The organism is Stappia sp. 28M-7 (genome assembly GCF_014252955.1).
In the GTDB taxonomy this organism is placed as follows: Bacteria; Pseudomonadota; Alphaproteobacteria; order Rhizobiales; family Stappiaceae; genus Stappia.
Genome location: NZ_JACMIA010000001.1, coordinates 2,667,894 through 2,723,026 on the forward strand (window position 1 = coordinate 2,667,894; position 55,133 = coordinate 2,723,026).

Consider the following 55,133-nt stretch of genomic DNA (forward strand, 5'->3'; position numbering starts at 1 on the left):
CGGTCGTCCTCGATATCGACCTTGTAGATCAGGCCCAGCTCATAGATATCGCAAGGAATTTCCGGGTCGTAGACGGTCTTCAGCGCGCCGACGATATCGTCCGTCAGGCGCTTCAGCTCATCTTCGGAAAATGCGGAGCCGGTCGCCGAAATCTCGGCCTGGGCTTCCTCGTCCTGCGTCAGTTGGTCTTCGCTCATCTCGCCCTCATGCGAAAAAGTCGTGGGCCTTCTGCAGCGCCTCGACCAGCCTGTCGACCTCGTCGAACGTGTTGTAGAGGCCGAAGCTCGCCCGGCATGTCGAGGTCACACCATATCGTGCCAGCAGCGGCTGCGCGCAATGGGTCCCGGCCCGTACGGCAACGCCCTCGCGGTCGATGATCATCGACACGTCGTGCGCATGCACCCCCTTCATCTCGAAGGCGACGATGGCGCCCTTGTCCGGTGCCTCGCCGAAGATGCGGATCGAGTTGATCTGCTTCAGCCGCTGATGCGCGTAGTCGCGAAGGGCCGCCTCGTGCGCGGCGATCCGATCGCGGCCGATCGCGTCCATATAGTCGAGCGCGGCCGCAAGGCCGATGGCCTGGACGATCGGCGGCGTACCGGCCTCGAAGCGGTGCGGCGGGCTGTTGTAGCTCACCATGTCCTCGGTGACGTCGAGGATCATCTCGCCGCCGCCATTGAACGGACGCATCCGCTCCAGGTGCTCCATCTTGCCCCACAACACGCCGATGCCGGTCGGCCCATACACCTTGTGACCGGTGAAGACGAAGAAGTCGCAGCCCAGATCCTGCACGTCGACCGGCATGTGCACCGCCGACTGGCTGCCGTCGACCAGCACCGGAATGCCGCGCGCATGGGCGATCCGGCAGATCTCGCGGATCGGCACCACGGTGCCCAGCACGTTCGACATCTGGGTGATCGCCACCAGCTTCGTCTTGGCCGACAGGGTCGCCTCGAACGCGTCGATGTCGAAGGACCCGTCCTCGCGCACATAGACCCATTTCAGCACCGCACCCTGCCGTTCCCGCAGGAAGTGCCAGGGCACGATGTTGGAGTGGTGCTCCATGATCGACAGGACGATCTCGTCGCCCTCACCGATCCGTTCCGTGCCGAAGGTCTGGGCGACCAGGTTGATCGCCTCGGTGGTGGAGCGGGTGAAGATCACCTCGTCCTGCGACGGGGCGTTGAGGAAGCGGCGCACGGTCTCGCGCGCGGCCTCGAAATTCTCGGTCGCTGTGTTCGACAGGTAGTGCAGCCCGCGATGGACGTTGGCGTATTCGTGCGAATAGGCCTTGGTCACCGCGTCGATCACCGCCTGCGGCTTCTGGGCCGAGGCGCCGTTGTCGAGATAGACGAGCGGCTTGCCGTAGACCTCGCGCGACAGGATCGGGAAGTCGCGGCGCACTGCCGCCACGTCATAGGGGGCGCTTGCAACGGCACCGGGATCGGTCATCGACGTCATCTGCGTACTCCCGCTTCGCCGGGGCGACTGCCCCGGCCTGTACGGTGCTGCCGGGGCCTTGAGCCCCGGAAGCGTGGCGGCGGGGCGTTACGCCCCCACAGCCTTTGATGCCGGGGCTTTTACGCTCCGGCGTCCAGCCAGGCGCGGATGCGCTCCTCGAAGGCCTCGACGATGATTTCCTCGCCGATCTCCTCGACCGCTTCCGACAGGAAGGCAAGAACCAGCAGCGTGCGGGCATCGGCCTCCGGAATACCGCGCGAGCGCAGGTAGAACAGGAGGTCCTCGTCGATCTGGCCGCTCGTGGCGCCATGGGCGCACTGCACGTCGTCGGCGAAGATCTCCAGCTCCGGCTTCAGCGACATTTCCGCGTCGTCCGACAAGAGCAGCGACTGGGTCATCATCTGGCCGTCGGTCTTCTGCGCATGCGGGCGGACGATGATCTTGCCCTGGAAGATGCCCTTGGCGCCTTCGCCGACCACCGTCTTGAACAGCTCGCGGCTGTCGCAATGCGGCACCGCGTGGTCCACCACCAGCGTCTGATCGACATGCTGGCCGGCCCGCACCATGGTGATGCCAAGTAGGTCCGCGCGCGATCCCTCGCCCGTGAAGGCGACAAAGGACTGGTGCCGGGCAAAGCCCGACCCGATGCCCGCGCCGATCAGCTTGACCTGGGTCTCGGCCCCGAGCGTCACGACGGCCGTGCCGATATGGGTGGTGCCGGCGGCCTCCGCCTGCAGGCGGGCGACGGTCACTTCCGCAGCATCGGCGGCGCGGATATCGGTCAGCGTGTTGGAGAAGCTTCCCTCGGCTCCGCCGACAAACGTCTCCAGAACGGTTGCCTTGGCGCCCTTGGCGGCCGCCACGATCACCCGCTCGCTGGTGCTGGCGGCATTGGCCGACAGCGCGTGGACGATCTCGACCGGCTTGTCCAGCGAAGCGCCTTCGGGCAGCGACAGCACGAGGCCGTCGGCGCAGAAGATGGCGTTAAGGCCCGTCGCCGCATCGCCCGTGGCGATCTCCGGCAGCTGCATCAGGCTTTCGCCCTCTTCAGCCAGTGCCTTGGCGAGCGGACGCACGCTCACGCCGGCCTCGGCCAGCGCGGCAACGTCGGAAAGACCCGCGTGGAAGTGGCCGTCGACGATGACGAGGCGGTAGCGCTCCGCCGAGCCGTAGACGTTGTCGAGCGCGGCAACAGCCGCCTTGGCGTCGTCGTCGCTGCGGCGTGCGGCAAAGGCCGGAACGCTCTTCAGCCTTGCGCGCAGGTCGGAGTATTTCCACTCCTCGACGCGGCGATGCGGCAGCCCGCTCTTGCGGAAGGCATCGAAGGCCGACTTGCGGAGCTCGGCCACCGCCGCATCGCCCGGCAGGGCGTCGCGGTCGCGGTAATAGGCCTCGGCGAGGTCGGTTTCGGCCCTGGTGTCCAGGGTGCGTGGTTCGATGGTCATGTCGTGTTCCTGACCTGTCACGCGGCCGCGTCGATGAAGTCGGCGTAACCGTTCTTCTCCAGCTCCAGCGCCAGATCCGGGCCGCCGGTCTTGACGATGCGTCCCTTCGACAGGACATGCACCACGTCCGGCACGATGTGGTCGAGCAGGCGCTGGTAGTGGGTGATCACCACGAAGGAGCGGTCCGGGCCGCGCAGGCGGTTGACGCCGTCCGACACCACCTTCAGCGCGTCGATGTCGAGGCCGCTATCGGTCTCGTCGAGCACGCAGAGCGTCGGCTGCAGCAGCGCCATCTGCAGGATCTCGGCGCGCTTCTTCTCGCCGCCGGAGAAGCCGACGTTCAGCGGCCGCTTCAGCATGTCCATCGTGATCTGAAGTTCGCCGGCCTTGTCCTTGACCCGCTTCATGAATTCCGGCGTGGACAGCTCCTCCTCGCCGCGCGCCTTGCGCTGCGCGTTGAGCGCCGTCTTCAGGAAGGTCATGGTCGCCACGCCCGGGATCTCGATCGGGTACTGGAAGGCGAGGAAGACGCCAGCGGCGGCGCGCTCGTCCGGCGCCAGCTCCAGCAGGCTCTGGCCGTTGTAGACGATGTCGCCCTCGGTGACTTCGTAGTCGTCCTTGCCGGCGAGGATGTAGGAAAGCGTCGACTTGCCGGAGCCGTTCGGGCCCATGATGGCGTGCACTTCGCCCGGCTTCACGACGAGGTCGATGCCGCGCAGAATCTCGGTGCCGTCTTCGGCGATGCGGGCGTGCAGGTTCTTGATCTCAAGCATGATGATATCCGTCGGTATTCTGGATGTGCGGTATGCGAGGCGGTCGGCCGGCGTCAGCCGACCGAGCCTTCGAGCGAAATGGAGATCAGCTTCTGCGCCTCGACGGCGAACTCCATCGGCAGCTGCTGGATCACGTCCTTGACGAAACCGTTGACGATCAGCGCCACCGCTTCCTCGTCCGACAGGCCCCGCTGCTGGCAGTAGAACATCTGGTCGTCGGAGATCTTCGAGGTGGTCGCCTCGTGCTCGAACACGGCCGTCGCGTTCTTCGACTCGATGTAGGGCACCGTGTGGGCACCGCAATCCTGGCCGATCAGCAGGCTGTCGCACTGGGTGAAGTTGCGCGCGTTCGACGCCTTGCGATGCGCCGAGACGAGGCCGCGATAGGTGTTCTGCGACTTGCCGGCCGAAATGCCCTTGGAGATGATGCGGCTCGACGTGTTCTTGCCGAGATGGATCATCTTGGTGCCGCTGTCGATCTGCTGGTAACCGTTCGACACCGCGATCGAGTAGAACTCGCCGCGCGAATTGTCGCCGCGCAGGATGCAGGACGGGTACTTCCAGGTGATCGCCGAACCGGTCTCGACCTGGGTCCAGGAGATCTTGGAGTTCTTGCCCCGGCAGTCGCCACGCTTGGTGACGAAGTTGTAGATGCCGCCCTTGCCTTCCTTGTCGCCCGGAAACCAGTTCTGGACGGTGGAGTACTTGATCTCGGCATCATCCAGCGCAACGAGCTCGACCACGGCCGCATGCAGCTGGTTCTCGTCGCGCTGCGGCGCCGTGCAGCCCTCCAGATAGGAGACGTAGGCGCCCTTCTCGGCGATGATCAGCGTGCGCTCGAACTGGCCGGTGTTCTTCTCGTTGATACGGAAATAGGTCGACAGCTCCATCGGGCAGCGAACGCCCTCCGGCACATAGACGAACGATCCGTCGGTGAAGACCGCCGAGTTCAGCGTCGCATAGTAGTTGTCGGTGACCGGCACCACGGAGCCGAGATACTTGCGCACCAGCTCCGGGTGTTCCCGCAGCGCTTCCGAGATCGAGCAGAAGATGACGCCGGCCTTCTTCAGCTCTTCCTTGAAGGTGGTGACCACCGACACGCTGTCGAACACCGCGTCCACCGCAACGCGGTTCTTCGGCTCGACGCCGGCCAGGATCTCCTGCTCGCGCAAGGGGATGCCCAGCTTCTCGTAGGTCGCCAGCAGCTCCGGATCGACCTCGTCGAGGCTCTTGGGCCCCGGCGCGGACTTCGGCGCGGAGTAGTAGTAGATGTCGTTGAAGTCGATCTTCGGGTACTCGACGCGAGCCCAGGTCGGCTCGGTCATCGTCAGCCAGCGGCGATACGCCTCGAGCCGCCATTCCAGCATCCATTCCGGCTCGTCCTTCTTGGCCGAGATGAAGCGGATGATGTCTTCGTTGAGACCCTTAGGAGCCTTGTCGGACTCGATGTCGGTGATGAAACCGTACTTGTACTGATCCACATCGATCGACCGGACGCGGTCGATCGTTTCCTGAACTGCAGGCATGCGTGTCTCCATCCACTGCGGTGTCAAGGACCGCGGGTTGTCGCACTATGTAATGGATGCGGCCTGGGCCGCATCCGGGTCATGATGGTCCGGAACCCGTCAGGCGGCGCGACCCGCGCCTGCCTGCCTGATCCGTCCCGATATCCGCCGCCATGCGGCAAGAAACCGTTCGATCTCCTCGGGCGCGGTCTCCCGGCCGAGGCTGATCCTGATGGCGCCGCGCGCCAGATCCTTGTTCGCACCCATCGCCGACAGCACCGGCGAGACGCCGACCTTGCCGCTCGAGCAGGCCGAGCCCGAAGACACTGCGATGCTCTCCAGATCGAGAGCGATCAGCGCGGTCTCCGCCGATACGCCCGGCACCGCGAAGCAGCTGGTGTTGGCGAGCCGCGGCGCGCCTGCGCCAAAGACCACCGTATCGGCCCATATATGGCAAAGCTCGCGCTCCATGCCATCCCGAAGGGCCCGAATTTCGTCCCAACCGTCCAGTTCCGCGGCAGCCAGCTCCGCCGCAAGGCCGAAACCGGCGATTGCCGCGACATTTTCCGTACCTGCCCGGCGCCAGTTTTCCTGTCCGCCGCCGGTGAGCAAGGGGGCGGGGTGCAACCCTGCCCTGCGCACCACGAGCGCGCCCGCGCCCTGCGGACCGCCGATCTTGTGGGCCGAAAGCGCCAGGCTGTCAGCGCCCCAGGCCTCCATGTCGATGGCGATGCGGCCTGCCGCCTGCACCGCATCCACATGCAGCACCGCGCCGCTCTCCTTGAGCGCCGCCGAAATCTCCGCCAGCGGCTGCAGCACGCCGGTCTCGTTGTTGGCGGCCATCACCGCCACCAGAACGCTCTCGCCCGCCGCCGTCAGCTCCGCGACCCGCGCCGCCAACGATGCGGCATCGACAAGGCCCTCGCCATCGACCGGGACGCTCTCTCGCGCCTCGGCCGGGAAGCGTCCGCCTGCCGCGACCGAGGGATGCTCGCTCGCTGCAACCAGCAGCCGGGTGAACCGCCGCTCGCCGCGCCCGTCCTTCCAGACCGGCGACAGCGCCGTCACGTTCGCCTCGGTGGCGCCCGAGGTGAAGCTCACCTGCGCGCCCGGAACCCCGCACAGCCGGGCGACCTGCGCCCGCGCCGTCTCGATCGTGCCGCGTGCCCGGCGCCCGGGTCCGTGAACGGACGAGGCATTTCCCGTGCGCCTCAGCACGGAACAGACGAGTTCGGCCACCTGCGGACGCAAGGGCGCCCCGGCATTGTGGTCGAAATAGATGTCCGTCCGTGACGTCATGACCGTCATATGTCTCCGCCGGAACCGCCCTGCCCGGCCTACTCGACCGACAAAACCGCTCCTGACCGCTTCTACCGCGATGCAATTCTTGCAATTCCGCGTGGAGATCGGTTTAAGACATCCCTATATACCACGCTGGCCGGACGGACAGATCGACACGACTGGTCGACCGGGCCGCCGACGTGAACCGGTCGAGATGCGGCGTCCGCCGTCAACTTTCGAACGATTCTAAAGAAGTTGTAGGAAGCAGGGCCATCCGAGTCAAGCCGGACTAAGCAATACCCCTGAGTTTCGCAACCTTTCGCGACCCCGGTGCGCGGCAACCGCAGTTAAGGAACGAATACCCCATGAACGAGGTGGTCCATGCCTGAAGTGATTTTCAACGGTCCGGCCGGCCGGATCGAAGGCCGCTTTCAGCCGGCGAAATCGCGGACGGCGCCCATCGCCCTGATCCTGCATCTGCATCCGCAGTTCGGCGGGACGATGAACAACCAGATCGTCTATCAGCTCTACTACATGTTCGCGAAGCGCGGCTTCGCCGTCCTGCGGTTCAACTTCCGCGGCGTCGGGCGCAGCCAGGGCTCCTTCGACCATGGCCAGGGCGAGCTGTCCGATGCCGCTGCCGCGCTCGACTGGGTCCAGACGGTCCATCCCGACGCGCGCTCCTGCTGGATCGCCGGCTTCTCCTTCGGTGCCTGGATCGGCATGCAGCTCCTGATGCGCCGCCCGGAGGTGGAAGGCTTCATCTCCGCCGCTCCGCCGGCCAACCTGCATGACTTCTCGTTCCTGGCGCCCTGCCCCTCCTCCGGCCTCATCGTCCATGGCGATGCCGACAAGGTGGTGCCGTCCAAGGACGTCCAGACGCTGGTCGACAAGCTGAAGACGCAGAAGGGCATCGTGATCGACCACAAGGTCATCCCGGGCGCCAACCACTTCTTCGAGAACCACATGGACGAGTTGATGGCCGAGTGCGGCTCCTATCTCGACAAGCGCCTCGGCGTCACCAGCGAGATCGCCTGATCGCATCGACGGTCTCCAGACCCTTGAAACGCCGGCCCTTTGTGGCCGGCGTTTTGGTATTTCCTTCCCCGCGGGCGAACCGCCCGGCTATAAGCCGGATCACCCGCCGCCACACAGGAAAGCACCCATGTCCACGCCCGCTCTGGTCTTCGATCTCGACGGCACCCTGGTCGACACTCGCCACGACCTTGCCGCCGCGCTCAACGCGGTCATGCGCGAGGAAGGCCTGTCCGGCGTCGACATCGAGACGCTCGGCCACCTGTTCGGCGTCGGCGCCCGGCCGATGATCGCCAAGGCGCTTTGGGCCAACGGCATTCCCGATCCCGACCCGGCCGAGATCGAGCGGCTCTACCTGCGCTTCATCGCCTTCTACACAGCCGACATTGCCGGCCTCAGCCGCCCCTTTCCGGGCATCCACGAGGCGCTGGAGACGGCCCGCAAGGACGGCTGGCGGCTGGCCGTGTGCACCAACAAGTCGGAGCCGATCGCCCGCCAGTTGCTGGATCACCTGAAGATGCTGGATCTGTTCGACTCGCTGGTCGGCGGCGACACGTTCGCCAGACCGAAGCCGGACGCCGCCCCCGTTCTGGGCGCGGTCGAGCGCGCCGGCGCGCGCCTTTCCGGTTCGGTGATGATCGGCGACAGCAAGACCGATATCGATGCGGCCCGCGCGGCCGGCATTCCGGTCGTGGCCGTCACCTTCGGCTACACCGCGGTTCCGGTGCGCGAGCTTTCGCCCGACGCCGTGATCGACCATTTCGACGAGTTGCACCCGGCCCTTGCCGGACTTCCCGGCCCGCGCTGATCGCTGCAAGGCAGGACGGAAGAAAGCCGCTGCGGCTCAAAAGTCGGTCAGGAGCCGCGACCAGCTCTCCGACGACAGGCCTTCCGCATAGACGAGGTCCTGGTCCAGCGCGCGGTGCAACGCCGGCATCCGCCCGGCGATGCAGAAGAAGCCGCGATGGCGGAAGCACATGTGCTTTTGCGCCTGCAGCGCCTGCATCAGGAACGGCTGGGTTGCCCCGCGCGCCTCGCAATAGCCCTGCCGGTCGAGGTCGGCCAGCAGCGCGGCGACGCTCTCGCGCTCATGCCCTTCCAGGCACAGCAGATTGAGCACGCTCGCCCGCCCCCGGCCCGTGCCGCAATAGGCAGCCGCGCCGATGGTCGCGCCGCTGGCATCGTGCATCAAGGCAAAGTGCAGCGGACCGAGCGCCGGATTCGCCTCCGCCATGCGCGACAGCCAGGCGAATTCGGACGGATCCCAGTCCGGATGGACGCTGAAGCGCCCGAACATCGGTCGCGTCTCGGCCAGAAACTGCGTCGGCCCCACCTCCTGCACCGTCACGCCCTCGGGCATATGCGCGACCAGCAGCGGACGATGCCGCCGCGCGCCCTTGTCGAGCATGCTGAGCGGCGCCAACAGCAGGCCGCCGGCCTCTCCCCTCAAGCTGCGATGCATGCGCCTTGCGCAGGCGGTCAGCGGACGGAAGACCCGGCACCATTCCAGGCTCTGGATCGGCAGGATCCGCCCCCCGCCGGTCTTCCAATGGGTGGAGCTCGCCTCTGAGGCCGTATCGGAAAACAGGAAGTCGTGGCGCTTTGCCCGAAAATGCCGCGACAGGCAGGCCGCGCCACGCGCACCCGCTTCGCCGACGGCCATGAAATTGCACAAAAGCCGCGCCGTCACCGGCTGCCCGTCGACGCGAAACCGCAGCGGCACGCAGAGAACCGCCGCGCTGAGCTCGCCCGTCTCGCTCTCATAGACCCGGCTGCCGGTCTCGGACGTCAGCTGCGGATGGCCGAAGCAGAAGGTTTCCAGATAGGCCTCGAGGCCGGGCGCGACCCGCCCGCCGCGAAACGCGGCGCCGAACATCGCGGCCACGGCACCAAGATCCCGTCGCTCCATAGGGCGGCTGGCGTGGTGCATCGCGTCGCGCAACATAGGGCTGGTCTTGGCGATCTGTCCGTGCATCCGGGAACGTTCCTCTTTCCCGCCACTATCGCGCGGCGGGCTTGAGGGAGACTTTACGGATCGCAGGAAAACGCCGTTGCCCCGGCGAAAAAAGCGCAACTGGTAAACCGGATACGAACGCTGCAGGTTTACGCAGGGGCAAATTCGCTGCCCTGCGCCGTCTTCCTGTCAGGAATACGAGGGAGGTCCGGCACCGGGCTCGGTGCGTCTCATCTCGGCAGTGTTCGGGACGGTGCGGGAAGGAATGGTGGGCGATACTGGGATTGAACCAGTGACCTTTCCGGTGTGAACGGAACGCTCTCCCGCTGAGCTAATCGCCCATGGCCTGTCGGCTGGTGAGGGGTATCTAAAGGAGCCGGCCGGGTTGCGCAAGGCGGAATTTGAGCCCCTGTGGATTTTGCGGTGGAAGCGATGTCGCGCCCGCGCATCGCCATGACGTTTTGTTGACGCCGCCCGGCTTTATTTCATGCGTGTCGGCACATTTTCGCCATACATGTATTCGCCGCCGTTTTTATTTGACAAGCATGATGCCCGATCCCAGACTAACCGAAATTAAAAGCAAAAACCTTCCAATGAACTAGGGGACCGCGCGTCACAGCTCGGGCACAGCGCATGGCAGACCAGGCCGCATCCACGGAAAAACAAACCGTGGCCCTTATCCTTCTCGATCAGTTCTCGCTGATCGCCTTTACCTCGACCATCGAGCCGATCCGCATTGCCAACCGGGTGCTGGGCCAGGAGTTCTATTCCTGGAAAACCTACTCGGTGGACGGCAATCCGGTCCAGGCCAGCAACGGCTGCCATGTCTCCGTGCAGGGCTCGATCAACGAGCTCGACGATGCCGACATCACCCTCATCTGCTCCGGCGTCGACGTGGAGCGCGTGCCCCTGCCCAAGGAGCTCGGCACCAAGCTGCGCAAGCTGAATGCGCGCGGGCGCACCTATGGCGCCGTCTGCACCGGCTCCTATGTGCTGGCCCGCTACCACCTGCTCGACGGCCGCCGCTGCACCATCCACTGGGAGAACCTGAGGTCCTTCCGCGAGGAGTTTCCGGAGATCGAGGTCTCCGGCGACCTGTTCGCCATCGACCGCAACTGCATCACCTGCGCCGGCGGCATGGCCGCGCTCGACATGATGCTGCGCGTCATCGCCATCCAGCACGGCGCCTATCTGGCCCATGAAGTCGCCGAGGTCGCGCTCTACCAGAACATGCGCTCGGGCGAGAGCGCGCAGCGCCACGACCTGGAGAGCCGCACCGGCATCTCCAACGTCAAGATCCTCGACGCGATCCGCATCATGGACCTGCATATCGAGGATCCGCTGTCCTGCCAGCAGCTGGCGATGACCGTGAACCTCAGCCCGCGCCAGCTGGAGCGGTTGTTCCGCCGCCATTTCGATTGCACGCCGGGCCAATACTATCTCAAGATCCGCCTGGAGACGGCGCGCGACCTTCTGCGCCGGACCAACCGGCCGGTGCTCGACGTCGCCATCGCCTGCGGCTTCGCCTCCACCTCGCATTTCACCAAGTGCTACCGCGAGCGCTACAGCTGCACTCCGACGGAGGAGCGGCAGTCCTATTTCTGGGCGCAGGGCGGACGCAAGCAGACCGCGCGCATCGTCGCTCCTGCGCGGATCGCGACCTCCGGCTAGGCGGAGGTCGCTCCCCTCTCATTGGGCCGCTCGCCCGACCAGCTTCCCGCCGGTGGAGAACTCCGTATTTCTCGCAGTTGTGCAGGACACATTAACATTTGAGTGATTAGGGTCTTTTCCGAGTTTACGAACCGTATGTCGGATTCGTCGCAAGGGACGAGCGCCTGAACATGAAATCGTTTGTCGGTTTCGCCGAGAACATCCGTTTTTCCTTGCAGGAAGCGTTCATCGCGCTGGTTCCGTTCGTCATTCTGGTCTCTGCCATACGGCTGATCGACTTCGCACTGATCTACAGCGCCGCCTCTCTTCCCTTCCTGTCGTATCAAACGCTCACCGATATTGGCCGGCTTCTGGAAATCGCGATGCCGGTGATGCTGGCGATTTCGGTTTCCTACCAGCTCTCGATCCTCTTCCGCATCGACCGGGTGACAGGCGCTGCGCTCGCGCTTGCCGTCTTCTTCTTCGACACTTACGGCACCATGGCGATCGACGATGCCGAGGCGATCTCCCTTGCCTCCATCAACGCGGTGATTGCCCCGCTGCTGGCGCTGATGATGCTGCGCGCCTGCGCCCGCCTGCCGCTCCCGCGCCTCCATCACGGCGCGCTCAGCTACAATCTGGAAAACGCGCTCAACATGGCGCTGCCGGCCCTGTTGAGCTTCGTTCTCACCGCCGTCGTGCTCGGCGTGCTGCATGATGCGGCCAATGTGATCTACGCAGCGCTCGCCCCGGCCTTCTTCGGGCTCGGTTCGGACATGGCGCTGGCGCTCTATCTGGCCGGCTCCCAGTTCATCTGGTTCCTCGGCCTGCACGGCACCAACCTTGCCTATCTCGCGGTGCCGCCCGACTTCGGTTCGTTCCTCGTCGCCGGCGACATGACGCGCGACATGTTCATGACCTCGTTCGTCAATCTCGGCGGATCGGGCACGACGCTCGGCCTGGCTCTGGCGATCCTGCTGTTCTCGCGCAACCAGCACATGCGGTCCATCGCGCTGGTCGCCCTGCCTTTCACCGCCTTCAACATCTCCGAGATCCTGGTCTTCGGCCTGCCGATCGTGCTGAACCTGCGGCTGCTTGCGCCGTTCGTCGCGGTTCCCGTCGTCTGCCAGATGCTCGGCCTTGTGGCCATCTCCCATATCGGCCTGACGGTCTATCCGACCGAAGTGCCCTGGGTGACGCCGATGTTCCTCAACGTCTACCTGCAGACCGGCGAAGTCTGGGCCGTGCTGCTGCAGGCGGCGCTGCTGGGGGTGAGCATCCTGCTCTATGCGCCCTTCGTGATCAGGTACGGGCGCATGCGGGAAAACAAGCTCGGCCCCTCGCTGCTCAACGATGGCGCCGACTTCGACGACCACATGCGCCGCCAGCACGGGCGCACCGTGTTCGACCAGCACAAGACGCTGCTGCGCAACAGCGAGGCCGCGCGCAATGCGGTCGACTTCCTGCGCGAAAACCGGCTCGCCATGCATTACCAGCCGGAGATCGACGCGCGCACCGGCTCCTGCATCGGCTTTGAAGCCTTGCTGCGGGTCTGGGTGGAAGGACGCGGTTTCGTCGGCCCCTATTTCCTTGAAACGCTGGAAAATGCCGGCTTCGCCCATCTGATCGACCGCTGGGTCTGCCGCCAGGTGCTGCAGGATCTGGCCCATGTTCAGGACGCCGGGCGCGACCTCATCGTCTCCATCAACCTGCATCCCGACACGATCGCCGACCGCTCCACCGTCGACTGGCTGGTCCAGGCCTTTGCCGACATGCCGGTCAGCTTCGAGATCATCGAGCGCGGGCTGCGGTCGGACCCCGCCATCGCCGACAATCTTCGCCGCCTGGCGGAAGCGGACCTGAGCGTTGCCATCGACGATTTCGGTGCGGGCCACTCCAACTTCAACCTGCTGGCCGATCTGCCGGTCAGCATCGTCAAGTTCGACCGCTCGCTGCTGCTGAGTGCGGCCGAGCAGCGCGGACGCATCGTCTACCGCAAGCTGACCGGCCTGTGCCACGAGCTCGGCTATCAGGTGGTCGCCGAAGGCGTCGAGACGCGCGCGCAGGCCGACCTTGTCACCTCCTGCGGCGTCGACCTGATCCAGGGCTGGCTGCACGCTCCGGCGATGCCGCTGGACGAGGCGCTCGACTTTGCCGCGCGCCTGAACAGCGCAACTCCCCTGAAAAGCGCCCCGGCCTGCTGGCCGCTGCAGCCGCGCGCCTGAGCGCCGCGCTCCCCTTCCCGACAGCCGGGAAGCTGTGCCGGCAAGGGACTATTAAACGCGTTTCCGACTTCCGCTTAGAATCGCCGCTCCGCTGGCGCACACTGGGTTTCCAGCCTGACGGTTGTGAAACGAGGATGCGACTTGCAGCACTTCATCCGAAAGGGAAGCTCTGAAGCGGACGTGCTCCGGCATCTCCTGGCCACCGTGCATCAGGGGATCACCGTGATGGATCGCCACTTGCGCATCGTCCTGGTCAACGAGACGGCCTGCCGGCTGCTCGACCTGCCGAGAAGCCTCGTCGAGCAGACGCCCGGACTGGAGGAGGTCCTGCGCTTCAACGCGCTGCGGGGCGAGTACGGCCCCGGCGACCCCGAAGCCCAGGTCCGCGAGCGCCTGGAGCTCGCCCGCAGCCGGGACATGTACGATTTCGAGCGCGAGCGCCCCGACGGCACGGTGCTCAGGATCCAGGGCACGCCGATGCCGGACGGCGGCTTCGTGACCATCTACACCGATGTCACCGAGGCGCGCCGGCAGAAGGACGCCGTCACCGAGGCGCGCGACCTTCTGGAGGAGCGTCTCGAGGAGCGCACCGTGGAACTGCGCCGCGGTCGCGACCTGCTCGCCAGCACGGTCAATGCGGTCAACGACGGTCTGGTGGTGGTCGACGAGAGCGGCCGGATCGTGCTGACCAACAACACGTTCGACCGGCTGTTTCCCAGCGAGCGCAGTTGGACCGACAGCGGCGGAAACATCGTCGACGTGCTGCAGCGGCTCGGCCCGGCAGGGTTGGCAGAAGCGCTGGAAGGCCTGGAAACCGATCCCGAGACGCCGAGCGAGTTCCGCTTCGGGGCCCGCAGCTGGTATCGCGTCAGCTGCTGCCGGACCGGCGACGACGGCACGGTGATCTACCGCTTTGCCGATATCACCACCTTCAAGCTCCAGCACCGGGCACTGCAGCAGCACACCGACAAGCTGGTGAAGATGCTGCGCAACGAGCAGAAGATCAACGAGATGCAGCGCGAGTTCGTCTCGATGGCCTCGCACGAGTTCCGCACCCCCCTCGCCATCATCGACAGCAACGCGCAACGCCTGCGCCGCATGCTTGACCGGCACGTCGCGAACGGGGCAAACGCGATCGACGACGACGCCGCAACCGCGCTGACCCGCCGGCTTGCAAACATCCGGGAATCCGTCGACCGGATGCAGTACCTGATCAACCGCTTCCTGAGCTTCACGCAGCACCAGTCGGGCGCTCTCGAGCTGGAGCTGAAGGAAAGCGCGTTGCGGCCGCTGGTTCAGGCGGTGTGCCAGCGCCAGCAGGGCCTGTGCACGACGCATGTCATCGACATGGACCTCGATGCCCTGCCCGAGACCGCGATGATCGACGCCCGCCTCATCGAGCAGTGCATCGCCAACATCCTGTCGAACGCCATCAAGTACTCGGCCGGCCGCGACAGCATCCGCGTTCGCGGGCTCACCGAGAACGGTCAGGCGGTCATCCGCATAGAGGACGACGGCGTCGGCATTCCCGAAAAGGAAATCCCGAAGATCTTCAACCGCTACTTCCGCGCCTCCACCTCCAGCGGCATACCGGGCACCGGCATCGGCCTGCACATGACGGACATGGTGGTCTCGGAGCACCGCGGAAAACTGAATGTCTCGAGCGAGGTCGGGCGCGGCACGGTGGTCGAGATCCGCCTGCCCCACACGGCAGCCCGCCCCGCCAACACCCAAAGCGTCAACGAGGCAGCCCCATGACCCACAAGACGACGATCCTGTGCATCGAGGACGAGAAGCTGCTGCTGGAAGACCTGACGGAAGAGCTTCAGGATGCCGGCTACGAGGTCCTGACCGCCAGCAACGGGCAGGAAGGCCTCGACTGCCTCCAGCAGCATGTCCCGGACCTCGTCATCTGCGACATGATGATGCCAGTGATGAGCGGGCCGGAGCTGCTGGCCCGCATCCGCAGCGACTTCCCCCGGCTGACCCGCATGCCCTTCATCTTCCTCACCGCGCTCGCCACGCGCGACGACATCATCCAGGGCAAGAAGCTGGGCGCGGACGACTATCTCACCAAGCCGCTCGACTTCGACATGCTGCTGGCGACGGTCGAGGCGCGGCTGAACGAAGTCAGGCGCATCGACGGCGCCCACCGGGCACAGCTCATGCAGATCGAAAAGGCGATCCGCCAGTCGCGGCAGGCACGCGGCCCCTTGCGCATCGCCCTTGTCGGCGGTGTGGCGAAGGTGACCGAGCCGATCCACGCCGCACTGGAGGAGCTGGGCTGCGAAGTCGCGCTCGTTCCGGAGGAGAACCTGAAGCACAAGAGCTACAGCTTCGACCGGCAGGACATCGTCCTGCTCGTCTACAGCAAGTTCGTGCACTACTACCTGCAATACATGACCGGCCAGGGAGTTCGCCCCCAGCACGGCAAGATGGTGCTGCTGGCCCCTCCGAACATGAGCGAGGGCGCGCGCGCCGGCCTTCTGGAAACCGGTATCGACGGCTTCCTCGACTATCCCTATCGGCCCGTCGAGATCTTCAAGCTGCTGATGGACCGCCTGCAGCCGGCCTGACGCAGCACCGCGCCAGCGCGCATGGCGCCTGCCGAACGAAAAAGGCGCGAGCCTTGCGGCCCGCGCCTCTCCGTTCCTCGATGCCCCCCGATTGCACGAGACTGCGAGCGGCCTGCGCTGCCCCCCCGACAGCGCGGCCCACCCCGCCTCAGTGCAGGATCTGGCTGAGGAACAGCTTTGTCCGCTCGTGCTGCGGATTCGTGAAGAAGGGTTCCGGCTCGTTCTGCTCGACGATCTGGCCGGCATCCATGAAGATGACGCGGTTGGCGACCTGACGCGCGAAGCCCATCTCGTGGGTGACGCAGAGCATGGTCATGCCCTCTTCCGCCAGGCTCACCATCACGTCGAGCACTTCCTTGATCATCTCCGGGTCGAGCGCCGAGGTCGGCTCGTCGAACAGCATGATCTTCGGGCTCATGCACAGCGAGCGGGCGATCGCCACGCGCTGCTGCTGGCCTCCCGACAGCTGGCCCGGATATTTCTTCGCCTGCTCGGGGATCTTGACCCGCTCCAGGTAGTGCATGGCGATTTCCTCGGCCTTGGCCTTGGGCATCTTGCGCACCCAGATCGGCGCCAGCGTGCAGTTCTCCAGGATTGTCAGATGCGGGAAGAGGTTGAAGTGCTGGAAGCACATGCCGACCTCGCGGCGGATCTCGTCGATCTTCTTCAAATCGTCGGTCAGCTCGATCCCGTCCACCACGATGGAGCCCTTCTGGTGCTCCTCCAAGCGGTTGATGCAGCGGATCATGGTCGACTTGCCGGACCCGGACGGGCCGCAGATGACGATCCGCTCGCCGCGCATCACCTTCAGGTTGATGTCGCGCAGCACGTGGAAATCGCCGTACCACTTGTTCATGTTGGTGATTTCGATGGCGACGTCGGTCTCCGACACCGTCATCCGGCTGCGGTTAGGGATGGTGTCCGCGGCATCGGCAGCATGTTCACTCATGGGTCAGCTCCAAACGTTGTGTCGGCTTCGCGGGGCCGCGCGCATCAGCGCGCGTGCCCCCGGTGCAGGCGGCGCTCCATGTAGATGGAGTAGCGCGACATGCCGAAGCAGAAGATCCAGAAGACGAAAGCGGCAAAGACGAAGCCCGTCGCCGGCGTGTTGGGCGAGGCCCAGTTCGCGTCGGAGAAGTTCAGCGAGACGATGCCGAGCAGGTCGAACAGGCCGATGATCAGCACCAGGCTCGTGTCCTTGAACAGGCCGATGAAGGTGTTGACGATGCCCGGAATGACCAGCTTCAGCGCCTGCGGCATGATGATGAGGCCGATGCCCTGCCAGAACGACAGGCCCATGGCATCGGCCGCCTCGTACTGGCCCTTGGGGATCGCCTGCAGGCCGCCGCGCACCACCTCTGCCATGTAGGCGGAGGCGAACAGGGCGACGCCGATCAGCGCCCGCAGCAGCTTGTCGAAGTTGACGCCGTCGGGAAGAAACAGCGGCAGCATCACCGACGACATGAACAGCACGGTGATCAGCGGCACGCCGCGCCAGAACTCGATGAAGATCACCGAGACCAGCTTCACCGCCGGCAGCTTCGACCGCCGTCCCAGCGCCAGCAGGATGCCGAGCGGGAACGAGGCGACGATGCCGACGATGGCGACCACCAGCGTCACCAGCAGGCCGCCCCACAGCTGCGTCTCCACCGGCCTCAGGCCGAAGTCGAACGAGACGACCGCGAACACCGCCGCCAGCGCCAGGAACATCGCCGCCACGACCTTGAGCGGCGCGGCCAGCGCGATGCCCGCATTGCTGCAGATCAGCCCGGTGATGGCGAGCGCGATCGCGGCCAGGATCGCAAGGCCGATCCAGAACGTGCCCGACAGTTCGATATTGCCGCCGGTCAGCAGGATGAAGCCGGCAATCGGGAAGACGATGAGCAGATAGAGCACTGTCTCGCGCTTGAACGGCACCCGCGGGATCGCCGCCGGTACCAGACCGGCGATCAGCAACAGGCCGGTGAGATCCACCCGCCAGCGCTCCGGATCGGGATAGCGGCCGTACATGAACTGGCCGAACTTGGCATAGACGAAGGCCCAGCAGGCCCCTGCCCCTTCCACGACGCAGGCGTCGCGGCTGGTGCCGGTCCACACCGCGTCGATGAACAGCCAGTTGATCGTCGGCGGCAGGATCAGGGCCAGCATGGCGATGCCGACCACGGTCATGATGGCATTGCCGACACTGTCGAACAGGTTCTGGCGGACCCAGCCGATCACGCCGGTCTCGGAGACGGGCGGCGCCATGCGCGGCGCCTCGTCGGTTCGCACATAGGCGATTTTCGACACGCTCATGGCCCTACCTCTCCACCAGCGCCATGCGCGAGTTGTACCAGTTCATGAAGCCCGAGGTGAGCAGTGACAGGGTCAGGTAGACCAGCATGGTGATGATGATCACCTCGACCGCCTGGCCGGTCTGGTTCAGCACCGTGCCGGCGAACACCGCGACAAGGTCCGGATAGCCGATGGCCACCGCCAGCGAGGAGTTCTTGGTCAGGTTGAGATACTGGCTGGTCAGCGGCGGGATGATCACCCGCATCGCCTGCGGGATGATGACCAGCTGCAGCGTCCGCCGCGGTCTCAGGCCGAGCGAATAGGCCGCCTCCGTCTGGCCGTGCGAGACGGCAAGGATCCCCGCGCGCACGATCTCGGCGATGAAGGCCGCGGTGTAGAGCGCAAGTCCCAGCAGCAGGGCCATGAATTCCGGGATGACGACGACGCCGCCGCGGAAGTTGAAGCCGGCCAGCTCCGCATAGGCCAGATCGACCGGCATGCCGGTGACCAGGAAGACCAGCAGTGGCAGGCCGATGATCAGGGCGAGCCCGACGAGAACGCTGGGGAACTGGCGTCCCGTCTCCTGCTGGCGCTTGCGCGCCCAGCGGGAAATGCCGATCGACGTTGCGACCGCCGCAAGCAGCGCCCACAGGATCGCCGAGGAGCCCGGCTGGCCGATCACCTCGGGAAGGATCAGGCCGCGATTGTTGAGATAGACCCCCGACACCGGCTCCAGAGACTGGCGCGGCGAGGGCAGCACGGACAGCACCGCCTTGTACCAGAACAGCAGCTGCAGCAGCAGCGGGATGTTGCGCAGCAGCTCTACATACCAGGTGGCGATCTGGCGGATCAGGAAGTTCTTCGACAGCCGCGCGATGCCCACGACGAAGCCGAGCACCGTCGCGATGACGACGCCAATCGACGCCACCAGCAGGGTGTTCAACAGCCCCACGATGAAGGCGCGAAAATAGGTGCTGTCATTGGTGTAGGAAACAAGGGACTGGGAGACATCGAAGCCGGCGCGCTCGGACAGGAATCCGAGGCCGGAGGCGATTCCCGCCCGTTCCAGGTTGATCTTCGCGTTGTACGCGAAGAAGGCAAGCATCCCCAGGAGGAAGGCGACGACCAGCACCTGGAAGACAATGCCGCGCACGCGCGGATTGTAGAACCAGGATGTGCCGGATCCGCCGCCCGCTTGCTCGCGCTCGGCAGAGCTTGCAGGTGTCATGTCAGACAGGTTCCCCTCGCCGGTTCGCTGTTTTCAGCGTTACCCGATATCCGCTGATTGCAGCGTAACCCGTAAGTGACTGGCCCGTTCGGGCCCGTCCGGCCCGGTTTTCCGGACTCGGTCGATTGTCGTTTCAGCGTCATTTCAAAAAGACCCGGCGCGGAGGCCGCGCCGGGTCCGGGTGAGGCTGTCTTAGCGGATCGGCGGCGCGTACTGCAGGCCGCCCTTCGACCACAGCGCGTTCACGCCGCGGGCGATGCCCAGCGGGGTGTCCGGACCGACGGTCTTGTCGAAGACTTCGCCGTAGTTGCCCACGTGCTTGATGACGCGGGCCGCCCAGTCGTTGCTGAGGCCGATGGACTCGCCGAACGTGCCTTCGACGCCGAGGAGGCGGCGGATGTTCGGGTTGTCGGAGCCCTTCATCTCCTCGACGTTGGCCGAGGTCACGCCCAGCTCTTCAGCGTTGAGCATGGCGTAGTGGACCCACTTGACCAGGTTGAACCACTGGTCGTCGCCCTGGCGCACTGCGGGGCCGAGCGGCTCCTTGGAGATGATCTCCGGCAGCACGATGTGGTCGGCCGGGTTGGTCAGCTGCAGACGGATCGAGTACAGGCCCGAGGCGTCGGTCGTGTAGACGTCGCAACGGTTGGCGTCGTAGGCGGCGTTCACCTCCTCGAGCTTCTCGAACACGACCGGGTTGTACTCCATGCCGTTGGCCTTGAAGTAGTCGGTCAGGTTCAGCTCGGTGGTGGTGCCGGTCTGCACGCAGACCGAGGCGCCGGACAGCTCGAGCGCCGAGGAGACGCCCAGCGACTTGCGGACCATGAAGCCCTGGCCGTCATAGTAGTTGACGCCGGTGAAATTCAGGCCAAGGGTCGTGTCGCGGCTCATCGTCCAGGTGGTGTTGCGCACCAGCACGTCGACTTCGCCGGTCTGCAGCGCGGTGAAACGCTCCTTGGCGGTCAGCGGGGTGAACTTCACCGCGGTGGCATCGTCGAAGATCGCGGCCGCGATGGCGCGGCACATGGAGACGTCGAGGCCGGTCCACTCGCCCTTGTCGTCCGGAGCCGCAAAACCGGCCAGGCCGGTGTTGGAGCCGCACTGCAGGAAACCCTTCGCCTTGACGTCGTCGAGCGTCGCGGCGGAAGCGGCGGTGGCCGTCAGGCCGAGCGCCGCGCCGAGCACGATCGGAAGCAATTTATGCGTCATGGATATGCAGCCTTCTCTTTTGCCCTGTCTATTCTGGGTTTTTTCGAGATCACGCGTGCGGGAATCAGGATGCGGCCATGATGCGCCTGCAAAAAGCAGTATCGGCACAGAAAACCCCCTCCCGGCATTTCCGCGGCCCTTCTTGTTTTCTGGCCGTCGGAGATGCCACCGTCATCTCATGAGTGCATTCGATGGCATTTATCGCTAAGGGTCAAGTACCCGACGCACCGTAAGGTACGATTTGCGAAAAATTTTTCGCTAACTGAAAATCCAGTCAACTCACCGCGAAAGGTACTGCATGTCTGCCTCCCAGTCGAACCGCGCCCGGGGTCTTGCAACGAAACTCACCCATGCCGGACGCAAGCCCGAGGAGTTCCACGGATTCGTCAATCCGCCCGTGGTTCACGCCTCCACGGTGCTGTTTCCGGACTGTGCGACGATGCTCTCCGGCGGCCAGACCTATCACTATGCCCGGCGCGGCAATCCGACGACCGATGCGCTGGAAGAGGCGCTGGCCGAACTGGAAGGCGCGGCCGGCGTGCGCCTTGCCGCCTCGGGCCTGAACGCCGTCTCCGTGGCGCTGCTGTCGTGCCTGTCCTCCGGCGACCATGTGCTGATCACCGACAGCGCCTATGGACCCACGCGCCATTTCGCCGAGACCACCTTGAAGCGGCTGGGTGTTGCGGTCGACTACTACGATCCCGCGCTCGGCGCCGGCATCGAGGCGCTGTTCCGGCCCAACACCCGCGCGGTCATGACCGAGGCGCCCGGCTCCCTCACCTTCGAGATGCAGGACATCCCGGCCATCGCCAGGGTCGCCCATGCGCATGACGCTCTGGTCGTCATGGACAACACCTGGGCAACGCCCTGCTTCTTCGACGCAATCGGCCACGGCGTCGACCTGTCGGTGCAGGCCGGCACCAAGTATCTGATCGGCCATTCCGACGCCATGCTCGGCACGGTCGCGGCCAGCGAGCGGGCCTGGCCGGGCCTGAAGGAGACCCACGGCGCGCTCGGCATGCATGTGGGGCCGGACGACGTCTATCTGGCCCTGCGCGGCCTGCGCACGCTGGATGTGCGCCTGCGCCGCCACATGCAGAACGCGCTGGAGATCGCCCGCTGGCTGGAGGAGCGGCCCGAGGTCGCCCGCGTACGCCATCCGGGCCTGGAGAGCGATCCGGGCCACACCATCTGGAAGCGGGATTTCACCGGCGCCTGCGGCCTCTTCGCCTTCGACTTCGTCGACAGCATCACCGAGACGCAGAGCTACGCCTTCCTCGACGCGCTGCAGCTGTTCGGCCTCGGCTATTCCTGGGGCGGCTTCGAGAGCCTGGCGATCCCCGTGCGGCTCAAGGGCGCGCGCACCGCGACCCCGATGCCGACCGGCGGCCCCAGCGTGCGCCTGCATATCGGTCTTGAGGACACCGCCGATATCCGCGCGGACCTGGAAGCCGGCTTTGCCGCGCTGAAGGGCTGAGACACACGCCGGTCCGGCGCAGCGTTACAGCGCTGTGCCGGACGCGGCAGGCTCCGAAGCCTCGGACTGGGAACCGGCGGGCTCGGACACTGCCGGAGCAGGCACTGAAGACGGCGCCACCGACGGCAAGGTGAAGATCCACACGGCGGCCGACAGCAGGATGCCCGCTCCCAGCGCCGGCATCAGGGCGGCGGCGGCCTCGCCGCGCGCCAGCCGCCGCAGCGCCGAAAGCCCTGGCACCAGCGCCAGCAGCCCGATCACCGCCCCCGGCGGCGAAGGCCAGGATCCCGTCAGCGGGCCGGCCGCAAGGGTTGCCGCCACCAGCCCCAGGAACGGCACGGCAAAGAGGCCAGCCGCACCATAGCGCAGGATGCGACCCGGACGGCGCGGCGCGCTGCCTTCCTCCCCGCTCGTGCGCGACAGCAGCAGCGCGGCAAGGCCGGCCAGCGCCGGCACCAGCGGCAGGGCATGCTGCGGCGCCTTGACCGGCAGCAGCTCGATCAGCAGCCAGTACGGCACCAGGCAGCACAGGAAGAACACGACCTGCGGCGTGCGAGTGCTGCGCAAGAACATCGGCAGGCCCAGCAGGGCAAAGGCCGGCAGCGGCCAGAAGGTTGCCAGCGACAGCAGCAGATGGGCGAGCGGCGGAGCGCCGATGCCCTGCCCGGCGAAGGGCGCACCGAGGCCCGCGCCCCCGAGGAGCCCGGCAAGGAGCGTCAGGCTCCCGCCCGACAGGATGCCGCCCTCGCCCCGCAGTGCGCTGGCGACACACCAGGGCAGCACGATCACGGCAAGGATCGCCAGGCCCGCCAGCGGCATCAGGCGGGAAAGCCAGCGCAGGTCCCGCGCGGCAAGGCAGAGAGCCGCCACGCTCAGCCCGATGACGACCGGCCCGCTCGCCCCGCCCGCCAGCACCGAGACCGCAAGCCCGGTCCAGAAGACGGCCGCGAGGCTCCGTGACGCGAAACGGCCCGGCGAGGACGTGCCGGGCAGACGCGAGAGCCAGATCCGCGCCAGCGCGCCCTGCATGGCAAGGATCGCGGCCAGCAGCACCGCATCCGGACCGGCGAGGCGGGCAGCACCGCCCAGCAACAGCGCGGCCGCCGTCAGCGCCCCGGCCAGCAGCGCCGGCGGCGGCGCGACGAAGGCACGCGCGCACCAGTAGCTCAGCAGCACGGCCAGAACGGCGCCGGCCAGGGAAGGCAGGCGGAAGATCCAGAGCGGGGCGTCCGCCCCCTGCCCGCTCACTGTCGCACTCAGGGCCTGCAGCAAGGGCAGGCCCGGCGGCACAAGGCGATCGCTTCCGTCGCGCAGCCGCGTGTCGACGAGATCGCCGCTCGCCAGCATGTGCCGCGTGGTCTCGATCAGCTGCGCCTCGCCGGTGCCGGGCGGCGGCGCCACCGTCAGCCCCGGCAGGTAGAGCGCAAGGGCGAGCAGCAGCAAGGCCAGCGGCGCCAGCCCCCGATGCCCCAGCAATCGCAGCCAGCGCGCGCCGGGTCCGGAAAACCGGACCTCGAAACTGCCTGTGGATTGCCGCGCCTGTGTATCCGTCATGTCAAGATCGCCTGCTACTGCGCTCACGTCGCCTGTCCCTGCGTTTCCTACAGGAGCGCGGGACAAAGGGGAACCGGAGGCCGCGGCCAGGCCGATTCCGCCCCTCGCGCGAAGCCCGGACATCCGCTAAATCGGAAAGATGCGCTTGCCGCAGCCGACCTTTCCAGGGAGACCTTGATGACACTGATCGCCCAGATCACAGACCTGCACGTACGCCCCAGCGGGACGGCGTGCTACCGCGTCAGCGAGACCAACATGCTCGCCTATCGTGCGGTCGAGGCGCTGAATGCGCTCGATCCGCAGCCCGATGCCGTGATCATCACCGGCGATCTGGCCGACACGCCGGACCCGCGCGAATACGGCGGCGTCCAGCGCCTCGTCTCCTTGATCAAGGCTCCGGTCTATGTGCTTCCGGGCAATCACGATTCGGCGACGATGATGCGCGAGATGCTGATCGGCGTCGGGCCGATCAACGAGGGCGAGAACGGCAAGATGCACTACGCCGTCGATATCGGCGATGTGCGCCTGATCGCGCTCGACAGCTCCGTGCCCGACGCCCCGCACGGGTTGCTCGGCGAGGCCCAGCTCGCCTGGCTCGACGCGACGCTCGCCGCCAGCACCCGGCCGACGCTCATCGCCCTGCACCATCCGCCGGCACTCACCGGCATTGCGCATATGGACACGATCGGCCTTGCCGACGCGGCCGCCTTCTCCCAGGTCGTCTCCCGCCACACCCATGTGCGCCGCGTGATGTGCGGCCATGTGCACCGGGCGATCATCGCCTCGGTCGGCCACACGGTCATGACCCTGTGCCCCAGCACCGCCCATCAGGTGCATCTCGACTTCGTCGACCGCGGCACCGGCCACTTCATCATGGAGCCGCCGGCCTTCTTCCTGCACCACTACGCGCCGACGAGCGACGTGGTCAGCCACCTTGCCTATGTCGAGCGCTTCCCCGGGCCGTTCCCCTTCTTCGCCGACGAGGGCGTAAGCTTCTGACGTTCCGAAAAGGCCGCCGCGCACGTCCTGCGCGGCGGCCGCTTGCATTTTCTCGCAAAACGTTCAGTCTGGACTTCCACGTATACCAACGAGTCATGTCCAAGTAGACGAAGCCACTTTTTTCAATTTTCATAACCCGTCTACTGGACCTCAACGCGTGTTACGCGAACAGGGTGGCCGACGCCCCCAAGGGTGCGAAGGACGCCCCGGCATTCGGCCGGAATTTCCGGCGCGGGCCAAAGCAGCCGGAAAAGACCTGTGGCAACCACATCGGCGAAACCGGAACTGAACAGGCGGAGTGCCGCGAGAGCGAGAGCGCTCGACAGCCCTGCGGGACGGCTGATCCTGGCCAATCCGCCGCCCTTCTGCGTCATGCGCGTGTCTCGCAACTCGCCCCACGAGCGCTTTCGGATCAATTACATCAGCGAGGGGTGCCAGGCCGTATGGGGCTTGGCCGACACCGAGATCGCCGGCGACCTGCGGGTGCTTTGGGGGCGGATCCATCTCGACGACCTGCCTCATCTCAGCGACCGGCTGCGGACCGCCGGACGCGCATACCGGGACTGGACGGCGACCTTCCGCATCCGCAGCCTCGAGGGCGATGCGGCGGCGAGGACACCGCGGGGCCGGAAGGAGATCTGGGCGGTCGCCCGCGGCCTGCCCTGCCCGGACCTGCCGGGCGATACCTGGAGCATCATCGTCACCGACATGACCGCGCAGGTCCAGGCCTATGCCGACCTGCAGGCCAGCGAGGCCCGCTTCCGCGCCCTGGCGGAGAACATTCCCGGCGCGGTGTTCCGCTACCGCCTGCGCGCCGACGGTGCCCATGAGATCTTCGACATGACGCCGGGCAGCGTCGCCATCTGGGAGCTGCCGGTGAGCGAGATCGGCAACGACCCCACCCCCATCTGGCAGATGATCCATCCCGAGGACATACCGCCGATGCTGGAATCGGTGCAGGAATCGGCCCGCACCCTGCAGCCCTGGCATTACATCTGGCGTCTGACCACGCCGTCGGGCCGCTTCAAGTGGCTGGAAGGACGCGGCCTGCCGCGGCGCGAGGAAAACGGCGACACCGTCTGGCACAGCGTCATCATCGACGTCACCGTGCAGCGCAAGAAGGACGAGGAAATCCGCCGCCTTGCCGACCGCGACGAGCTCACCGGCCTTGCCAACAGGGCCCTGCTGCGCGGTCGCCTCGACGAGGCCCTGCGCCAGCGTCTTGCCGATGGCGGTCGCGGCGCGCTGATCCTGCTCGATCTCGACCATTTCAAGGACATCAACGACACGCTCGGCCACGATGCCGGCGACATCTTCCTGCGCGCCACCGCCGAGCGGCTGACCGAGAGCGTCTGCCACGAGGACATCGTCGCGCGGATCGGCGGCGACGAGTTCGTCGCCGTGCTGCCGGAGATCGCCAGCGAGGAAGCGGTGCTGGCCACCATCGGCCGTATCGCCGCGCGCCTGTGCGACGAGGTGCATATCGAGGAGCATGCCCTGTCGAGCAGCGTCTCCATGGGCATCGTCTTCTTCCCCCGCGACGGGCAGACGCCGAACACCCTGCTCAAGCATGCCGACATCGCCCTGTTCGAGGCCAAGGCGGCCGGTCGCCAGACCCACGTCTTCTTCTCCCCCGCCTTGCGGGAGGTGCGCGAGCGCCGCCGCGTCCTGGCCGAGGCGCTGCGCACGGCGATTGCCGCCGATGCGCTGTCGATTGCCTTCCAGCCGATCGTCGAGGCCAGCAGCAACACCCACAAGGGATTCGAGGCGCTGGCCCGCTGGACGCTGGACGGCCAGCCGATCTCGCCGGCCGAGTTCATTCCCCTTGCCGAGGAGACGGGCCTCGCCGTGCCGCTGGGCAAGGTGCTGCTGGCCCGCAGCCTCAGCCTTGCCCGCAAGCTGGCGCAAACCGGCATCGACCCCGGGACCATTTCGGTAAACGTCTCGGCCGCCCAGCTGCGCGAGCCGGACTTCGCCGCGACCGTCGCCGCCATGCTCGAGGAGCACGGCCTGTCGCCGACGCAATTGGAGGTCGAGGTCACGGAAACGGTCGTCTTCGGCCGCTTCGCGGAGCAAATCGCGCTCACCTTGCGCGAGCTGCGCCGGCTCGGCATCCGCATCGCGCTTGACGATTTCGGCACCGGCTATGCCTCGCTCGCCCATCTCAAGCGTCTTCAGGTCGACCGGCTGAAGATCGACCAGTCCTTCGTGCGCGATATCGAAACCGACCCCGACGATGCGGTGATCGTGCGCACCGTGATCGGCCTTGCCAAGGCGCTCGGCATGGATGTCGTGGCCGAAGGCATCGAGACGCACGAGCAGCTGGACTTCCTGCGCCGGTTCGGCTGCGACCTGGCACAGGGCTATCTCTTCGGCCGGCCGACCACCCGCGAGGAAGACCTCGTCACCTATCTGAACAACACCGAGAAAGTGTGAGGCCCGCAAAGGCAAGGGCCGGCGCGAGGTGCCGGCCCTTCTATCGTGCTAGCTGACGGCTAGCGGGCAAGGACGGTCGCCGCCTCGCGCGTGCGCTTGAAGGCGCTGTCGATCTGGGTGACAGCCGCGCCGATATCGGTGATCGAGCTGGAAATGTCGCCGACCGCACCGGCAACCTCGTGCATGCTCTGCGACATGCCGCTGGTCACCACGCTCTGTTCCTCGACCGCCGAGGCCGCAGCCGCCACCTGCGAGAACAGCGTGTCGACCGCCCCGCGGATGTTCTCCAGCATGGTGGCCACATCGTCGGTGATCGCCTGCACGCCGTCGATTTCGCGGGTGATCTGGTCCGTCGCCTTGGCCGCCTCGATGGTCGCGTTGAGCGCCAGCAGGTTGATCTGACCGGCAATGTCCTGGATCAGGCTGACGATACCGCCCATCGCCGTTGCCGCCCCCACCAGTTTCCCGGTCGCGGCCTCCGCCTCGCGGGCATGGGACGCCGCACTTTCCGTTGCTATGCGCGAGCGCGACATGTTCTGCGAGATCTCGGCGATGGACGAGGCCAGCTCTTCCGCGCTGGCGGCCAGCATCTGCACGTTGTCGGAGGTCTTGCCGACCGCCCCGGCCACCGTTTCGGCCCGCTGGTCGGACTTCGACAGGGCGGTCTCCACCTCGACGAAGTTCTCATCGATCATCTTGCGCAGGTTGGCCAGCAGCTGCATCTGCGCCGTGATGTCGGTGGCGAACTTGACCACCTTGTAGGGCACCCCGTCCGGCGTCAGGATCGGATTGTAGGAGGCCTCGATCCACACTTCCTTGCCGCCCTTGCCCAGGCGGCGGAACTGGCCGGCCTGGAACTCGCCGCGCCGCAGCCGGTCCCAGAAATCGCGGTACTCGGAGCTCTTGGCATAGGCCGCATCGACGAACATGCGGTGATGGCGACCGCGGATCTCATCGAGGCTGTAACCGACGGTCGACAGGAAATTCTCGTTCGCATCCAGGATGTTGCCGTCGAGATCGAAGGCGATGACGGCGCTGACCTTGCCGATCGCCGCCACCTGGCCCTTCATCTCCGCATGCTCTTTCGTCCGCTCGGTGATGTCGGAGGCAAACTTGACGATCTTGTAGACCTTGCCCGCACGATCGAGGATCGGGTTGTAGGACGCCTCGATCCAGACCTCGCTGCCGTCCTTGGCATAGCGCTTGAACTGGCCGGCCTGGAACTCGCCGCGCCGCAGCCTTTCCCAGAAGGACGTATAGTCGGAGCTGTTGGCCACCGCCTTGCCGACGAACATCGCGTGGTGGCGGCCGCGGACCTCATCGATCGTATAACCGAGTGCTGAGAGGAAGTTCGCGTTGGCGTCGAGAATGGTACCGTCGGGCGAAAACTCTATGCGGGCCTGCGACCTGTCCAGCGCGCTGGCAATGGCGTCGCAATCTGACTGCCGGCGGCGACCTGAAAGAAACATGAATCCTCCTTACACCCCCGAAGGATGGTCCTGAAATACTTATACCCCTCCCATTCCCGGCCGTTGCTTATTTCCGGCGCACCACAACCTTAGGGAAAAATCGGTGAAAACTGAGTTAATTTGAATTTACGTTGCGGAACAATAGTTTGCTTATTTCACTAAAATACCCGCCGAGATGATTGCACAAGAAACCATCATTTCCGACCGGAAAGCAGACTCAAAAAGGGCGCAAGGTTTCCCTCGCGCCCCTCTCAATACTGTCCGCACCCTGCGTCAACCTGCAGGATTTACCAATACGGCAGATCAGCCGTTGCGGAAGGTGTAGCCGTAGCCGTTCAGGGCCGGCGCGCCGCCCAGATGCGCGTAGAGCACCTTGGAGCCTTCCGGGAAATAGCCCTTCTTGACCAGGTCGATCATGCCCTGCATCGACTTGCCCTCGTAGACCGGGTCGGTGATCATGCCCTCGAGGCGCGCGCACAGGCGGATCGCCTCCTTGGTCTCGTCCGACGGCACGCCGTAGACCGGGTACGCGTAGTCTTCCACCAGCACCACGTCGTCCTTCTCGATCGGCCGGCCGAGCTCGACCAGCTCCGCCGTGCGCGTGGCGATCTCGTGCACCTGGTCGCGGGTCTGCTCCGGCGTTGCCGAGGCGTCGATGCCGATGACATTGCGCGCGCGGCCGTCCTTGGCAAAGCCCACCAGCATGCCGGCATGGGTGGAGCCGGTCACGGTGCACACGACGATGTAGTCGAACTTGTAGCCGAGCGCCTCTTCCTGCGCCCGCACTTCCTCGGCGAAGCCGACATAGCCGAGACCGCCATACTTGTGCACCGAGGCGCCGGCCGGAATCGGATAGGGCTTGCCGCCGGAGGCCTCGACCTCGGCGATCGCGTCTTCCCAGCTACGGCGGATGCCGATGTCGAAGCCTTCGTCGACCAGGCGCACATCGGCGCCCATGATGCGGCTCAGCATGATGTTGCCGACCCGGTCGTAAACCGCGTCCTCGTGCGGCACCCAGCTTTCCTGCACCAGGCGGCACTTGAAGCCGATCTTCGCCGCGACGGCCGCGATCATGCGCGTGTGGTTGGACTGCACGCCGCCGATGGAAACGAGCGTATCGGCGCCGGAGGCGATGGCATCCGGCACGATGTACTCCAGCTTGCGCAGCTTGTTGCCGCCGAAGGCGAGGCCCGAGTTGCAGTCCTCGCGCTTGGCATGGATCTCGACCTTGCCGCCCAGATGCTGGGTCAGCCGCTCCAGCTTCTCGATGGGGGTGGGACCGAAGGTCAGCGGATAGCGTTCGAATTTCTCAAGCATGCCTGTCCTCGCCGGTAAGCGCCTCTTGGGGCCTTGTGGAACCGGCGAAAAAGCTAGCAATCGACGAATGAAATGTGCTCTCTAATTTGGCGTCCGAATTTCCCTTCTGCGCTCATGAACACCTCCATAAGCCCTCTCTTCTTCCGATAAACAGGCCTGAAATGAAAGAACCTTCCAGAGAGGATCGCCTCGACCGCATCGACCTGAAGATCCTCAAGCTGTTGCAGGAGGATGGCCGGCTGACCAACGCGGAACTGGCGCAGCGCACCAACACCTCGCCGGCCACCTGCCACCGCCGCACCCAGCGGCTTTTCGCGGAGGGCTATATCAGCGGCGTGCGGGCGATGGTGGCGCCGGACAAGGTCGGGCGCGGCTCGCTGGTCATGGTCGGCGTGGTGCTGGACCGCTCGACACCGGAGAGCTTCCGCGAGTTCGAGGAGGCGGCGCGCAAGCTCGCCTTCGTACTCGACTGCCACCTGGTTGCCGGCGACTTCGACTACATGCTGAAGATTCGCGTGCGCGACATGGCCGACTTCAACCGCCTGCACGGCGACAAGCTGCTCGCCCTGCCCGGCACGCGCCAGACCCGCACCTTCTTCGTCATCCGGGAAGTGATCGACAACGCTTTGCTGGAGTTTTGAGGCGCGACGGGCGCGCTGTCAGAGCCGGCCGAGCAACATCAGGATGACCACGATCAGCAGGATCGTGCCGAGCACACCCACGCCGGCATGGCCGAAGCCGTAGCCGTACCCTCCGAAGCGCCCGCTGAACCCGCCGAGAAGGAAGATGACGAGTATGATGATGAGGATTGTGCTGAGGGACATGGCATTTTCTCCTTGGCAGGGAACGCTCGCCCGCCATACGCGGCTCACGCCTGAAGGGTCCGGGGCGGACGGCGCGCCGTTTCAGTTGCCGTCGATGGTCAGGCCGCGCCTGTCGATGCTGATGTCGATGCCGCTCCGGCCCTCCTCCAGGGCGAGATAGGTAGCACCGGTGGCCACCACCGCGACGAGCACCCCGATCACCAGGAGGAGGCCTTGTCGGGTCATTGGACGCTCGCCGATGAGGTTTTGGAACCGGCGCATCGGCCGCGTTCCCTACGCGTCACGAAGCGTATCCTTGATGCTGCCGAGGGTGTTCTGGATGCTCCCCTCGACCTTGTCGGCCTCCCCTTCCGAGCGCAGCTTGGCATCGCCGAAAGCCTTCCCGGCGACGACCTTGAGCTTGCCCTTGACGACCTTTGCCGACCCGATCACGCGATCCTTGTCCATGGCCTTGTCCCCTTCGACCGAAAACGCCCCGAACATCGTTCGGGCAACACCCGTCAGCTAGCCGGTTTTCTGTCCTCTGCGCACTGACGCAGGTTAGTGCGCCCGCCCGCGCCGCTCGAAAGCCGAGGGCCGGCAGGCACCTGCGCGCTCCGGCCGCCTCGACGGATGCGGCTTGCTTATGGGCGCCGGACGGAGTTGCCGCCGGCAATGATCCGGTTGATCAACTCGGCGGCGGCCTGGTGCGCTTCCCGGTCCCCTTCCGGGGCAACGGCATTCTCGTGCGCCGCTGCGGCATCGCGCAAAATGCCGAGGATCTCCGCCTCGGGAAGGAGATTGTGATCGTTGAGGGCGAGCAGGAGCGCCTCGCAGATCGACAGTGCGGCCATCCCCGAGTAGTCTGAATGAGGGGGTATCGACAGGATCCTTTCCGGCGGCGAGTGATCGGTCACGACAGAATTTCGCTGCCGGACACGACTCTACGGGCAAGCACGGATCGCCGGACTGATCGAAAGCAGCTGTCGTTCCGGCTTTCCCTCGATCCTCCAAGGGACGGCCGAAGTTCATGAACACGAGGCACGCATCCCCGCTCGCCCGAAAGCTCTCGGCCTTTGTCGCCCTTTCGCAGGCCGAGCTCGAGATGCTGGAGCGTCTGCACGAACGTCGTCGGACCTTCGCCGCGGGGCGCGATCTCGTGCACCAGGGGCAGTCCGATCAGGCCGCCTACATCCTCTCCTCGGGCTGGGTCTGTTCGTACAAGATCCAGACGGACGGAACGCGTCAGATCGTCGACTTCCAGATACCGGGGGATTTCCTGGGGCTGCGCAGCGTCCTGCTGCGCACCTCGGATCACAGCTTCGAGCCGATCATGGAGATCCACGCCGCCGAAGTTCTGGTGAGCGACCTTCTGGAGGCCTTCGCGCAGACACCCCGCCTGGCGACGGCCATTCTCTGGGCCGCCTCGCGGGACGAGGCGATGGTGGTCGAGCATCTCGTGGGCATCGGGCGCCGCGACGCGGAAGCCCGGATGGCGCATTTCCTGCTCGAACTGCATGCGCGGCTGGCGCTGGTCGGGATGGGCACCAGGGACGGCTACCCCTGCCCACTCACCCAGTATCACCTCGCCGACGCCCTGGGCCTGAGTGCGGTGCATGTGAACCGCGTCCTGCGCAAGCTGCGTGATAGCGGGCTCGTCACCTTCCGCGATGGCCATGTGACATTCGACGACTACGGCGCTCTGGTGGCCTTCGCGGAGTTCGACCCGATGTATCTGGACCAGGGCGGCCCGCTGCTGAAATGAACAAGACCGCCCGCCGTCGAACGGCGGGCGACCCGGCAGTCACGTCAGCTCAGACAGCACGTATCACCCAAGGGCGCGGGTCGTCGCGTCGAGTTCCTTCATCGCATCGGCGTGGTTGTTCGCCGTCTGCGCGGTCTCGGCAGCCTTGTAGTGCTTGAAAGCCGCATCCTTCTTCGGGCCTGCCGGGGCCTTGTCCCAGGCAGCCTTGACGGAGGTCATCTTCTCGGTGACGTTGTTGCGGTCGGGTGTCATGAAATGTCCCTTTCTGGACCATCCGGGAAGCTGAAAGCGCCAGGACAGCGCGGTTCCGTGAAGGAGCCTCGCCACAAGTGCTTTCGCGTTTTCCGGAAGTGCGTGCCACCGGTCATCCGGCGGGCACGTCCACACTCAATCGCAATATCGGCTCCGGCGCACTGACGCAGGTTAGCCCTGCCCGGTTTTGCGCGCAGCCAACGACCGGACCCGGATGCGCACGGCATCCCATGCCCTGCATGTGCGGGGGAAGGACAGGTTTGGCCGTACAAGGGAAAAATGGCGACCCCGGCAGGATTCGAACCTGCGACCATCGGCTTAGAAGGCCGGTGCTCTATCCACTGAGCTACGGGGCCGTTCCGGCGCGCGCGGCGCGAGGATCGCGGCTCAATGCGTCCAGGGCATGAAGCGATCGAAACGGAAATTGTCCGAATAAGCGATCTTCGGCACGCGGCGCGAGCGCGGCTGCTCCACCCGATAGGCGATGCCGTTCTTGCGGGCGTAGGCTTCCGCCTCTTCCTGCGTCTCGAAGCGCAGGCGCAACTGCTGCTTCATGTCGGTGGAGGACGTGTAGCCCATCAGCGGCTCGATCGTGCGCGCCTGCTCCGGCTCGAACTCCAGCACCCAGTCATGGGTCTTGCCGCGCCCCGACTGCGTTGCCGTCTTCGCCGGGGAATAGATGCGTGCGACCATCGTGCAGTGCCCCTCTTGCGGTTGCCTTGCGTCTCGTTGCGACCCGCTGGGCGAAAAGCGGCGCAGGATTGCTGCCGCGCTTTCGGTCCATTCGTCGCGTTCAGTCGGTTATTCATTGGTTCGGCGCGCGAAGTCAACTCGGCAAAATGCCTGCCCGCCCGGCTTTTCCCGCCGCTATCGCCGCCGGCGGCCAGGGGGTGGGCATCCGTGGTTCAGCCTTGACGCCCCATCCCAACCCCGATACACCGCAGAAATTCTCCAAGTCGGGGTATAGCGCAGCCTGGTAGCGCATCTGCTTTGGGAGCAGAGGGTCGCAGGTTCGAATCCTGCTGCCCCGACCATTTTTCTTTTCTGCTTTCGGCTTAAGCCTTGGGAAACAGCCCCTTATGGGGCTTTCCTGAAGTCTCGCGCGAACTCCCGGCCCACCGGAAATTCTCAGGCGCGGGGGCGCCCTCGCCTCAGGCGCGGCGGCTTTGCCGCTTCATGCCATACATGCCGGCCTCGGCATTGCGCAGCACGCTCTCGAACGACATGTCCGTCTCCTGCACGGTGAACACGCCGATGGAGGCGGAAGCCGTCAGCAGGCAGCTGTGGTCCGCGTCCGGCGGGTTCCAGTGCATCGGCTGGCGGATGCGGTCGGAGATCTCGTGCATCCTGTCGGCGATGTCGGCGGCCTGCGCATCGGCAAAACCGATCATGAACTCGTCGCCGCCCATCCGCCCGATGATGTCGCCGCTCCGCACGGCCCGCTTCAGGATATGGGCGATAGCGCGGATCACCATGTCGCCGGCCAGATGGCCGAAGCGGTCGTTGACCTGCTTGAAATTGTCGAGATCGAGATAGGCGAAGGTGACGCAGGAGATGCCGGCGCCGATCTCCGCGATCATCCGCCCTGCCTGCAGGCGGAATTCCACCGGGTTGAGCAGGCCGGTCATGCGGTCGGTGGCGGAGAGCTGGCGCAGTCTCTTGGCTTCCTCGTGCAGCTGGCGCTGCTGCTGCAGGCTGTCGGCCAGACGCTCGCGGTGGTCCGCCACTTCCTGGGAAACGGCCAGGAACCGCGCCGCCAGCGACTTTGCCTGGTCGTATTGCAGCATGGCCAGCACTTCCCCGCCGGGGCCGCTCACCCCGAGCCGCCAGCCGGAAAACGTCAGATTGGTCCCGTCTGCTGCCTGCAGGCCGATAAAGGCGGGCGTCGTCGAGCGGAAGGCCCGGCCGACGCGCTCCAGCACCTCTTCTCGCGGCAGGTCGGTCAGGGCGCAGACGCCGTCCGCCTCCAGCCGGTCGAACTGCCGCAGCGCCTGCCGGTTGGCCAGTCGCACACGGCCGCTTTCGTCGAAGACCAGCGTCGCGCGCGGCATGTTGTCCAGCGCGACCCGCATGCCCTCCATCAAGAGGGTCGCGTCAGGCAAAGAACTCATGACCGTCATCGCCGCCCTCCCCTCGTTTCAAGGCCACGCGGACCCGGCAGCAGCCGTGGCCGGTGGCGATCGCCTCCTCGACGCGGACCCGCGCATAGCCCCTGGCCTGCGACACGATCCGCCCGAACACGGTCGCGGTCATCATGCAGAGCGAGGGCCGGCCGACCACCTTCTCCGCGAAGGGGCAGTCGCCGTTCACCAGGACGATCTCGTCCTCGCTCAGGCTGGCGATCTCGAAGCTGGCGCCGATCCGGGCCTTCAGGTCGACGAGAATCGCCGCAACCGCTTCCAGATCCGCCACCTCGCCGCCCAGTGCCGTGCGGTACTGCTGGGACAGGTCGTCGCCGATCCGCGTGCCCACCACGCTGACGAAGGCGGATGCGTCCTCCCGGCCGATCACCTCCTCCATGGTGCCGGCCAGGGCTCCGATCACATTGCGGAAGAAGCCGGCCTGATCCAGGTCGACCTTGCAATTCCCGACAGTGGCCGACACACCGCTCCCAGCCATCACCCTGCCCTCAACGCCGCGCCCCTTTGCGCAATGGCACGAGTACCCGCGTGACGGGATCATGCCGGAACGAATCATAAATTGATTCGATCAAGGTGATTCGCACCATAAGCGGAAAAAATTGCGAATGCGGCCCCCAGGCAGGGCCGGATCAGCCGAAATCACGCTGCAATAACGGGGGGATCACGGACAAATACCGGACTTGACAGCCCGGAGCGCCATCGATCAGGGCGCGGCGGCGCGGATTGTCGGGCTGTCGACCCGGTCGCCCGGCGCAATGCCGAGCGCGGCGCTGGTTCCGGCCGGCACTTCCAGCACGAAGCGCACCACCGCGTTGGAGGGCACCAGCGCCTCCGACAGGGGCACCGTGTTTTCGGCGATGCTGGCGATGTGCCCGTCTTTCCTGATGAAGATCATGTCGAGCGGAATCAGCGTGTTCTTCATCCAGAACACCACCTCCCGATCGGCGTGATAGTCGAACAGCATGCCCGCATCGGCGGCGAGGTTCTCGTAGAACATCAGCCCGCGAGCCCGCGATTCCGCCGTATCGGCGATCTCCACCGAGAAGTCGTGCACCTTGCCGCCGGCGGTGGTGATGCTCAGCGCCTCGCGCTTGAGGCCGGTCTGCGGCGCGCCGCGCTCCTGCGCCGCCGCCGGAAAGGCGAGCAGCAGGGCTGCCGCGAGCGACAGGCACAGCACGGCGAAGACGGCCAGCGCGTAGAGAGAGCTGGAGCGGCGGGCAGGAGGACCGGCGGTGATCATCATGGTGGGCATCGGTCGGTCCTGCACAAGCGACACTCTCAGGTCCATGCGGTCGGAACGGGATCCTCGCCGGACAGGGATGTCGCGACGATGCCCGCCGGGCCGCTTAGTGGGAGGACGGGATGTGAACGCCTTCGCCGTCGGGCCGGATCTCGGCCGCCATGCGTCCCTTCGGGCCCTGGCCGAAGCGCACCATCACGGTCTGGCCGGGGCGCAGCTCGGTGATGCCGAAGCGCCGCAGCGTCTCCATGTGCACGAAGATGTCTTCCGTGCCTTCGCCCTGGGTCAGGAAGCCGAAGCCCTTCACCCGGTTGAACCACTTGACGACCGCCGGCTCGTATCCGCCTTCCGGCGTCACCTGCACATGAGTGCGCGACGGCGGCAGCTGCGAGGGGTGCACGGCGGTGGATTCGTCCATCGACAGCACGCGGAAGGCCTGCAGCCCCCGAGAGCCCGGCGTCACCTCGCAGACGATGCGCGCGCCCTCGTAGGCGGTGCGAAACCCGTCGCGCCGCAGGCAGGTCACATGCAGGAGAATGTCGGGCTGCCCGTCATCGGGCACGATGAAACCGTAGCCCTTGGCCACGTCGAACCATTTGATCGAGCCCGCGACGACCGTCAGATCGATCCCGGGATCTTCCGATCCCGTATCACGCGAGGCCACAACCGGCTTTGCCCCCAAGTCCTTCATAGTCCCGCCTCTGATACGCCGTAAGCTGGATCCGTGAGTGCACAACCGGAAAACCACCGATTCCGCAAGACCAAGGATAGCATCCCACGTCCCTGGAACCAGTGCATTTTGCGAAAAAGTGCCATGGTTACCCTTGTGCAACAGTTTCTCCGGCTCAGCGCGATTCGCAAGCCTTCAGCGACCGCTGCGTGCGCGAAAGATCGCAGGCCTCCATTGAAGTCGCCGCGCAAGGCCATATTCTCTGCGGCGGAACCCGGCGCCGGGCGCGTCGTTTCCCAACCGGGCGCCCCGCGCGTCGTTTCTTTCTGCGACCCCATTTTCGGCCTCCGTCCTGCCGGGGCGGCCGGCCGCCACGAAGCACCGCACAGCACGAAGAGGTATTCATGCGCTACCTGCACACCATGGTCCGTGTCCGCGACATCGACGAGTCGCTCGACTTCTACTGCAACAAGATGGGCATGCAGGAAGTGCGCCGGCTCGAAAGCGAGGCCGGCCGCTTCACGCTGATCTTCCTCGCCGCCTCCGAGGACGTTGAGGCCGTGAAGAACGGCCAGGCGCCGGCGCTGGAACTCACCTACAACTGGGATCCGGAAGACTATCAGGGCGGGCGCAATTTCGGCCATCTCGCCTATGAGGTCGACGACATCTACGAGACCTGCGCCAAGCTGCAGGCCGCCGGCGTCACCATCAACCGCCCGCCGCGCGACGGCCGCATGGCCTTCGTCCGCTCGCCCGACAACATCTCCATCGAGCTGTTGCAGAAGGGCGGCGCGCAGGAGCCGCAGGAGCCCTGGGCCTCCATGGGCAACACCGGCAGCTGGTAAGCCCCAGCTTGCGGAGGGGCGCCCGGCGCCCCTCCCTTGCACGTCTCACATGTCGAGAGCCCCGGACAGGCGCTCCGCCCCCCCTTCGAAGATGAAGGGGTTAAGGAAAATGCGGCCGGCCAGCAGGTCCCGGTCCGCCTCGCTCAGGTCCGCCTCTTTCGCAACCTCCGGCCACGCGGCTCGCATCCGCTCGATCTGATCGGCGATCAGATCTTCCGCCGTCTGCGCGTCGAGCAGAAAGTTTGGCGCGGCGGCGAGGCAGGTGGTAATTCGGCTCATCCGGTCCTCTCCGGTAATCAACATGGCCTGCGTCGCCTCGTTTCCTGCTCGGTTCTGCGGACAGATGTCGTAGGCCGGCGTCAGCGCCAAATGCCTGCCGTCCCAGAATGCCGCATGGTTGCGGGCATGGTCGTCCGTGTTGCCGCACAGAACGTTGAACACCAGCCGGCCGAACAACTCGCGCAGCGTTTCCTTCGGCCGCACGAAGCGGTGTCGGATGATTTCCCCCAGGTCCGCATAGCTCGCGTAGCGCGCCATCATCTCGTCCAGCCCGAACAGAGTGAGCGCAGAGACCATGGCGCGGCGCTGCCAGCCGTCGGCGCTGAGCAGGCGGTCGAAGCGCTCGACCAGCAGCACGTCCTTGCCCGCGACTCGTGCGAGCCGCACCGGCGCAACATCGAGACCGACCTCGCCCGCAAGACGCATGGCGACATACTCGGCTTTCACCACGTTATACGTGTCGGTCGACGAAGAGAATTTGGCGATCAGCTTGCGGTCGCCGTCCTCGATCATGGCTTTGGGCCGCGCCCCACCCAGCGAACTGCCATGGAAGAGGGCCTGATCGAGTTCGGGGGTCAGGCGAATTCCCCGCTCCACCCTTTCCGCCGCGCCGAGCAGCTCCTCGAGGCTCGCGGCTTTCGCTGCGCGCGCCTGGTACTGCGTGGGTGATCGCTGAAAATCCAGCGCGCCGATCCGGTCGGACCCGGATTCCAGCATGTAGGTCAGCTCGTCGAGAGCGCCGATGTCTGCGTCCCGACCGCGCAAGCCCATCATTCGGTTGAGGATCACTCGGCGCCCCCAGGCGTCCGGAGCACCATCCCGAAGACATCCGGCAATCGTCAACCCCGCCGCCGGGGCAATCGCACCACGCGTGAGCGGAAGATCCGGCTCGAAGATGGAAATGGCCTCCTCGCGGTCGAGATAGCTCTGACCGTAATTGAAGATAAGGCGCTCGCCGTCGCGCCAGATCCGCCCTGCCACTACGGGCATCGTCGCTTGCGGCAACCAGATCCACACGTAGGCTTCATCGTGGGCCGCGTTCGGGTGTGCGTCCTGGCCCGACCTAGAAGTCATCTTTCACCGCCTTCTGGCCCTGACGCACCGCCTTGGGAAGCAGGGTCAGCTTGTCGCCAACCATCCCGAGGTGGCGGGTGAGCGTGGTCGGCTCCGCATCGAACAGCCGGACGCCGACGATTGCCGCCACTTCGAAGGCCGCGCCGATGGAGCATCCCATGTCGCCGCTTTCGATCCGGTGGACGAGACCGCGCGATACCCCGGCCCTCTCGGCCAGCTCGGTAATGGTCATTTCCCGCTCGACGCGGGCGCTCCGGATCATATGCCCGAGCAGTTCGACCGCTTCCTGCCCGTAGCGAGAGTAGCTGCGTGTCGCCGGCTTGCTCATTCGCGCCTCGATGTTCCATAAAAAGGTCTGGTAGCGACTTCTCGCTCCATTTATGGAGCATCTTACCATAGAGCCTCTTGGAGACGCCAGCCATGTTCCATAATTGGATCGCAAGGCAATAATAAGATCTATTTATGAAGCAAGATCTCCATAAGACACCGTCTTAGGCACGCGCCCCTTTGGCGACGCGGCACATCCTGGTCCGGCAAAGGCGCGAAGATCGACATCGGCAAGCTCGTGCCGACCGCTTCTCTTCACGAGCCTGTGGACGACGCGTCACCTACCCTCTTGCCGACGGCGAGAAAGCTGCTTATAACCCGCGCACATCGACGGACCGGGCGCCCATCGTCTAGCGGTCTAGGACGCCGCCCTTTCACGGCGGAAACACGGGTTCGAGTCCCGTTGGGCGTGCCACTCCGTCGCTGTTCTCCCCCACATCCTGCTTTCCAGATGCACCGCCTGCGGCGCGCCGGCGCTTGCGCAAGGACGGCATCATGCTGTCATGGTCCCGCAACATCGCGCGGCTACACGGCGCCGTCCGCAAGCAACAGGCAGGAGAGGACGACGTGACGAGGAGCACCCCCGTCCCGCGAGAGCAGACGATGCCCCCCGCGCCGCAGCCGCGCGGCAGCGCTGGCGAGGTCTTCCGCGCCTTCCTCAAGCTCGGCCTCACCTCCTTCGGCGGCCCGATCGCCCATCTCGGCTATTTCCGCCAGGAACTGGTGCTGCGCCGCAAGTGGCTGGACGAGGCCGCCTATGCCGATCTCGTCGCCCTGTGCCAGTTCCTGCCCGGCCCCGCCTCCAGCCAGGTCGGATTCGCGCTCGGGCTGATGCGCGCCGGCCCGCTCGGCGCCCTTGCCGCCTGGACCGCCTTCACGCTTCCCTCCGCCTTGCTGCTCGTCGCCTTCGCGCTCGGCGCACCGCTGTTTGCCGGCCCCCTCGGCCAGGGCCTCGTTGCCGGGCTGAAGCTTGTGGCCGTTGCCATCATCGCCCATGCGGTGCTCGGCATGGCCCGGGCCCTGTGCCCCGACCGGGAGCGGGCGACACTGGCGCTCGCCGCCGCCGCCATCGTCCTGCTCGTTGCCGGGCCGCTGGCCCAGGTCGCTGCCATCGCGCTCGCCGCGCTGGCTGGTCTCACCTTGAGGCTTCCCACGGCCGGCGCCGCAGCTGGCGCCGCAACTGGCGGCACGCCTGCCCCCGCCTCCCGCGCGCCCGTTTCCCGCCTCGCGGGCCTTGTCTGCCTGGCGCTCTTCGTCCTGCTGCTGGTCGGCCTGCCGCTTGCCCAGCTTGTCGCGCCCTCGCAGGCGCTTGCCGTGCTCGATGCCTTCTACCGCGCCGGCGCGCTGGTCTTCGGCGGCGGCCATGTGGTGTTGCCGCTGCTGGAGGCCGAGGTCGTGCGCAGCGGCTGGGTTGGCGCGCAGAGCTTCCTTGCCGGCTACGGCGCGGCGCAGGCCGTGCCCGGTCCGCTCTTCACCTTCGCCGCCTACCTCGGCGCGGTGATCGCCCTGCCGCAGGGCGCTGTATTCGGGGCCGCGCTGGCGCTTGTCGCGATCTTCCTGCCGGGCCTGCTGCTGCTCGTCGGCGTGCTGCCGTTCTGGCAGGCGTTCCGCGCCCGCACCGGCGCGCGCGCCGCGATGGCCGGGGCCAATGCCGCCGTCGTCGGCATCCTGGGTGCCGCGCTCTACGATCCGGTCTTCGCCAGCGCGGTCACGACGCCGGCGCAGTTCACTGTGGCGCTCGCCTGTTTCGTGCTGCTGACCGCGTGGAAGGCTCCGCCCTGGATCGCGGTCCTCGTCGGCGGGCTCGGCGGCATGCTGATCGGAGCCACAGGATGGTAGAGATCGGGGTCTATGGCGGGCTGTTCCTCTCCGCGCTCGGCGCGGCGACGCTGCTGCCGATGCAGTCGGAGGCGGTGCTCGTCGGCCTGCTGCTCAGCGGCCGGCCCGTGCTGCTGCTGCTGTTCGTTGCCAGCCTCGGCAACACGCTCGGCGGGCTCATCAACTGGGCGCTGGGGCGCGGCATCGAGCGCTTCCGCCACCGCCGCTGGTTCCCGGTCAGCGAGGCCGCCCTCACCCGCGCGCAGGACTGGTACTCCCGCTGGGGCAAGTGGTCGCTGCTGTTGTCCTGGATGCCGATCATCGGCGATCCGCTGACGCTTGCTGCCGGCGTGATGCGCGAGCGCTTCCTCACCGTGCTGGTGCTGGTGGCCATCGCCAAGACCGGCCGCTATGCGGTGCTGGCCGCCGTCACGCTCGGCTTTTTCGGCTAGCCACGGCCACTGATTCAAACTCGCTCCTGCGAGCCGAATGGCGTGGTTTGCGAGAACCGGAGCGCAGCGTACATTCGGGTACGTGAGCACCGGAAGCGCAGAAAACCGCGATAGGCGGCCGCGGGAGTAGAGTTTCCTGCCCTTACGCGAGAGCGACGACAGACGAAATCGTCCGCGACGCATCGGTAATCGCCGGCACGAGCTCGCGCTTCACCCGCTCCTCGCTCCATTCGGGGATGTAGACCGGCATGCTTATGGCCGCGACCGCCTGGCGGTTGGCGCCGATCACCGGCGCGGCAATGACGATTTCCTGCAGCATGATCTGCTGGTTGGTGATGACATAGCCGTCGCGCTGCGCCTGCGCCACGCGCTCCCGCACGAGCGCAGGATCCTGGCAGGTGAAGGGCGTCACCGGCTCCGGCAGGCCCGGCTCCATCATCCGCTCCAGCACCTCGGGCGGCGAGAAGGCGGCGATCACCTGCCCCACCGCGGTCACCGCCGCCGGCTGGCGCACGCCGATCAGCGTCGTGTCGTAGGCAAGGCTCGTATGCGGGATCCGCGCCTTGTAGACGACCTCGTGCCCGTCCAGCACTCCGAGATTGACGGTGGTGCGCAGCGTCCGGCTGACCTCGATCATGCGCGGCAAGGCGCGCTCCAGCAGCCGGTCGTGGATCAGGAACGCATAGGCCAGATCCAGCATCCTCAGGCCCGGGCGATAGCGGCGGGTCTTGTCGTCGCGGTCGAGATAGCCGAGCGCATGCAGCGTATAGGTCAGCCGCTGCGCCGCGCTCTTCTCCAGCCCGGCCGCTTCCGCGATCTCGGTCAGGCTCAGCGCCACATGGTGATCGCGGAACAGCGCCAGCACCCGCATGCCCCGCTCCAGCGTGCTCGCCAGCACCGGCGGCCTGGTCTGTTCGCTCATCTTGCAGTCATCTCCCACTGGCGCCTTCCGCTTTCCCGCGATCCTCGGCACCGGAAAAATCCACCGCCCGTTTCGCCGGCAAAAACCGGAGCACCATGAATGCCTTGGTGTGTCTCCACCGCCCGCAGCGGCCATGCGGAGGGCTTTTTCCCTAAGCCGCACGACCGGGCGCCGCTTGACAAGCAATAAGTTGTCACATTTAAATATCAATGTCGATAATCACTATTCGATAACAAGCACAAAATATCGATCACAGCCGGCGTCTATCGCGACCGGTATCGATCAAAGGGCGATCCAGCGCCCAGGAGGTCCCCATGTCCCGTAGCCTGTCCCAAAGCATGTCCTTGAAGTCTCTCAAGCTGAGCACCGCGCTCGCCGCTGCCCTGGTGCTGTCCGCACCGTTCGGCACCGCGCTTGCAGGTCCGGACGACAACAGCCTGGTCTGGTCCGCCCAGAAGGAGCTGACCGCCGCCGACACCTATTTCGACACCTCCCGCGAGGCGATCGTCGTTGCCCAGCACGTCTATGACGGTCTGGTCTTCTGGGATCAGGAGGCCCAGGAGTTCAAGCCGCTTCTGGCCAGCGAGTGGCGCCAGATCGACCCGCAGACGCTGGAGTTCGACCTGCGCGAGGGCGTCACCTTCCACGACGGCAGCAGCTTCGGCACCGAGGACGTGGTCTACACGCTGAACTTCGTCATCGACGAGAAGAACGGCGTTCTCAACTACGGCGACATCAAGTGGATCAAGTCGGCCGAGGCCGTCGGCGAGCGCACCGTGCGCATCGAACTGAACGAGCCCTTCCCGGCCGCGCTGTCCTATCTGGCGCTGGTCCTGCCGATCGTGCCTGAGGGCCATTTCGACAAGGCCGAGACCGGCAGCGACGGCACCAAGCGCTTTGCCTCCGTGCCCCCGGTCGGCACCGGTCCCTACAAGGTCACCAGCTTCGGCAATGGCGACACGGTCGTCATGGAGGCGAACGAGGCCTATTTCGACGGCCCCAAGGGCAAGCCGCAGATCGCCAAGCTGACCTACCGCACCATCACCGACGCGGCGACGCAGATCGCCGAGCTGATGACCGGCGGCATCGACTGGGTCTGGGGCATCAGCAACGACCAGGCCGAGAACCTCGCCCAGGCGCCGCACCTGACCTCGGTCAACGCGCCGACCATGCGCATCAGCTACCTGACCTTCGACCTGAAGGGCACGAGCGGCACCGATGTCTTCACCGACGCCAAGATCCGCAAGGCCGTCGGCCATGCCATCGACCGCGCCCGCATCGCCAAGTACCTGATGGGCGAGAACAGCCAGGTGGTGAACGCTGCCTGCCATCCGAGCCAGTTCGGCTGCACCAGCGAAGTCACGGCCTACGACTACGACCCGGAGAAGGCCAAGGCCCTGCTCGCCGAGGCCGGCAAGGCCGACGGCTTCTCCTTCGACCTCTACGGCTATCGCGACCGCGAAGTCACCGAGGCGATCATGGGCGATCTCGCCAAGGTCGGTATCAAGGCCAACCTGCGCTGGCTGCAGTACTCCGCCGCCCGCGACCTGATCCGCGAAGGCAAGGCGCCGGCCGCCAACATGACCTGGGGCTCGTCCTCGATCCCGGACGTGTCGGCGATCACCAGCTACTTCTTCGGCGGCGGCCCGGACGACCCGGCCAAGGACCCGGCCCTGCAGGAGGCCATCCGCCGCGCCGACCTGTCCAGCGACCGCGACGTGCGCCTCGCCAGCTATGCCGAGGCCCTGCAGCTGATCGCCGACGAGGCCTACTGGCTGCCGCTGTTCAGCTACACCAAGAACTACAGCTACAACGCCCAGCTCGACTTCACCCCGTCGGCTGACGAGATGCCGCGCTTCTACGCGACCAGCTGGAAGTAACGGCAAGGGCCGGTGCCGCGCCCGGATGCGGCACCGGTTCGCTTCGCTTTTCTGCCTGCCAGAGTATCCTGACCGCCAGCCCGGCTGCTCCCGAACGCCGCCGGAAATGCCTTCGCATGCGCTCTCGATACCTTGCGGCACGGCCGCCGTCCTTACCGGCCCCGCTCGAAAGCCTCTCGTCGAAGGTCCAGACCAGTCAAAGGCCCGGCATGATCCGCTTCACCCTCAAACGTCTGGCGATCGCAGCGCTCGTTGCCCTCGTCGTCTCCGGCATCAGCTTCGGCCTGATGTTCGTGTCCGGCGATCCCGCCATCGCCATCGCCGGTGAAGGCGCGACGGAAGACGACATCGCCGTCATCCGCGCCCGCTACGGCTTCGACCGCCCGGTCCCGGTGCAATATGCCGAGTGGATCGGCCGCGCCGTACAGGGCAATTTCGGCGACAGCATCTACTTCAGCAAGCCGGTGGTCGACCTTCTGGCCGAACGCTTCCCGGCCACCGCCACGCTCGGCGTGCTGGCCATCGGCGTCGCCATCCTGCTGGCGATCCCGCTCGGCATCATCGCCGCCATCCGCCAGAACCGCCTGCCCGACCGCGCCGCGCTCACCTTCGGCACCATCGGCCAGGCGACGCCCAGCTTCTGGCTCGGCCTGATGCTGATCTGGCTCTTCGCGGTCAAGCTTCGGGTCCTGCCGGTCTCCGGTTCCCAGACGCTGGCCCATTTCGTGCTGCCCGCCCTGGTGCTCGGCTACTACGCCGCGCCCTCCATGCTGCGCCTGTGCCGCGCCGGCATGATCGACGCCCTGTCGTCCGACTATGTGCGCACCGCCCGCGCCAAGGGCCTGCTGCCCCGCCAGGTGATCTTCGGCCATGCGATCCGCAACGCCATCCTGCCGGTGATCAGCGTCGCGGCGGTCGAGTTCGGCTTCATCCTCGGCGGCTCGGTCGTCGTGGAAAGCGTCTTCGGCATCCGCGGCATCGGCCTGCTGGCCTGGGAGAGCATCGCCCGCAACGACTTCCCCACCATTCAGGCGATCATTCTCGTCTACGCCATGATCTATGTCTGGCTGACCTTCCTCGCGGATGTGATCAATGCCTGGCTCGATCCCCGCATCCGCGTGAGCTGATCCCATGAGCACAAACACATCCTCGATCCCGGCGGCTCCGGCCCGCCTTCCCCATCCCTCGCCGCGTCGCATCCTGCTCAAGCGTGCGAGGGAACACCGCGGCCTCGTGATCGGCGGCGCCATCGTGCTGGCGGTCGTTCTGATCGCCCTCTTCGCGCCGCTGATCGCCCCGCACGATCCGTATGCCCAGGACCTGTCGAAGCGGCTGCTGCCGCCGGTCTGGTCGGAAAAGGGCAGCTGGGAGCACATCTTCGGCACCGACGCCCTGGGGCGCGACTATCTCTCGCGCATCCTGTTCGGCGCCCGCATCTCGCTGCTGATCGGCATCTCCGCTGCCATCGGCTCGGGCCTGATCGGCACGACGCTCGGCCTGCTTGCCGGCTATTTCGGTGGCCGCGTCGACAGCGTCGTCACCTTCATCGTCTCGGTGCGCCTGGCGCTGCCGGTGGTGCTGGTGTCGCTGGCCGTCGTCTCCCTGTTCGGCGGCGACCTGTGGATCGTCGTCACGGTGCTGAGCCTGTTGCTCTGGGACCGCTTCGCCGTCGTCGTGCGCTCCGCCACCCAGCAGCTGCGCAACCAGGAATTCGTCACCGCCGCCCGCGCCATGGGCGCCTCCACCCCGCGCATCCTGATCGTCGAGCTGTTGCCGAACCTCATCGGCCCGCTCGTCGTCATCGGCTCGCTGGAGGTCGCCCACGCCATCCTGCTGGAATCGGCGCTGTCCTTCCTCGGCCTCGGCGTGCAGCCGCCAACCCCGTCCTGGGGCCTGATGGTCTCGGAAGGCAAGGGCCTCGTCTTCTTCGACGCCCGGCTGATCGCCCTGCCCGGTGCCGCCATCGCCATCCTGGTGCTCGGCATCAACCTGATCGGCGACGGCCTTCGCGACGTGCTGACCCCGGAGGGCCGGTCATGAGCGTCCTTTCCGTCCGCAACCTCAAGGTCACCATCCCCACGCACGGCGAGCCGCTGCATGCGGTGCGCGGCGTCGATATCGAGGTCGGCGCCGGCGAGACGCTCGGCATCGTCGGCGAGAGCGGCTGCGGCAAGTCGGTCACCTCGATGGCGATCATGCGCCTTCTGCCCGGTCGCATCTCCGTCACCGCCGACGAGATGCGCCTCGGCGACACCGACCTTGCCGCCATGAGCGAGCGGCAGATGGCAGACATCCGCGGCGACCGCATGGCGATGATCTTCCAGGAGCCGATGACCGCGCTGAACCCGGTGCTGACCATCGGCCGCCAGATGAGCGAGACCTGGATGCGCCACCGCCGCGGCAGCAAGCGCGAGGCGCTGGAGGCCGCCATCGACCTGCTCGACCGGGTCGGCATCCCGCATCCGCGCGAGCGGCTCGGCGTCTACCCGCACCAGCTCTCCGGCGGCCTGCGCCAGCGCGTGATGATCGCCATGGCGCTGCTGTGCGATCCCCAGCTGATCATCGCCGACGAGCCGACCACCGCGCTCGACGTCACCGTCCAGGCGCAGATCCTCGACCTGCTCGCCTCCCTGCAGCAGGAGCGCGGCCTCGCGATGATCTTCATCAGCCACGACATCGGCGTCGTCGCCCGCATCGCCGGGCGCGTGCAGGTCATGTATGGCGGGCGCACCGTCGACGGCGGCCCGGTCGGCGAGCTGCTCGGCTACCCGAAACACCCCTACACCAGGGCGCTGCTCTCCTCCGTGCCCCGCCGGGGCATGCGCTGGGGCCGCGACACGCTCGGGTCCGTGCGCTGGAGCGAAGACGCGCCGGAGGCCTCCTCATGAGCGACATCGTCATGGAACTGCGCGACGTGCGCCGCACTTACCGCATCGGCGGCGGCATGTTCGGAAAGCAGCGCGACTTGCATGCGCTCGACGGCGTCAGCCTGCAGCTGCGCCGCGGCGAGGTTCTGGCGCTGGTCGGCGAATCCGGCTCGGGCAAGAGCACCCTGTCGCGCATCCTGCTCGGGCTCGAGGCCCCCACCTCCGGCGAGGTGTTCCTCGACGGCGCGCCGGTCGCCTCCATCCGCCGCCGCGCCTTCGCTGCCCGCGTCCAGCCGGTGTTCCAGGATCCCTATTCCTCGCTCAACCCGCGCAAGACCGTGCGCCAGATCATCGAAGCGCCGCTGGTCATCGCCGGCGGGGTCGCGGCGTCCGAGCGGCTGCGCCGGGTGCGCGAGCTGCTCGACATCCTGCGCATGCCCGAGCGCATGCTGGAGGCCTATCCGAGCCAGATGTCCGGCGGTCAGCGCCAGCGCGTTGCCATCGCCAGGGCGCTGATCTCCCGGCCCGAGATCGTCGTGTGCGACGAGCCGACCTCCGCGCTCGACGTCTCGGTGCAGGCGGAGGTGCTGAACCTCCTGATGGAGCTGCGGGCCGAGTTCGGTCTGACCTATCTCTTCATCAGCCACGACCTTGCGGTGGTCGAGTACATCGCCGACCGGGTCGCGGTCATGCAGTCCGGCCGTCTCGTCGAGGTCGCCGACGCCGAGGCGCTCTTCGCCGCCCCCGCGCACGACTACACCCGCCGCCTGCTCGCCTCCGCGCTCACCGTTCCCGCAGCCAGCCCGGACGTCAGCCCGGAGGCCTGAAATCTTCTGCCTTTCCCGAAGCCGGCGCGCCCTCGCCCGCCGGCTTCCCATTCCCCAGAGGGTCACTGAAATGACACGCCCCATCGCCACCCGGCAGCTGCCTCTCACCATCGACAGCGCCGAGCTGCACATCGTCCGCCTGCCGCTGATCTCGCCCTTCACCACCTCCACCGGCACCATGCACGAGAAGGTGTTTCCGCTGCTGGTGCTGAAGTCCGGCGAGCTGGAAGGCTATGCCGAAGGCGTGATGGATCCGCTGCCCGACTATCTCGACGACACCATCTCCGCCGCCACCTACTTCCTGCGCGAGGCGATCCTGCCCAACGTGGTGGGCAAAAGCTTCGAGAACCCGCAGGAGCTGGAAAAGGTGCTCGCCCCCTGGCGCGGCCACTGGATGGCCAAGGCCACCGTCGAGATGGCCTTCTGGGACCTGTGGGCCAAGGCGCTCGGCCTGCCGCTCAAGACCCTGCTCGGCGGCACCGGCGACAAGGTCGCCGTCGGCGTCTCGCTCGGCCTGCAGGACATCGAGGCGACCGTCGAGGCGGCCAAGCGTCATCACGCGGAAGGCTACAAGCGGATCAAGCTGAAGATCGAGCCGGGCCACGACGTCGAGCTCGTCGCCAGGGTGCGTGCCGCCCTGCCGGACGCGCGCATGAGCGTCGACGCCAACACCGCCTATTCGCTCGCGGATCTGCGGGTTCTCAAGGCGCTCGACGCCTACGACCTCGAGTATATCGAGCAGCCGCTCGCCTATGACGACATCCACGACCACGCCGTGCTGCAGTCGCGCATCGCCACGGCCGTCTGCCTCGACGAGAGCATCCGCTCGGCCGCCGACGCCCGCAAGGCGCTGGCGAGCGATGCCGCCCGCGTCGTCAACATCAAGGTCGGACGCGTCGGCGGCCATCTGGAAGCCCGGCGTATCCATGATATTGCGCAGGCGTGGAGCGTTCCGGTGTGGTGCGGCGGCATGCTGGAGTCCGGCATCGGCCGCGCCCACAACATCCACATGTCGACCCTGCCGAACTTCCGCAAGCCCGGCGACACGTCGAGCGCGCGGCGCTATTTCCGCAAGGACCTGACGGTGGAATGGCTGGAGACCGAGGGCGGCATGATGCCCGTGCCGGAAGGCCCCGGCATCGGCGTGCGCCTCGACCGCGAGTTCCTGGAGAGCATCTCCAGCGACCGCGAGACCTTCGGGGCGGCCGGGTAGCCGCCCGCCCCTACCCGCCCTTGCGGCGGCCGACGAGGAACGGCATCGCGGCGAACAGCGCCAGGATGCGGAAGACGTGATGCGTCGCGACGTAGACCGGGTCGTAGCCGAGCGCCAGCGCCATCGACGACATCGCCTCCACGCCGCCCGGCGCGAAGGCCACCCACACCTGCCCGAACGGCAGTCCGGTCATCGCGGCGGTGAGCCAGCTCGCCGCCGCGGAGATCGCCAGCGCGCCGCTCGCCGCGGCAAGGCCGGCAACGCCGAGCAGCCGCAACTCCTTGCCCGTCAACCCGCTGAACCTTGCGCCGATCACCGCGCCCGTCACCGTGAACCCCAGGAAGGTCAGCGGCAGCGGCAGCCGCCCCTCGACGAGGCCGGCCGCATGGGTCGCAGCGCTCAGGATCAGGCCGGCCAGCAGATAGGCCGCCGGCACGCCGAGCCGGTCGCCGGCAAGCCCGGCCGCGAACCCGGCGATCAGGATCACCACCGCCGCGCCGTAGCCGATCTCGCCCATCGTCGTCAGCACCGCCCCGCTCGGCGCGCTGTCGATCAGCGCGATCACCGGCGGCAGCAGCACCGTGATCACCAGCAGCCGCAGGCTCTGCAGCACCATGACGGCGCGCAGGTCGCCGACGCCGGAGGCGGCCAGCGACAGGCAGTAGCTCAGCGCGCCGGGCGACGTCGCAAGCCGTGCGGTCGCAGGGTCCAGCCCGTAGCCGCGCTGCAGGATCGTGCCCGACACCACCATCACCGCGGCGATGGTCGCCGCCAGCATGGCAAGGCTCACCGGCCACTTGGCGATGTCGGAGAGAAAATGCGGCGTGACCCCGGCTCCCAGGGTCACGCCGATCACCAGAAAGGCGCAGTTTCGCAACAGGCCCGGCACCTCGGGTTTGAGGCCCAGCATCGCGGCGAGCGTCACCGCGACGGTGCTGCCGATCAGCGCGGCGGCGGGCAACCCTGCCAGCGTCGCCGCTCCCGCGCCGGCAAGCCCGGCCGAAAGGGCAACGGCAAGGCTGCGCCACCGCGCTCCAGTCATGCCTCGACAGCCTTCTTTTTGCGGCGGCCGAGCCAGATCGGCACGATCACCACGATCACGGCCAGCACATAGAGCATGATGCTGTTGCCCGAGTTGAGCAGGATCGACCAGTCGCCGCCGGAGATCGACAGCGCGCGGCGCAGGTTGTCCTCGAACAGCCCGCCCAGCACGAAGCCGAGGATCACCGGCGCCAGCGAGAAGTCGAGCTTGCGCAGGATCCAGCCGAACACGCCGAGCAGCGTGATCATGTAGAGATCGTGCGGGTTGCTGACGACCGAGTAGACGCCGATGAAGGCCAGCACCGCGATCAGCGGCGTCAGGTACTGCTGCGGGATGGTCAGCAGGCGGGCGAACAGCCCGACCAGCGGCAGGTTGATGACCAGCAGCGCGACGTTGCCGATATACATCGACGCGATCAGGCCCCAGGCGATTTCCGGCCGCTGCTCGAACATCAGCGGGCCCGGCGTCACGTTGAACAGCAGCAGCGCGCCGAGCAGGATCGCCGTCGTGCCGGAGCCGGGAATGCCGAGGGTCAGCATCGGCACCATGGCACCGCCCGCGGCGGCGTTGTTGGCCGATTCCGGCGCCGCAAGGCCCCGGATGTCGCCCTTGCCGAAGTTCTCCGAGTTCGGCGCCACGCGCTTTTCCGTGCCATAGGCAACGGCGGAGGCAACCGAGGCGCCGGTGCCCGGCAGGATGCCGATGAAGAAGCCGATCACCGAACCGCGCAGGATCGTCCACTTGGTGAAGGCAAGGTCCTTCATCGAGACGAAGCTCTTGTCCAGCGCCAGCGGCTTCAGCTTGCCGGTCACCTGCTGCTCGACGAGGTGGATCAGCTCGGCCATGCCGAACAGGCCGATGACCACCACCAGGAAGTCGATGCCGGCCAGGATGTCGGGAATGCCGAACGTGTAGCGGGCAACGCCGGTGTTGGCGTCGATGCCGATCGAGGCGAGCATCAGGCCCATCACGGCGGCGAGCAGCGTCTTGACCGGGTTGCTGCCGACCAGCGAGGCAAGGCTCGCGAAGGCGAAGACCATCAGCGCCACATAGTCGGACGGCGAGAAGGTCACAGCATAGGAGGCCAGCGCCGGGCCGCTCAGGGACATCAGCACGACGGCGAAGGTGCCGCCGCAGAACGAGGCAACCGCCGAGAGCGACAGCGCCCGTCCCGCCTCGCCGCGCTTGGCCAGCGGGTTGCCGTCCAGCGTCGTCATCACCGCACCGGCATCGCCCGGCACGTTGAGCAGGATCGAGGAGATGCGCCCGCCGTATTCGGCGCCGTAGTAGATGCCGGCGAGCAGGATCAGAGCCGACTCCGGCGGCAGGCCGAGGCCGTAGGCGATGGGAAGCAGGATCGCCACGCCGTTGATCGGGCCGATGCCCGGCAGCGCTCCGATGAGCGTGCCGGCAAAGCAGCCGATGAGCACGAGCGACAGGTTGAAAGGCTGCAAGGCTACGGCAAAGCCCGCAGACAGCCCGGAAATGACAGCGTCCATGGGAGCCTCACAGAATGTGGTTGAGCAGGCCTGCGGGAAGGTTCAGCTCCAGCAGGCGGGTGCAGGCGAAATAGCCGACCGTGCCGGTCACCGCGCCGAAGGCGATCGCCTTGAGCGGGGCCGCGCCGAGCATGATGCCGAAGACGGCGCAGAAGACCCATGTCGACACCAGGAAGCCGAGCGGCTCGAACGCCCGCGCGTAGACCATCAGCATGACGACGACCAGCGCCAGCCGGCCCAGCGTGGCCAGATCGGCCTTGAGCTTGGCGACATCCGGGCGCGCGATCAGGTAGAGCGTGCAAAGGATGGCGACGATGCCCAGCAGCTTCGGCCAACTCTCCGGCCCCAGCGGGTCGTACTGGAACGGCGCCTTGATGACTGTGAAGGCGATGTAGGTGTAGAGCAGTGCGATCACGAGGATCGCGCCCGCAAAGACGCGGTCTGCCATGACGTCCTCCCTTCCCGGGTCTTGCCCCGGTTGGCATGGGCCCGGTTGGCATGGAGCCGGCGGCACGTTGCGTGCCGTCGGCCCCAGCTGTCCGGTTACCTTGGCCTTGCGGCCTTCTCGCGTTACTGGATCAGGCCGGCTTCGCGGGCGATCTCGCGCATGTTGGCGATGCGCTGCTTGATCGACTCATCCAGCTCGGCGCCGGCGAGGTTCAGCGGCAGCAGGCCCTTTTCCTTCTGCAGCTTGGCGAAGTCCTCGCTGGCATAGGCCGCCTTGAACTTCTCGACCCACGCATTGTAGGCCTCGTCCGAGACGTTCTTGCCCATGTAGAAGCCGCGCAGGATGGTCCACTCCGCGTCATAGCCCTGCTCCTTGACGGTCGGAATGTCCGCGAAGGGCGCGTCGAGGCGCTCGTCGGACATCACGCCCAGGATACGCAGCTTGCCGGTGCCGATATGGGAGACCATCTCGCCGACGTCGCCCATGTAGACCTGGATGCTGCCGCCGAGCAGCGCCGCGATGGACTCGCCGCCGCCGTCGAAGGCGACGTAGCGCATCTTCTTCGGATCCTGCTCGATGGCCCGCAGCAGCAGCGCGCCCTTCATCCAGTCCTGCGAACCGACCGAACCGCCGGCACCGAAGACGATGGACGAGACATCGGCCTTCACCGCGTCCATCAGGTCGGACAGCTTCTCGAACGGGCTGTCGGCACGCACCACGACCGCGCCGAAGTCGGCACCGGCGGTGGCGAGGAAGCGCACGTCGTTCTCGGTCCACTGGCCGTATTTGCCGGTGGCGATGTTGAGCAGCGAGCCGGAGGAGAAGGCGACGATGGCGTTCGGGTCGTCGGTACGGGTGGTGTTGAACAGGTTGATGGCCACCGCGCCGATGCCGCCCGGCATGAAGCTGACCTGCATCGGGGTGTCGAACTGGCCCTGCAGGCCGGTCTGGGCGACGCGGCAGGTCAGGTCGAAGCCGCCTCCCGGCTGCGCCGGCGCAATGCACTCGGGCTTGGAGATCTCGGCGGCGAATGCAGGGGTGGCGAGGCCGGCGACGATGATCGCCGCGGCCGCGGTCTTGAAGAGTTTCATGTAGTCCTCCCGGTTGTCGCACGAAACGGGCCGCAGCGGCGGCGCCGTTCATGGATCAGCGACACTAGGCCGCCTGGCTGACCGGAGCTTGACCCGTCGCTGACGCGACGCTGACAGGAAACCCTGCGGCAACGGTTTTTCTTCCCGGAGGTCACCGCTTGCACTAATCAAGTGGGATGCGGATCGTTCTTGTGGAGGACAATGACGAACTTGCCGAAGCGATCATCGATCGCTTCCGGGGGGAAGGTCATGCCATCGACCGGGAGGCGGATGGCGAGCAGGCGAGCGAGCTCCTGCGCTACAAGACCTTCGACCTCATCCTGCTGGACGTGAACCTGCCCGGCCGCAACGGCTTCGAGATCCTCCGCCAGCTCCGCCTCAGCGGCAACCACACGCCCGTCATGCTGCTCACCGCCCGCTCCGAGGTCGACGACCGCGTCGTCGGGCTGGATGCGGGTGCCGACGACTACATCGTCAAGCCGTTCGACCTGCGGGAGCTCGCCGCCCGCTGCCGGGCGCTGGCCCGCCGCCGCGCCGGCGAATCCAGCAACCTGTTCATCGCCGGCAACTTCACCTTCGACCGCGCCGCCAAGCGCGCAACCGTCGACGGCCAGGACGTCGACCTGCGCCACCGCGAGGTGCAGCTGCTGGAGGTGATGATCGGCAATATCGGCCGCGTCCTGTCCAAGGAGGAGGTCGCCGACAAGCTCTACACCTTCGAGGAAGTGCCGACGCTGAACGCCGTCGAGCAGACCATGACCCGGCTGCGGCGCAAGCTGGAGGGCGCGGCCTTCTCCATCCGCACCATCCGGGGCCTCGGCTATATCGCGAGCGTCCGCGACGAATGACGCTGCCCCCGCCCCTGGCTGAAGCACGCACCGTCCCCTATTCGCTGCGCCGGCGGCTGACCGTCGGCATGGTCGCCGGCTTCCTGGCGATCCTCGTCGTGCTGTCCATCGGCCTGTGGACCTACGCGCGCAACGCCGCCAACCAGACCTACGACCTGCTGCTGGCCGGCTCGGCCATCGCCATCCTGGAGCGCATCTCGCCGACGCCCGACGGGCTGATCGTCGACATTCCCTCCTCGGCGCTGGAGATCGTTGGCCTCGCCAAGGAGGACCGGGTCTTCTACCGCGTCTTTCGCCTCGGCGGCAGCACGCTGACCGGCGATGCCGAGCTGCCGCTGCCGCCGGGCGGCGTGCGCGCCGGCGACCAGCCGCGCTTCTTCGATGCCCCCTTCAGCCGCGAGGTCTCGCGCTTCGTGCTGCAGGGCAAGCTGATCATCGAGCCGACCGGGCCGGACTGGATCATGCTCCAGCTCGGCCACACGCGCCGCGCGCGCGATGCGATGCAGATGGACCTTTTCTCCAAGGGGCTGGCCGGCCTCGTCGCCATCGCCGTGCTCGGCCTCGTCTTCATGCGGCTCGGCATCAACCGGGCGATGGCTCCGCTCGCCGGCATCGAGGCCGACATCCGCGGCCGGGAGCCCTCCGACATGACGCCGCTGGACGCCAAGCCGCCGCGCGAGGTGGAGGGGCTGATCGGCGCCATCAACGACTTCATGGGCCGTCTCGTCACCAGCAAGGAGCACGCCCAGTCCTTCATCGCCGATGTCGCCCACCAGATGCGCACCTCGCTCGCCGCCCTGCAGGGGCAGTTGCAGCTGGCCGCCGAGCAGGACGAACCCGAGCGCATGCGCCAGCGGCTGGAGCGCGCCTCCGAGCAGGCGACGCGCACCATCCGCCTCACCAACCAGCTCCTGTCGCATGCCATGGTCACCCATCGCGGCATCGACGAGCCGGTCGAGAAG

Annotated in this window: 53 protein-coding genes and 4 tRNA genes (2 of these 57 cut by a window edge); 24 read left to right on the forward strand and 33 right to left on the reverse strand. The window is 66.5% G+C overall.

Features of this window, described 5'->3' with window-relative positions; all coding sequences use genetic code 11:
• From H7H34_RS11710 to H7H34_RS11735, 6 genes are all read right to left on the reverse strand, one after another.
• Positions 1–197, reverse strand: partial view of an SUF system Fe-S cluster assembly protein gene (locus tag H7H34_RS11710; protein ID WP_067215591.1) — the 5' portion only. The gene continues 190 nt to the left of window position 1, outside the view; only the first 197 of its 387 coding nucleotides appear in the window; it begins with the start codon at positions 195–197; the stop codon falls past the left edge of the window.
• Positions 198–204: 7 nt separating this feature from the next.
• Positions 205–1,452, reverse strand: a complete 1,248-nt coding sequence (locus H7H34_RS11715) for a cysteine desulfurase (RefSeq protein ID WP_185926521.1) — start codon at positions 1,450–1,452, stop codon at positions 205–207.
• 128 nt (positions 1,453–1,580) lie between these two features.
• Positions 1,581–2,906, reverse strand: a complete 1,326-nt coding sequence (sufD, locus tag H7H34_RS11720; RefSeq protein WP_185925285.1) for a Fe-S cluster assembly protein SufD — start codon at positions 2,904–2,906, stop codon at positions 1,581–1,583.
• Between the two features lie 17 nt (positions 2,907–2,923).
• The gene (gene sufC, locus H7H34_RS11725) at positions 2,924–3,679 is read right to left on the reverse strand and encodes a Fe-S cluster assembly ATPase SufC (protein WP_067215596.1); all 756 of its coding nucleotides are present in this window, start codon (positions 3,677–3,679) and stop codon (positions 2,924–2,926) included.
• A 53-nt stretch (positions 3,680–3,732) separates the two neighbouring features.
• On the reverse strand, positions 3,733–5,205 hold the full coding sequence (gene sufB / locus H7H34_RS11730; RefSeq protein ID WP_120267750.1) for a Fe-S cluster assembly protein SufB: 1,473 nt from the start codon (positions 5,203–5,205) through the stop codon (positions 3,733–3,735).
• Positions 5,206–5,304: 99 nt separating this feature from the next.
• A complete protein-coding gene (locus H7H34_RS11735) occupies positions 5,305–6,483 on the reverse strand; it encodes a cysteine desulfurase family protein (RefSeq protein ID WP_185925286.1) in 1,179 nt (392 codons plus the stop codon).
• Between the two features lie 363 nt (positions 6,484–6,846).
• On the opposite strand from H7H34_RS11735, the gene H7H34_RS11740 reads away from it, so the two are divergent.
• Positions 6,847–7,503 (forward strand): alpha/beta hydrolase, encoded by a 657-nt coding sequence (locus H7H34_RS11740; protein WP_120267749.1) that lies wholly within the window; start codon positions 6,847–6,849, stop codon positions 7,501–7,503.
• A 127-nt stretch (positions 7,504–7,630) separates the two neighbouring features.
• Positions 7,631–8,308: an HAD family hydrolase gene (locus tag H7H34_RS11745; protein WP_185925287.1), complete on the forward strand. Its 678-nt coding sequence runs from the start codon at positions 7,631–7,633 to the stop codon at positions 8,306–8,308.
• Between the two features lie 36 nt (positions 8,309–8,344).
• Here the strand turns inward: H7H34_RS11745 and H7H34_RS11750 are convergent, their stop codons facing one another.
• Both H7H34_RS11750 and H7H34_RS11755 read right to left on the reverse strand, forming a co-directional pair.
• The gene (locus tag H7H34_RS11750; protein ID WP_185925288.1) at positions 8,345–9,475 is read right to left on the reverse strand and encodes a GNAT family N-acetyltransferase; all 1,131 of its coding nucleotides are present in this window, start codon (positions 9,473–9,475) and stop codon (positions 8,345–8,347) included.
• A gap of 245 nt (positions 9,476–9,720) precedes the next feature.
• A tRNA-Val gene (locus H7H34_RS11755) sits at positions 9,721–9,795 on the reverse strand.
• A gap of 328 nt (positions 9,796–10,123) precedes the next feature.
• Between H7H34_RS11755 and H7H34_RS11760 the strand changes: the two genes are divergently transcribed.
• The 4 genes from H7H34_RS11760 (at position 10,124) to H7H34_RS11775 (ending at position 15,905) form a co-directional block, all read left to right on the forward strand.
• Entirely contained in the window at positions 10,124–11,125 is a 1,002-nt protein-coding gene (locus H7H34_RS11760) for a GlxA family transcriptional regulator (protein ID WP_208996626.1), read from the forward strand.
• 170 nt (positions 11,126–11,295) lie between these two features.
• A complete protein-coding gene (locus H7H34_RS11765; protein ID WP_185925289.1) occupies positions 11,296–13,329 on the forward strand; it encodes an EAL domain-containing protein in 2,034 nt (677 codons plus the stop codon).
• Positions 13,330–13,509: 180 nt separating this feature from the next.
• A complete protein-coding gene (locus tag H7H34_RS11770) occupies positions 13,510–15,087 on the forward strand; it encodes a sensor histidine kinase (RefSeq protein ID WP_185925290.1) in 1,578 nt (525 codons plus the stop codon).
• Positions 15,084–15,905 (forward strand): response regulator, encoded by an 822-nt coding sequence (locus H7H34_RS11775; protein ID WP_120267743.1) that lies wholly within the window; start codon positions 15,084–15,086, stop codon positions 15,903–15,905. Before H7H34_RS11770 ends, H7H34_RS11775 begins: the two co-directional genes overlap by 4 nt.
• A gap of 148 nt (positions 15,906–16,053) precedes the next feature.
• Here the strand turns inward: H7H34_RS11775 and H7H34_RS11780 are convergent, their stop codons facing one another.
• The 4 genes from H7H34_RS11780 to H7H34_RS11795 all read right to left on the reverse strand — a co-directional run bounded on the left by H7H34_RS11780 (position 16,054) and on the right by H7H34_RS11795 (position 20,616).
• A complete protein-coding gene (locus tag H7H34_RS11780) occupies positions 16,054–16,854 on the reverse strand; it encodes an amino acid ABC transporter ATP-binding protein (protein ID WP_120267742.1) in 801 nt (266 codons plus the stop codon).
• 44 nt (positions 16,855–16,898) lie between these two features.
• The gene (locus H7H34_RS11785) at positions 16,899–18,200 is read right to left on the reverse strand and encodes an amino acid ABC transporter permease (RefSeq protein ID WP_185925291.1); all 1,302 of its coding nucleotides are present in this window, start codon (positions 18,198–18,200) and stop codon (positions 16,899–16,901) included.
• A gap of 4 nt (positions 18,201–18,204) precedes the next feature.
• Entirely contained in the window at positions 18,205–19,407 is a 1,203-nt protein-coding gene (locus H7H34_RS11790) for an amino acid ABC transporter permease (RefSeq protein WP_120267741.1), read from the reverse strand.
• Between the two features lie 192 nt (positions 19,408–19,599).
• Positions 19,600–20,616 carry an amino acid ABC transporter substrate-binding protein gene (locus H7H34_RS11795; RefSeq protein WP_120267740.1) on the reverse strand — a complete coding sequence of 339 codons (1,017 nt, stop codon included), beginning with the start codon at positions 20,614–20,616 and terminating at the stop codon, positions 19,600–19,602.
• 298 nt (positions 20,617–20,914) lie between these two features.
• On the opposite strand from H7H34_RS11795, the gene metC reads away from it, so the two are divergent.
• Positions 20,915–22,093 (forward strand): cystathionine beta-lyase, encoded by a 1,179-nt coding sequence (gene metC / locus H7H34_RS11800; protein ID WP_185925292.1) that lies wholly within the window; start codon positions 20,915–20,917, stop codon positions 22,091–22,093.
• A gap of 24 nt (positions 22,094–22,117) precedes the next feature.
• Here the strand turns inward: metC and H7H34_RS11805 are convergent, their stop codons facing one another.
• Positions 22,118–23,647, reverse strand: a complete 1,530-nt coding sequence (locus H7H34_RS11805) for an ArnT family glycosyltransferase (protein ID WP_185925293.1) — start codon at positions 23,645–23,647, stop codon at positions 22,118–22,120.
• Between the two features lie 177 nt (positions 23,648–23,824).
• On the opposite strand from H7H34_RS11805, the gene H7H34_RS11810 reads away from it, so the two are divergent.
• Both H7H34_RS11810 and H7H34_RS11815 read left to right on the forward strand, forming a co-directional pair.
• Positions 23,825–24,646, forward strand: coding sequence for a phosphodiesterase (locus H7H34_RS11810; protein WP_120267737.1), 822 nt, complete (start codon positions 23,825–23,827; stop codon positions 24,644–24,646).
• A gap of 258 nt (positions 24,647–24,904) precedes the next feature.
• The gene (locus H7H34_RS11815; RefSeq protein ID WP_185925294.1) at positions 24,905–27,082 is read left to right on the forward strand and encodes a putative bifunctional diguanylate cyclase/phosphodiesterase; all 2,178 of its coding nucleotides are present in this window, start codon (positions 24,905–24,907) and stop codon (positions 27,080–27,082) included.
• A 59-nt stretch (positions 27,083–27,141) separates the two neighbouring features.
• Here H7H34_RS11815 and H7H34_RS11820 read toward each other — a convergent pair whose 3' ends face one another.
• The gene (locus H7H34_RS11820) at positions 27,142–28,551 is read right to left on the reverse strand and encodes a methyl-accepting chemotaxis protein (RefSeq protein WP_185925295.1); all 1,410 of its coding nucleotides are present in this window, start codon (positions 28,549–28,551) and stop codon (positions 27,142–27,144) included.
• Positions 28,552–28,854: 303 nt separating this feature from the next.
• Entirely contained in the window at positions 28,855–29,868 is a 1,014-nt protein-coding gene (locus tag H7H34_RS11825) for a 1-aminocyclopropane-1-carboxylate deaminase (protein ID WP_120267734.1), read from the reverse strand.
• 161 nt (positions 29,869–30,029) lie between these two features.
• On the opposite strand from H7H34_RS11825, the gene H7H34_RS11830 reads away from it, so the two are divergent.
• Complete coding sequence (locus H7H34_RS11830) at positions 30,030–30,509, forward strand: Lrp/AsnC family transcriptional regulator (protein WP_185925296.1); 480 nt, start codon at positions 30,030–30,032, stop codon at positions 30,507–30,509.
• Positions 30,510–30,527: 18 nt separating this feature from the next.
• On the opposite strand, the gene H7H34_RS11835 is transcribed toward H7H34_RS11830, so the two are convergent.
• The 4 genes from H7H34_RS11835 to H7H34_RS11850 form a co-directional block, all read right to left on the reverse strand.
• Positions 30,528–30,692, reverse strand: a complete 165-nt coding sequence (locus tag H7H34_RS11835; protein WP_120267733.1) for a DUF3309 family protein — start codon at positions 30,690–30,692, stop codon at positions 30,528–30,530.
• An 81-nt stretch (positions 30,693–30,773) separates the two neighbouring features.
• Positions 30,774–30,917, reverse strand: coding sequence for a hypothetical protein (locus tag H7H34_RS11840; RefSeq protein WP_185925297.1), 144 nt, complete (start codon positions 30,915–30,917; stop codon positions 30,774–30,776).
• 48 nt (positions 30,918–30,965) lie between these two features.
• Entirely contained in the window at positions 30,966–31,139 is a 174-nt protein-coding gene (locus H7H34_RS11845; protein ID WP_120268339.1) for a CsbD family protein, read from the reverse strand.
• Positions 31,140–31,315: 176 nt separating this feature from the next.
• Positions 31,316–31,525 carry a hypothetical protein gene (locus tag H7H34_RS11850; protein WP_209006207.1) on the reverse strand — a complete coding sequence of 70 codons (210 nt, stop codon included), beginning with the start codon at positions 31,523–31,525 and terminating at the stop codon, positions 31,316–31,318.
• 176 nt (positions 31,526–31,701) lie between these two features.
• On the opposite strand from H7H34_RS11850, the gene H7H34_RS11855 reads away from it, so the two are divergent.
• A complete protein-coding gene (locus H7H34_RS11855; protein ID WP_185925298.1) occupies positions 31,702–32,436 on the forward strand; it encodes a Crp/Fnr family transcriptional regulator in 735 nt (244 codons plus the stop codon).
• 63 nt (positions 32,437–32,499) lie between these two features.
• Here the strand turns inward: H7H34_RS11855 and H7H34_RS11860 are convergent, their stop codons facing one another.
• The 3 genes from H7H34_RS11860 to H7H34_RS11870 all read right to left on the reverse strand — a co-directional run bounded on the left by H7H34_RS11860 (position 32,500) and on the right by H7H34_RS11870 (position 33,381).
• Complete coding sequence (locus tag H7H34_RS11860) at positions 32,500–32,688, reverse strand: hypothetical protein (protein WP_120267730.1); 189 nt, start codon at positions 32,686–32,688, stop codon at positions 32,500–32,502.
• 280 nt (positions 32,689–32,968) lie between these two features.
• Positions 32,969–33,044: transfer RNA gene (locus tag H7H34_RS11865), tRNA-Arg, on the reverse strand.
• 31 nt (positions 33,045–33,075) lie between these two features.
• Complete coding sequence (locus H7H34_RS11870; RefSeq protein WP_120267729.1) at positions 33,076–33,381, reverse strand: ETC complex I subunit; 306 nt, start codon at positions 33,379–33,381, stop codon at positions 33,076–33,078.
• A 264-nt stretch (positions 33,382–33,645) separates the two neighbouring features.
• Between H7H34_RS11870 and H7H34_RS11875 the strand changes: the two genes are divergently transcribed.
• A tRNA-Pro gene (locus tag H7H34_RS11875) sits at positions 33,646–33,722 on the forward strand.
• A 117-nt stretch (positions 33,723–33,839) separates the two neighbouring features.
• On the opposite strand, the gene H7H34_RS11880 is transcribed toward H7H34_RS11875, so the two are convergent.
• The 4 genes from H7H34_RS11880 to H7H34_RS11895 all read right to left on the reverse strand — a co-directional run bounded on the left by H7H34_RS11880 (position 33,840) and on the right by H7H34_RS11895 (position 36,760).
• Complete coding sequence (locus tag H7H34_RS11880) at positions 33,840–34,799, reverse strand: GGDEF domain-containing protein (RefSeq protein WP_185925299.1); 960 nt, start codon at positions 34,797–34,799, stop codon at positions 33,840–33,842.
• Positions 34,783–35,307: a methanogen output domain 1-containing protein gene (locus H7H34_RS11885; protein ID WP_120267727.1), complete on the reverse strand. Its 525-nt coding sequence runs from the start codon at positions 35,305–35,307 to the stop codon at positions 34,783–34,785. Before H7H34_RS11885 ends, H7H34_RS11880 begins: the two co-directional genes overlap by 17 nt.
• A gap of 225 nt (positions 35,308–35,532) precedes the next feature.
• On the reverse strand, positions 35,533–36,081 hold the full coding sequence (locus H7H34_RS11890) for a DUF192 domain-containing protein (protein WP_245165057.1): 549 nt from the start codon (positions 36,079–36,081) through the stop codon (positions 35,533–35,535).
• A 94-nt stretch (positions 36,082–36,175) separates the two neighbouring features.
• Positions 36,176–36,760 (reverse strand): cold-shock protein, encoded by a 585-nt coding sequence (locus H7H34_RS11895; RefSeq protein ID WP_120267726.1) that lies wholly within the window; start codon positions 36,758–36,760, stop codon positions 36,176–36,178.
• A gap of 383 nt (positions 36,761–37,143) precedes the next feature.
• Here H7H34_RS11895 and gloA point away from each other — a divergent pair, with 383 nt between their 5' ends.
• Entirely contained in the window at positions 37,144–37,584 is a 441-nt protein-coding gene (gene gloA, locus H7H34_RS11900) for a lactoylglutathione lyase (RefSeq protein WP_185925300.1), read from the forward strand.
• Positions 37,585–37,629: 45 nt separating this feature from the next.
• Here gloA and H7H34_RS11905 read toward each other — a convergent pair whose 3' ends face one another.
• On the reverse strand, positions 37,630–38,937 hold the full coding sequence (locus tag H7H34_RS11905; protein ID WP_185925301.1) for a type II toxin-antitoxin system HipA family toxin: 1,308 nt from the start codon (positions 38,935–38,937) through the stop codon (positions 37,630–37,632).
• Positions 38,927–39,265: a helix-turn-helix transcriptional regulator gene (locus H7H34_RS11910; protein ID WP_185925302.1), complete on the reverse strand. Its 339-nt coding sequence runs from the start codon at positions 39,263–39,265 to the stop codon at positions 38,927–38,929. The genes H7H34_RS11905 and H7H34_RS11910 overlap by 11 nt, the downstream gene beginning before the upstream one ends.
• A gap of 338 nt (positions 39,266–39,603) precedes the next feature.
• On the opposite strand from H7H34_RS11910, the gene H7H34_RS11915 reads away from it, so the two are divergent.
• From H7H34_RS11915 to H7H34_RS11925, 3 genes are all read left to right on the forward strand, one after another.
• A tRNA-Glu gene (locus tag H7H34_RS11915) sits at positions 39,604–39,679 on the forward strand.
• 188 nt (positions 39,680–39,867) lie between these two features.
• On the forward strand, positions 39,868–41,103 hold the full coding sequence (gene chrA / locus H7H34_RS11920) for a chromate efflux transporter (RefSeq protein ID WP_185926525.1): 1,236 nt from the start codon (positions 39,868–39,870) through the stop codon (positions 41,101–41,103).
• Positions 41,097–41,534 (forward strand): YqaA family protein, encoded by a 438-nt coding sequence (locus H7H34_RS11925; protein ID WP_185925303.1) that lies wholly within the window; start codon positions 41,097–41,099, stop codon positions 41,532–41,534. The genes chrA and H7H34_RS11925 overlap by 7 nt, the downstream gene beginning before the upstream one ends.
• Before the next feature lie 142 nt (positions 41,535–41,676).
• On the opposite strand, the gene H7H34_RS11930 is transcribed toward H7H34_RS11925, so the two are convergent.
• Positions 41,677–42,456: an IclR family transcriptional regulator gene (locus H7H34_RS11930; RefSeq protein ID WP_158592627.1), complete on the reverse strand. Its 780-nt coding sequence runs from the start codon at positions 42,454–42,456 to the stop codon at positions 41,677–41,679.
• Between the two features lie 314 nt (positions 42,457–42,770).
• On the opposite strand from H7H34_RS11930, the gene H7H34_RS11935 reads away from it, so the two are divergent.
• The 6 genes from H7H34_RS11935 (at position 42,771) to menC (ending at position 49,243) form a co-directional block, all read left to right on the forward strand.
• Positions 42,771–44,336 carry an ABC transporter substrate-binding protein gene (locus H7H34_RS11935; protein ID WP_120267720.1) on the forward strand — a complete coding sequence of 522 codons (1,566 nt, stop codon included), beginning with the start codon at positions 42,771–42,773 and terminating at the stop codon, positions 44,334–44,336.
• Positions 44,337–44,545: 209 nt separating this feature from the next.
• Positions 44,546–45,463: an ABC transporter permease gene (locus H7H34_RS11940; protein WP_097176271.1), complete on the forward strand. Its 918-nt coding sequence runs from the start codon at positions 44,546–44,548 to the stop codon at positions 45,461–45,463.
• Positions 45,464–45,467: 4 nt separating this feature from the next.
• Complete coding sequence (locus H7H34_RS11945; protein WP_067333863.1) at positions 45,468–46,376, forward strand: ABC transporter permease; 909 nt, start codon at positions 45,468–45,470, stop codon at positions 46,374–46,376.
• A complete protein-coding gene (locus H7H34_RS11950) occupies positions 46,373–47,224 on the forward strand; it encodes an ABC transporter ATP-binding protein (RefSeq protein WP_185925304.1) in 852 nt (283 codons plus the stop codon). The genes H7H34_RS11945 and H7H34_RS11950 overlap by 4 nt, the downstream gene beginning before the upstream one ends.
• Positions 47,221–48,030, forward strand: coding sequence for an ATP-binding cassette domain-containing protein (locus H7H34_RS11955; protein ID WP_185925305.1), 810 nt, complete (start codon positions 47,221–47,223; stop codon positions 48,028–48,030). Before H7H34_RS11950 ends, H7H34_RS11955 begins: the two co-directional genes overlap by 4 nt.
• A 70-nt stretch (positions 48,031–48,100) precedes the next feature.
• Positions 48,101–49,243: an o-succinylbenzoate synthase gene (gene menC, locus H7H34_RS11960; RefSeq protein ID WP_120267716.1), complete on the forward strand. Its 1,143-nt coding sequence runs from the start codon at positions 48,101–48,103 to the stop codon at positions 49,241–49,243.
• A 10-nt stretch (positions 49,244–49,253) separates the two neighbouring features.
• Here menC and H7H34_RS11965 read toward each other — a convergent pair whose 3' ends face one another.
• The 4 genes from H7H34_RS11965 to H7H34_RS11980 form a co-directional block, all read right to left on the reverse strand.
• The gene (locus H7H34_RS11965; protein ID WP_097176275.1) at positions 49,254–50,285 is read right to left on the reverse strand and encodes an AbrB family transcriptional regulator; all 1,032 of its coding nucleotides are present in this window, start codon (positions 50,283–50,285) and stop codon (positions 49,254–49,256) included.
• Positions 50,282–51,784, reverse strand: a complete 1,503-nt coding sequence (locus tag H7H34_RS11970; RefSeq protein WP_120267714.1) for a tripartite tricarboxylate transporter permease — start codon at positions 51,782–51,784, stop codon at positions 50,282–50,284. The genes H7H34_RS11965 and H7H34_RS11970 overlap by 4 nt, the downstream gene beginning before the upstream one ends.
• 7 nt (positions 51,785–51,791) lie before the next feature.
• A complete protein-coding gene (locus tag H7H34_RS11975) occupies positions 51,792–52,232 on the reverse strand; it encodes a tripartite tricarboxylate transporter TctB family protein (protein WP_120267713.1) in 441 nt (146 codons plus the stop codon).
• Between the two features lie 122 nt (positions 52,233–52,354).
• Positions 52,355–53,323, reverse strand: a complete 969-nt coding sequence (locus tag H7H34_RS11980; protein WP_185925306.1) for a Bug family tripartite tricarboxylate transporter substrate binding protein — start codon at positions 53,321–53,323, stop codon at positions 52,355–52,357.
• A 176-nt stretch (positions 53,324–53,499) separates the two neighbouring features.
• On the opposite strand from H7H34_RS11980, the gene H7H34_RS11985 reads away from it, so the two are divergent.
• Positions 53,500–54,171, forward strand: a complete 672-nt coding sequence (locus H7H34_RS11985) for a response regulator transcription factor (RefSeq protein WP_067215689.1) — start codon at positions 53,500–53,502, stop codon at positions 54,169–54,171.
• Positions 54,168–55,133, forward strand: partial view of a sensor histidine kinase gene (locus H7H34_RS11990; protein WP_185925307.1) — the 5' portion only. 468 nt of this gene lie beyond the right edge of the window; 966 of the gene's 1,434 nt are visible here — the first part of the coding sequence; its start codon is at positions 54,168–54,170; its stop codon lies beyond the right edge, outside the window. The genes H7H34_RS11985 and H7H34_RS11990 overlap by 4 nt, the downstream gene beginning before the upstream one ends.

Excerpts from the sequence above, each read along its gene's own strand:
- H7H34_RS11715 (WP_185926521.1), bottom strand. The coding sequence starts at position 1,452 with ATGACCGATCCCGGTGCCGTTGCAAGCGCCCCCTATGACGTGGCGGCA.
- sufD (WP_185925285.1), bottom strand. The coding sequence starts at position 2,906 with ATGACCATCGAACCACGCACCCTGGACACCAGGGCCGAAACCGACCTC.
- sufC (WP_067215596.1), bottom strand. The coding sequence starts at position 3,679 with ATGCTTGAGATCAAGAACCTGCACGCCCGCATCGCCGAAGACGGCACC.
- sufB (WP_120267750.1), bottom strand. The coding sequence starts at position 5,205 with ATGCCTGCAGTTCAGGAAACGATCGACCGCGTCCGGTCGATCGATGTG.
- H7H34_RS11735 (WP_185925286.1), bottom strand. The coding sequence starts at position 6,483 with ATGACGTCACGGACGGACATCTATTTCGACCACAATGCCGGGGCGCCC.
- H7H34_RS11740 (WP_120267749.1), top strand. The coding sequence starts at position 6,847 with ATGCCTGAAGTGATTTTCAACGGTCCGGCCGGCCGGATCGAAGGCCGC.
- H7H34_RS11745 (WP_185925287.1), top strand. The coding sequence starts at position 7,631 with ATGTCCACGCCCGCTCTGGTCTTCGATCTCGACGGCACCCTGGTCGAC.
- H7H34_RS11750 (WP_185925288.1), bottom strand. The coding sequence starts at position 9,475 with ATGCACGGACAGATCGCCAAGACCAGCCCTATGTTGCGCGACGCGATG.
- H7H34_RS11765 (WP_185925289.1), top strand. The coding sequence starts at position 11,296 with ATGAAATCGTTTGTCGGTTTCGCCGAGAACATCCGTTTTTCCTTGCAG.
- H7H34_RS11775 (WP_120267743.1), top strand. The coding sequence starts at position 15,084 with ATGACCCACAAGACGACGATCCTGTGCATCGAGGACGAGAAGCTGCTG.
- H7H34_RS11780 (WP_120267742.1), bottom strand. The coding sequence starts at position 16,854 with ATGAGTGAACATGCTGCCGATGCCGCGGACACCATCCCTAACCGCAGC.
- H7H34_RS11785 (WP_185925291.1), bottom strand. The coding sequence starts at position 18,200 with ATGAGCGTGTCGAAAATCGCCTATGTGCGAACCGACGAGGCGCCGCGC.
- H7H34_RS11790 (WP_120267741.1), bottom strand. The coding sequence starts at position 19,407 with ATGACACCTGCAAGCTCTGCCGAGCGCGAGCAAGCGGGCGGCGGATCC.
- H7H34_RS11795 (WP_120267740.1), bottom strand. The coding sequence starts at position 20,616 with ATGACGCATAAATTGCTTCCGATCGTGCTCGGCGCGGCGCTCGGCCTG.
- metC (WP_185925292.1), top strand. The coding sequence starts at position 20,915 with ATGTCTGCCTCCCAGTCGAACCGCGCCCGGGGTCTTGCAACGAAACTC.
- H7H34_RS11805 (WP_185925293.1), bottom strand. The coding sequence starts at position 23,647 with ATGACGGATACACAGGCGCGGCAATCCACAGGCAGTTTCGAGGTCCGG.
- H7H34_RS11810 (WP_120267737.1), top strand. The coding sequence starts at position 23,825 with ATGACACTGATCGCCCAGATCACAGACCTGCACGTACGCCCCAGCGGG.
- H7H34_RS11820 (WP_185925295.1), bottom strand. The coding sequence starts at position 28,551 with ATGTTTCTTTCAGGTCGCCGCCGGCAGTCAGATTGCGACGCCATTGCC.
- H7H34_RS11825 (WP_120267734.1), bottom strand. The coding sequence starts at position 29,868 with ATGCTTGAGAAATTCGAACGCTATCCGCTGACCTTCGGTCCCACCCCC.
- H7H34_RS11830 (WP_185925296.1), top strand. The coding sequence starts at position 30,030 with ATGAAAGAACCTTCCAGAGAGGATCGCCTCGACCGCATCGACCTGAAG.
- H7H34_RS11835 (WP_120267733.1), bottom strand. The coding sequence starts at position 30,692 with ATGTCCCTCAGCACAATCCTCATCATCATACTCGTCATCTTCCTTCTC.
- H7H34_RS11840 (WP_185925297.1), bottom strand. The coding sequence starts at position 30,917 with ATGACCCGACAAGGCCTCCTCCTGGTGATCGGGGTGCTCGTCGCGGTG.
- H7H34_RS11845 (WP_120268339.1), bottom strand. The coding sequence starts at position 31,139 with ATGGACAAGGATCGCGTGATCGGGTCGGCAAAGGTCGTCAAGGGCAAG.
- H7H34_RS11850 (WP_209006207.1), bottom strand. The coding sequence starts at position 31,525 with ATGGCCGCACTGTCGATCTGCGAGGCGCTCCTGCTCGCCCTCAACGAT.
- H7H34_RS11855 (WP_185925298.1), top strand. The coding sequence starts at position 31,702 with ATGAACACGAGGCACGCATCCCCGCTCGCCCGAAAGCTCTCGGCCTTT.
- H7H34_RS11860 (WP_120267730.1), bottom strand. The coding sequence starts at position 32,688 with ATGACACCCGACCGCAACAACGTCACCGAGAAGATGACCTCCGTCAAG.
- H7H34_RS11870 (WP_120267729.1), bottom strand. The coding sequence starts at position 33,381 with ATGGTCGCACGCATCTATTCCCCGGCGAAGACGGCAACGCAGTCGGGG.
- H7H34_RS11880 (WP_185925299.1), bottom strand. The coding sequence starts at position 34,799 with ATGAGTTCTTTGCCTGACGCGACCCTCTTGATGGAGGGCATGCGGGTC.
- H7H34_RS11885 (WP_120267727.1), bottom strand. The coding sequence starts at position 35,307 with ATGGCTGGGAGCGGTGTGTCGGCCACTGTCGGGAATTGCAAGGTCGAC.
- H7H34_RS11890 (WP_245165057.1), bottom strand. The coding sequence starts at position 36,081 with ATGCCCACCATGATGATCACCGCCGGTCCTCCTGCCCGCCGCTCCAGC.
- H7H34_RS11895 (WP_120267726.1), bottom strand. The coding sequence starts at position 36,760 with ATGAAGGACTTGGGGGCAAAGCCGGTTGTGGCCTCGCGTGATACGGGA.
- gloA (WP_185925300.1), top strand. The coding sequence starts at position 37,144 with ATGCGCTACCTGCACACCATGGTCCGTGTCCGCGACATCGACGAGTCG.
- H7H34_RS11905 (WP_185925301.1), bottom strand. The coding sequence starts at position 38,937 with ATGACTTCTAGGTCGGGCCAGGACGCACACCCGAACGCGGCCCACGAT.
- H7H34_RS11910 (WP_185925302.1), bottom strand. The coding sequence starts at position 39,265 with ATGAGCAAGCCGGCGACACGCAGCTACTCTCGCTACGGGCAGGAAGCG.
- chrA (WP_185926525.1), top strand. The coding sequence starts at position 39,868 with ATGCCCCCCGCGCCGCAGCCGCGCGGCAGCGCTGGCGAGGTCTTCCGC.
- H7H34_RS11925 (WP_185925303.1), top strand. The coding sequence starts at position 41,097 with ATGGTAGAGATCGGGGTCTATGGCGGGCTGTTCCTCTCCGCGCTCGGC.
- H7H34_RS11930 (WP_158592627.1), bottom strand. The coding sequence starts at position 42,456 with ATGAGCGAACAGACCAGGCCGCCGGTGCTGGCGAGCACGCTGGAGCGG.
- H7H34_RS11935 (WP_120267720.1), top strand. The coding sequence starts at position 42,771 with ATGTCCCGTAGCCTGTCCCAAAGCATGTCCTTGAAGTCTCTCAAGCTG.
- H7H34_RS11940 (WP_097176271.1), top strand. The coding sequence starts at position 44,546 with ATGATCCGCTTCACCCTCAAACGTCTGGCGATCGCAGCGCTCGTTGCC.
- H7H34_RS11945 (WP_067333863.1), top strand. The coding sequence starts at position 45,468 with ATGAGCACAAACACATCCTCGATCCCGGCGGCTCCGGCCCGCCTTCCC.
- H7H34_RS11950 (WP_185925304.1), top strand. The coding sequence starts at position 46,373 with ATGAGCGTCCTTTCCGTCCGCAACCTCAAGGTCACCATCCCCACGCAC.
- H7H34_RS11955 (WP_185925305.1), top strand. The coding sequence starts at position 47,221 with ATGAGCGACATCGTCATGGAACTGCGCGACGTGCGCCGCACTTACCGC.
- menC (WP_120267716.1), top strand. The coding sequence starts at position 48,101 with ATGACACGCCCCATCGCCACCCGGCAGCTGCCTCTCACCATCGACAGC.
- H7H34_RS11965 (WP_097176275.1), bottom strand. The coding sequence starts at position 50,285 with ATGACTGGAGCGCGGTGGCGCAGCCTTGCCGTTGCCCTTTCGGCCGGG.
- H7H34_RS11970 (WP_120267714.1), bottom strand. The coding sequence starts at position 51,784 with ATGGACGCTGTCATTTCCGGGCTGTCTGCGGGCTTTGCCGTAGCCTTG.
- H7H34_RS11975 (WP_120267713.1), bottom strand. The coding sequence starts at position 52,232 with ATGGCAGACCGCGTCTTTGCGGGCGCGATCCTCGTGATCGCACTGCTC.
- H7H34_RS11980 (WP_185925306.1), bottom strand. The coding sequence starts at position 53,323 with ATGAAACTCTTCAAGACCGCGGCCGCGGCGATCATCGTCGCCGGCCTC.
- H7H34_RS11985 (WP_067215689.1), top strand. The coding sequence starts at position 53,500 with ATGCGGATCGTTCTTGTGGAGGACAATGACGAACTTGCCGAAGCGATC.